This window comes from Aeromicrobium camelliae (assembly GCF_003850045.1).
In the GTDB taxonomy this organism is placed as follows: Bacteria; Actinomycetota; Actinomycetes; order Propionibacteriales; family Nocardioidaceae; genus Aeromicrobium; species Aeromicrobium camelliae.
Genome location: NZ_RQJX01000011.1, coordinates 1 through 57,407, shown reverse-complemented (window position 1 = coordinate 57,407; position 57,407 = coordinate 1). Strand labels below are relative to the sequence as shown.

The 57,407-nt window shown below is 69.2% G+C and carries 53 protein-coding genes and 1 tRNA gene (1 of these 54 running past the window's edge); 41 read left to right on the top strand and 13 right to left on the bottom strand.

All coding sequences use genetic code 11. From position 1 onward, the window contains the following. The 8 genes in view from EHW97_RS09285 to EHW97_RS09250 are tightly spaced (at most 9 nt apart) and all read left to right on the top strand, a layout consistent with a single transcriptional unit that may run on beyond the window. A protein-coding gene (locus EHW97_RS09285) for an ABC transporter ATP-binding protein (protein ID WP_124236888.1) crosses the window boundary here: on the top strand, positions 1-923 show its 3' portion. Its footprint begins 571 nt before the window's first position; 923 of the gene's 1,494 nt are visible here — the last part of the coding sequence; its start codon lies off the left edge, out of view; it ends in the stop codon at positions 921-923. Further along, positions 920-2,041, top strand: coding sequence for an ABC transporter permease (locus tag EHW97_RS09280; RefSeq protein WP_243696373.1), 1,122 nt, complete (start codon positions 920-922; stop codon positions 2,039-2,041). The genes EHW97_RS09285 and EHW97_RS09280 overlap by 4 nt, the downstream gene beginning before the upstream one ends. Then, positions 2,038-3,279: an ABC transporter permease gene (locus tag EHW97_RS09275; protein WP_124236887.1), complete on the top strand. Its 1,242-nt coding sequence runs from the start codon at positions 2,038-2,040 to the stop codon at positions 3,277-3,279. Before EHW97_RS09280 ends, EHW97_RS09275 begins: the two co-directional genes overlap by 4 nt. Then, the gene (locus EHW97_RS09270; RefSeq protein ID WP_124236886.1) at positions 3,276-3,698 is read left to right on the top strand and encodes a cytidine deaminase; all 423 of its coding nucleotides are present in this window, start codon (positions 3,276-3,278) and stop codon (positions 3,696-3,698) included. Before EHW97_RS09275 ends, EHW97_RS09270 begins: the two co-directional genes overlap by 4 nt. After that, positions 3,695-4,909 (top strand): cytochrome P450, encoded by a 1,215-nt coding sequence (locus EHW97_RS09265; RefSeq protein ID WP_243696372.1) that lies wholly within the window; start codon positions 3,695-3,697, stop codon positions 4,907-4,909. Before EHW97_RS09270 ends, EHW97_RS09265 begins: the two co-directional genes overlap by 4 nt. Beyond that, entirely contained in the window at positions 4,906-6,192 is a 1,287-nt protein-coding gene (locus EHW97_RS09260) for a thymidine phosphorylase (RefSeq protein WP_124236885.1), read from the top strand. The genes EHW97_RS09265 and EHW97_RS09260 overlap by 4 nt, the downstream gene beginning before the upstream one ends. Before the next feature lie 9 nt (positions 6,193-6,201). Next, positions 6,202-6,672 (top strand): MaoC family dehydratase, encoded by a 471-nt coding sequence (locus EHW97_RS09255; RefSeq protein ID WP_124236884.1) that lies wholly within the window; start codon positions 6,202-6,204, stop codon positions 6,670-6,672. After that, complete coding sequence (locus EHW97_RS09250) at positions 6,669-7,751, top strand: adenosine deaminase (protein WP_124236883.1); 1,083 nt, start codon at positions 6,669-6,671, stop codon at positions 7,749-7,751. The genes EHW97_RS09255 and EHW97_RS09250 overlap by 4 nt, the downstream gene beginning before the upstream one ends. Positions 7,752-7,758: 7 nt before the next feature. Here the strand turns inward: EHW97_RS09250 and EHW97_RS09245 are convergent, their stop codons facing one another. Then, positions 7,759-8,352, bottom strand: coding sequence for a uridine kinase family protein (locus tag EHW97_RS09245; RefSeq protein WP_243696371.1), 594 nt, complete (start codon positions 8,350-8,352; stop codon positions 7,759-7,761). Then, complete coding sequence (locus tag EHW97_RS09240; RefSeq protein ID WP_166367463.1) at positions 8,346-10,226, bottom strand: acyltransferase family protein; 1,881 nt, start codon at positions 10,224-10,226, stop codon at positions 8,346-8,348. Before EHW97_RS09240 ends, EHW97_RS09245 begins: the two co-directional genes overlap by 7 nt. 142 nt (positions 10,227-10,368) lie before the next feature. Between EHW97_RS09240 and deoC the strand changes: the two genes are divergently transcribed. The 10 genes from deoC to EHW97_RS09190 all read left to right on the top strand — a co-directional run bounded on the left by deoC (position 10,369) and on the right by EHW97_RS09190 (position 20,456). Further along, positions 10,369-11,088 (top strand): deoxyribose-phosphate aldolase, encoded by a 720-nt coding sequence (deoC, locus tag EHW97_RS09235; protein WP_124236881.1) that lies wholly within the window; start codon positions 10,369-10,371, stop codon positions 11,086-11,088. A 103-nt stretch (positions 11,089-11,191) separates the two neighbouring features. After that, positions 11,192-13,414: a bifunctional metallophosphatase/5'-nucleotidase gene (locus EHW97_RS09230; protein WP_124236880.1), complete on the top strand. Its 2,223-nt coding sequence runs from the start codon at positions 11,192-11,194 to the stop codon at positions 13,412-13,414. A gap of 13 nt (positions 13,415-13,427) precedes the next feature. Continuing rightward, a complete protein-coding gene (locus EHW97_RS09225) occupies positions 13,428-16,196 on the top strand; it encodes an ExeM/NucH family extracellular endonuclease (RefSeq protein ID WP_124236879.1) in 2,769 nt (922 codons plus the stop codon). Positions 16,197-16,279: 83 nt separating this feature from the next. Beyond that, positions 16,280-16,365, top strand: a tRNA-Leu gene (locus tag EHW97_RS09220). Between the two features lie 285 nt (positions 16,366-16,650). Continuing rightward, the gene (locus tag EHW97_RS09215) at positions 16,651-17,205 is read left to right on the top strand and encodes an alternate-type signal peptide domain-containing protein (protein ID WP_124236878.1); all 555 of its coding nucleotides are present in this window, start codon (positions 16,651-16,653) and stop codon (positions 17,203-17,205) included. A gap of 79 nt (positions 17,206-17,284) precedes the next feature. Next, complete coding sequence (locus tag EHW97_RS09210; protein WP_243696370.1) at positions 17,285-17,764, top strand: signal peptidase I; 480 nt, start codon at positions 17,285-17,287, stop codon at positions 17,762-17,764. Then, complete coding sequence (locus EHW97_RS09205; protein WP_124236876.1) at positions 17,761-18,369, top strand: hypothetical protein; 609 nt, start codon at positions 17,761-17,763, stop codon at positions 18,367-18,369. Before EHW97_RS09210 ends, EHW97_RS09205 begins: the two co-directional genes overlap by 4 nt. Further along, positions 18,366-18,956 carry a TasA family protein gene (locus EHW97_RS09200; protein WP_124236875.1) on the top strand — a complete coding sequence of 197 codons (591 nt, stop codon included), beginning with the start codon at positions 18,366-18,368 and terminating at the stop codon, positions 18,954-18,956. Before EHW97_RS09205 ends, EHW97_RS09200 begins: the two co-directional genes overlap by 4 nt. Then, entirely contained in the window at positions 18,953-19,924 is a 972-nt protein-coding gene (locus EHW97_RS09195; RefSeq protein WP_124236874.1) for a signal peptidase I, read from the top strand. The genes EHW97_RS09200 and EHW97_RS09195 overlap by 4 nt, the downstream gene beginning before the upstream one ends. Before the next feature lie 250 nt (positions 19,925-20,174). Beyond that, the gene (locus EHW97_RS09190; RefSeq protein ID WP_124236873.1) at positions 20,175-20,456 is read left to right on the top strand and encodes a hypothetical protein; all 282 of its coding nucleotides are present in this window, start codon (positions 20,175-20,177) and stop codon (positions 20,454-20,456) included. A gap of 9 nt (positions 20,457-20,465) precedes the next feature. Here the strand turns inward: EHW97_RS09190 and EHW97_RS09185 are convergent, their stop codons facing one another. Beyond that, entirely contained in the window at positions 20,466-20,654 is a 189-nt protein-coding gene (locus EHW97_RS09185) for a DUF6458 family protein (RefSeq protein ID WP_124236872.1), read from the bottom strand. Positions 20,655-20,922: 268 nt separating this feature from the next. On the opposite strand from EHW97_RS09185, the gene EHW97_RS09180 reads away from it, so the two are divergent. Further along, complete coding sequence (locus tag EHW97_RS09180) at positions 20,923-21,918, top strand: M23 family metallopeptidase (RefSeq protein ID WP_166367462.1); 996 nt, start codon at positions 20,923-20,925, stop codon at positions 21,916-21,918. A 3-nt stretch (positions 21,919-21,921) separates the two neighbouring features. Here the strand turns inward: EHW97_RS09180 and EHW97_RS09175 are convergent, their stop codons facing one another. Together EHW97_RS09175 and EHW97_RS09170 are read right to left on the bottom strand one after the other, a co-directional pair. After that, a complete protein-coding gene (locus tag EHW97_RS09175) occupies positions 21,922-23,298 on the bottom strand; it encodes a VWA domain-containing protein (protein WP_124236870.1) in 1,377 nt (458 codons plus the stop codon). Next, complete coding sequence (locus EHW97_RS09170; protein ID WP_166367461.1) at positions 23,295-24,173, bottom strand: AAA family ATPase; 879 nt, start codon at positions 24,171-24,173, stop codon at positions 23,295-23,297. The genes EHW97_RS09175 and EHW97_RS09170 overlap by 4 nt, the downstream gene beginning before the upstream one ends. 17 nt (positions 24,174-24,190) lie before the next feature. On the opposite strand from EHW97_RS09170, the gene EHW97_RS09165 reads away from it, so the two are divergent. Next, the gene (locus EHW97_RS09165; RefSeq protein WP_124236869.1) at positions 24,191-24,571 is read left to right on the top strand and encodes an SRPBCC family protein; all 381 of its coding nucleotides are present in this window, start codon (positions 24,191-24,193) and stop codon (positions 24,569-24,571) included. A gap of 25 nt (positions 24,572-24,596) precedes the next feature. Beyond that, positions 24,597-25,889 carry a M20/M25/M40 family metallo-hydrolase gene (locus tag EHW97_RS09160; RefSeq protein WP_124236868.1) on the top strand — a complete coding sequence of 431 codons (1,293 nt, stop codon included), beginning with the start codon at positions 24,597-24,599 and terminating at the stop codon, positions 25,887-25,889. A 62-nt stretch (positions 25,890-25,951) separates the two neighbouring features. Here the strand turns inward: EHW97_RS09160 and EHW97_RS09155 are convergent, their stop codons facing one another. Together EHW97_RS09155 and EHW97_RS09150 are read right to left on the bottom strand one after the other, a co-directional pair. Then, complete coding sequence (locus tag EHW97_RS09155; RefSeq protein ID WP_124236867.1) at positions 25,952-26,137, bottom strand: DUF5703 family protein; 186 nt, start codon at positions 26,135-26,137, stop codon at positions 25,952-25,954. Between the two features lie 8 nt (positions 26,138-26,145). Continuing rightward, the gene (locus EHW97_RS09150) at positions 26,146-27,087 is read right to left on the bottom strand and encodes an aldo/keto reductase (RefSeq protein ID WP_124236866.1); all 942 of its coding nucleotides are present in this window, start codon (positions 27,085-27,087) and stop codon (positions 26,146-26,148) included. A 48-nt stretch (positions 27,088-27,135) separates the two neighbouring features. Here EHW97_RS09150 and EHW97_RS09145 point away from each other — a divergent pair, with 48 nt between their 5' ends. Together EHW97_RS09145 and bluB are read left to right on the top strand one after the other, a co-directional pair. After that, entirely contained in the window at positions 27,136-27,969 is an 834-nt protein-coding gene (locus tag EHW97_RS09145) for an undecaprenyl-diphosphate phosphatase (RefSeq protein WP_124236865.1), read from the top strand. Beyond that, positions 27,966-28,625: a 5,6-dimethylbenzimidazole synthase gene (gene bluB / locus EHW97_RS09140; RefSeq protein ID WP_124236864.1), complete on the top strand. Its 660-nt coding sequence runs from the start codon at positions 27,966-27,968 to the stop codon at positions 28,623-28,625. The genes EHW97_RS09145 and bluB overlap by 4 nt, the downstream gene beginning before the upstream one ends. On the opposite strand, the gene corA is transcribed toward bluB, so the two are convergent. Next, positions 28,603-29,571, bottom strand: a complete 969-nt coding sequence (gene corA / locus EHW97_RS09135; protein WP_124236863.1) for a magnesium/cobalt transporter CorA — start codon at positions 29,569-29,571, stop codon at positions 28,603-28,605. The two genes, bluB and corA, sit on opposite strands and share 23 nt — an antisense overlap. Before the next feature lie 29 nt (positions 29,572-29,600). On the opposite strand from corA, the gene mshC reads away from it, so the two are divergent. Continuing rightward, positions 29,601-30,827, top strand: coding sequence for a cysteine--1-D-myo-inosityl 2-amino-2-deoxy-alpha-D-glucopyranoside ligase (gene mshC / locus EHW97_RS09130; RefSeq protein WP_124236862.1), 1,227 nt, complete (start codon positions 29,601-29,603; stop codon positions 30,825-30,827). 6 nt (positions 30,828-30,833) lie between these two features. Here mshC and EHW97_RS09125 read toward each other — a convergent pair whose 3' ends face one another. Both EHW97_RS09125 and metH read right to left on the bottom strand, forming a co-directional pair. After that, entirely contained in the window at positions 30,834-31,691 is an 858-nt protein-coding gene (locus EHW97_RS09125; RefSeq protein ID WP_243696369.1) for a PAC2 family protein, read from the bottom strand. A 9-nt stretch (positions 31,692-31,700) separates the two neighbouring features. Next, positions 31,701-35,378 carry a methionine synthase gene (gene metH, locus EHW97_RS09120; RefSeq protein ID WP_124236940.1) on the bottom strand — a complete coding sequence of 1,226 codons (3,678 nt, stop codon included), beginning with the start codon at positions 35,376-35,378 and terminating at the stop codon, positions 31,701-31,703. Between the two features lie 170 nt (positions 35,379-35,548). On the opposite strand from metH, the gene EHW97_RS09115 reads away from it, so the two are divergent. Next, on the top strand, positions 35,549-36,196 hold the full coding sequence (locus tag EHW97_RS09115; protein WP_124236861.1) for an HAD family hydrolase: 648 nt from the start codon (positions 35,549-35,551) through the stop codon (positions 36,194-36,196). Here EHW97_RS09115 and EHW97_RS09110 read toward each other — a convergent pair. Then, the gene (locus tag EHW97_RS09110) at positions 36,154-37,020 is read right to left on the bottom strand and encodes a RecB family exonuclease (RefSeq protein WP_124236860.1); all 867 of its coding nucleotides are present in this window, start codon (positions 37,018-37,020) and stop codon (positions 36,154-36,156) included. The genes EHW97_RS09115 and EHW97_RS09110 overlap by 43 nt on opposite strands. Positions 37,021-37,082: 62 nt before the next feature. Between EHW97_RS09110 and EHW97_RS09105 the strand changes: the two genes are divergently transcribed. The 4 genes from EHW97_RS09105 (at position 37,083) to EHW97_RS09090 (ending at position 41,239) form a co-directional block, all read left to right on the top strand. After that, positions 37,083-38,018, top strand: coding sequence for a site-2 protease family protein (locus EHW97_RS09105; RefSeq protein WP_124236859.1), 936 nt, complete (start codon positions 37,083-37,085; stop codon positions 38,016-38,018). Further along, positions 38,015-38,902 (top strand): tRNA (adenine-N1)-methyltransferase, encoded by an 888-nt coding sequence (locus EHW97_RS09100; protein ID WP_124236858.1) that lies wholly within the window; start codon positions 38,015-38,017, stop codon positions 38,900-38,902. The genes EHW97_RS09105 and EHW97_RS09100 overlap by 4 nt, the downstream gene beginning before the upstream one ends. A 118-nt stretch (positions 38,903-39,020) precedes the next feature. Next, the gene (gene arc, locus EHW97_RS09095; protein WP_124236857.1) at positions 39,021-40,745 is read left to right on the top strand and encodes a proteasome ATPase; all 1,725 of its coding nucleotides are present in this window, start codon (positions 39,021-39,023) and stop codon (positions 40,743-40,745) included. Between the two features lie 8 nt (positions 40,746-40,753). Further along, entirely contained in the window at positions 40,754-41,239 is a 486-nt protein-coding gene (locus EHW97_RS09090; protein ID WP_243696368.1) for a GNAT family N-acetyltransferase, read from the top strand. 10 nt (positions 41,240-41,249) lie between these two features. Here the strand turns inward: EHW97_RS09090 and EHW97_RS09085 are convergent, their stop codons facing one another. Then, the gene (locus EHW97_RS09085) at positions 41,250-42,422 is read right to left on the bottom strand and encodes a glycosyltransferase family 4 protein (RefSeq protein ID WP_124236856.1); all 1,173 of its coding nucleotides are present in this window, start codon (positions 42,420-42,422) and stop codon (positions 41,250-41,252) included. A gap of 88 nt (positions 42,423-42,510) precedes the next feature. On the opposite strand from EHW97_RS09085, the gene dop reads away from it, so the two are divergent. The 12 genes from dop to EHW97_RS09020 all read left to right on the top strand — a co-directional run bounded on the left by dop (position 42,511) and on the right by EHW97_RS09020 (position 56,897). Next, the gene (dop, locus tag EHW97_RS09080) at positions 42,511-44,028 is read left to right on the top strand and encodes a depupylase/deamidase Dop (RefSeq protein ID WP_124236855.1); all 1,518 of its coding nucleotides are present in this window, start codon (positions 42,511-42,513) and stop codon (positions 44,026-44,028) included. Positions 44,029-44,048: 20 nt separating this feature from the next. Next, positions 44,049-44,243, top strand: a complete 195-nt coding sequence (locus EHW97_RS09075; RefSeq protein WP_124236854.1) for a ubiquitin-like protein Pup — start codon at positions 44,049-44,051, stop codon at positions 44,241-44,243. Further along, entirely contained in the window at positions 44,240-45,088 is an 849-nt protein-coding gene (gene prcB, locus EHW97_RS09070) for a proteasome subunit beta (RefSeq protein ID WP_124236853.1), read from the top strand. The genes EHW97_RS09075 and prcB overlap by 4 nt, the downstream gene beginning before the upstream one ends. Further along, entirely contained in the window at positions 45,085-45,777 is a 693-nt protein-coding gene (gene prcA / locus EHW97_RS09065; protein ID WP_124236852.1) for a proteasome subunit alpha, read from the top strand. Before prcB ends, prcA begins: the two co-directional genes overlap by 4 nt. Before the next feature lie 18 nt (positions 45,778-45,795). Continuing rightward, on the top strand, positions 45,796-48,738 hold the full coding sequence (locus EHW97_RS15320) for a hypothetical protein (RefSeq protein ID WP_166367460.1): 2,943 nt from the start codon (positions 45,796-45,798) through the stop codon (positions 48,736-48,738). 9 nt (positions 48,739-48,747) lie between these two features. Further along, positions 48,748-50,109, top strand: a complete 1,362-nt coding sequence (gene pafA / locus EHW97_RS09050) for a Pup--protein ligase (protein ID WP_124236851.1) — start codon at positions 48,748-48,750, stop codon at positions 50,107-50,109. A 74-nt stretch (positions 50,110-50,183) separates the two neighbouring features. Next, positions 50,184-51,101: an FKBP-type peptidyl-prolyl cis-trans isomerase gene (locus EHW97_RS09045; RefSeq protein ID WP_124236850.1), complete on the top strand. Its 918-nt coding sequence runs from the start codon at positions 50,184-50,186 to the stop codon at positions 51,099-51,101. A 12-nt stretch (positions 51,102-51,113) separates the two neighbouring features. Then, positions 51,114-52,073: a helix-turn-helix transcriptional regulator gene (locus EHW97_RS09040; RefSeq protein WP_124236849.1), complete on the top strand. Its 960-nt coding sequence runs from the start codon at positions 51,114-51,116 to the stop codon at positions 52,071-52,073. Beyond that, entirely contained in the window at positions 52,070-53,032 is a 963-nt protein-coding gene (locus tag EHW97_RS09035; RefSeq protein WP_124236848.1) for a helix-turn-helix transcriptional regulator, read from the top strand. The genes EHW97_RS09040 and EHW97_RS09035 overlap by 4 nt, the downstream gene beginning before the upstream one ends. A gap of 20 nt (positions 53,033-53,052) precedes the next feature. Next, positions 53,053-53,325, top strand: a complete 273-nt coding sequence (gene tatA, locus EHW97_RS09030; RefSeq protein WP_124236847.1) for a twin-arginine translocase TatA/TatE family subunit — start codon at positions 53,053-53,055, stop codon at positions 53,323-53,325. A 2-nt stretch (positions 53,326-53,327) separates the two neighbouring features. Next, positions 53,328-54,173: a twin-arginine translocase subunit TatC gene (gene tatC, locus EHW97_RS09025; RefSeq protein ID WP_243696367.1), complete on the top strand. Its 846-nt coding sequence runs from the start codon at positions 53,328-53,330 to the stop codon at positions 54,171-54,173. A 9-nt stretch (positions 54,174-54,182) separates the two neighbouring features. Beyond that, a complete protein-coding gene (locus EHW97_RS09020) occupies positions 54,183-56,897 on the top strand; it encodes a DEAD/DEAH box helicase (protein WP_124236846.1) in 2,715 nt (904 codons plus the stop codon). 4 nt (positions 56,898-56,901) lie between these two features. On the opposite strand, the gene EHW97_RS15315 is transcribed toward EHW97_RS09020, so the two are convergent. Continuing rightward, the coding region (locus EHW97_RS15315) for an HNH endonuclease signature motif containing protein (RefSeq protein WP_166367459.1) at positions 56,902-57,407 on the bottom strand (506 nt) is incomplete at its 5' end.

Below are 57,407 nucleotides of genomic sequence, written 5' to 3'. Positions count from 1 at the left end.
TCTCGCACAAGCTCGACGAAGTGCTCGAGATCGCCGACGACATCACGGTCATGCGCCGCGGCACCACCGTCGGTACGGCCGACCCCCGCACCGCCACCAAGCAGGAGCTCGCCGAGCTCATGGTGGGGGCCGAACTTCCTAGTCCCGAGCTCGGCGAGGACACCGTCACGGACGTCCCGATCTTGACCTTGAGCGGCATCGGACTCACCAGCGACACCGGCCGTCGACTGCTCGACGACGTCGATCTCACGGTTCATCGCGGCGAGATCGTGGGGATCGCCGGCGTGGAAGGCAACGGCCAGACCGAACTCGTCGAGGTCATCATGGGGATGCGGCGCGCCACGAGCGGCGCGATCACGCTCGCCGAGGAGGACATCACACGGCTCTCCACGCGTAAGGTCCGTGAACGAGGCGTCGGTTTCATCCCCGAGGACCGACACCGGCACGGAGTGGTCCTCGACTTCCCGTTGTGGGAGAACCGGATCCTCGGACATCAGACGACGCGCCGGGTCACCCGCGGCCCGCTCCTCAACCCGGGCGGGGCTCGTGCGGACGCCGAACGGATCATCGCCGACTACGACGTGCGGACCCCGTCGGTCCACACCTCAGCGCGTGCGCTCTCGGGCGGGAATCAGCAGAAGTTCATCGTGGGGCGGGAGATGAGCGGCGAACCGGTGCTGCTGCTCGCCTCCCATCCCACCCGCGGCGTCGATGTCGGCGCGCAGGCGGCCATCTGGGATCACATCCGCCGCGCCCGTCACGACGGGCTCGGGGTGCTCCTGATCTCCGCGGACCTCGACGAACTCATCGGGCTCTCGGACCGGCTCGAGGTCATCTTGCGTGGCCGCATCACGGCTCACTTCGACCCCGACCACGTGACCGCGCAAGAACTCGGCACGGCGATGACAGGAGGCGCCGCGTGAGCGGGCAGCAGAACGGGCAGGTGACGCGTCGGGTCACGCAGGCCATCACGTACTCGATCCTGCCGACGATCGTCGCGATCGTGGCGGCCCTCGTCGCCACGAGCGTCGTGGTGTGGGCGACCGGCGCGCCCATCGGCGGGTTCGTCGACACGATGCTGTCGGTCCCGAGCAATCGCGACACCATCATCATCGTCAACCAGGCCTCGATGATCGCGCTGTCGGCCTTCGCCGCGGCCATCTGTTTTCGTATGGGCTTGTTCAACATCGGCGTGGAAGGCCAGTACATCGTCGGGGCGTGCGCCGGCGCCTTCTTCGCCGGGTCGGGGATCGTGCCCGGACCGCTGAACATCCTCGCCACGCTCATCGTCGCGATGCTCGCCGGCATCGTGTGGGCGATGATCGCCGCCGTCCTCAACGTCACCCGTGGCGTCAGCGAGGTCATCTCCGCGATCATGCTCAACTACGTCGCGCTCACGCTGGCGGGCTATCTGGTCAAGACCTACGGTGAGCGCAGCGGCTACACGTTCACGACTCCCAAGATCCCGCCGTCGAGCCAGCCGCTCGGTTTCGGTCTCTTCGCCGACGCGCCGGACGTCTGGGCGCTCGCGATCCTGGCCGTCATCGTCGGCATCGGGTACTCGTTCCTGCTCGGCTGGACCCGGTTCGGCTTCGATCTGCGCACGACGGGGGAGTCGCGGACGGCGGCGCTCGCCAACGGCATCGATCCGCGGCGCATGGTGCTGATCGTCATGGCGATCTCCGGAGCGATCGCCGGACTGGTGTGGATGCCGAGCTTCTTCGGCAGCACGCACACCTTCGGCATTCCGGAGTACTTCCAGCGTGGTCTCGGGTTCACCGGCCTCGCGGTGGCCCTCCTCGGGCGGAACACGTCGCTCGGGATCGGCTTCGGATCGCTGCTCTTCGCCTTCCTGGCGACGCAGTCCAACCGCCTCCAGAGCGTCGGAGTGGCGCGAGACGTCGTGGAGATCACGCAAGGCATCGTCGTCCTCATGGTCGTCATCGCCTTCGAGATCGCCCGGCGGATCAAGGTGCGGCGCGAGCAGGAGCGGGTCGCCCGAGAACTCGAGCCCGCGACGACGACAGGAGCTTCGGCATGACGATCCTCGCTTCAGCTCCCCCCGCGGTCCGCCAGTACCGCCACCTCACGTTGCTCCTCGCTCTTGCCGCGGTCGTGACCGTCTCTCTCGTCCGCGTGTTCACCGACGAGAGTCGGATGACGACACCCGGAACGTTGCGACTCGCGCTGATCGCGGCGTGTCCGATTCTGCTCGCCGGTCTCGGCGGCCTGTGGGCCGAGCGGGCGGGCGTGGTCAACATCGGACTCGAGGGGCAGATGCTGCTGGGCACCTGGGGTGCGGCGTTCTTCGCCTACCATTTCGGCGCGTGGGCGGGGGTCCTCGGCGCGCTGCTGATGGGAGCGCTCGGCGGACTGCTGCACGCGGTCGCCACCATCACCTTCGGCGTCGACCACATCATCTCCGGCGTGGCGATCAACATCGCGGGGCTGGGCGCCGTGGGGTATCTCGCCCAGACCTTCTTCACCGACCTCGACGGCGGCGGTCCGCGCAATCTCTCCGGGTACGCCGTACCGGCGCAGATCACTATCCCTGGCATCTCCGACGCCGCGCTATGGGTGTCGGACCAGCGCTGGTTCCTCGTCTCCGACATCGCGGCGGCGGTGGCGGGTGTCACGACGCGTCTCTCGCTGCTCACGATCCTCGCCGTCGCTCTCGTGGCGTTGACCGCGTGGGTGCTCTGGCGTACCCCGTTCGGCCTTCGCCTGCGTTCGTGCGGTGAGAACCCCCAGGCGGCCGAGACACTCGGTGTCAACGTCTACCGCTACAAGTACATCGCCGTGCTCATCTCCGGCGCGTTCGCCGGACTCGGCGGGGCCTACCTCGCCATGGTGGCCTCGTCGTCCTTCACCACGGGCCAGACGAATGGTCGCGGCTACATCGGTCTGGCTTCGATGATCTTCGGCAACTGGAACCCCACGGGGGTGCTGGCCAGTTCGCTCATGTTCGGTTACGCCGACGGGGTGAGCTTGCTGTCCGACAACGGTCCGCTCGTGCACGCGCTGCTGCTGCTCTTGTCGCTGATCCTGCTCGGTTACGCGGCCGTGAAGTACCTGGGCGGCGAACGGGTGACGGGTATCGTCGTCGCGCTCATCGCCGTCGCGCTGCTGGTCTGGTACCTCGCAGTGGATTCGGTGCCGGCCGACTTCACCGGCATGACGCCCTATCTGTTGACGTTGTTCGTCCTCGCGGTCGCATCACAGCGACTACGCATGCCGGCGGCGAGCGGCAAACCCTACCGAAGGGGGCAGGCAGGATGAGCGCAGGTTTCGGCTTCACCCCGGCTGACGGCCCGGTGGACTGGGACGCACTGCGCCGCTACGCCACAGAGGTCATGCAGCGCGCGTACGCCCCCTACTCGGAGTACAAGGTCGGCGCGGCCGGACTGGTCGCCGACGGGCGGGTGGTGCTCGGCTGCAACGTCGAGAACGCGGCGTACGGCGTCGCGTTGTGCGCCGAGTGCGGGATGGTCTCCGCCCTGCACTCGACCGGTGGTGGTCGGTTGCGCGCGGTCGTGTGCGTGGACGGCAAGGGCGAGCCGGTCATGCCGTGTGGACGTTGCCGTCAGCTCCTGTGGGAGCACGGGGGTGCGGAGTGCGAACTGCTCACCGCACGGGGTCCGGTGTCGATGGCCGAGGTGCTTCCCGACGCCTTCGACGTGACAGACTTGCGGCAGTGAACACCCTGCTCGACACCACCGATCCGCAGTTCCTCGCCGACCCGTATCCGGTCCTCGCGGCGTTGCGTGCGCAGGCGCCGATGGTGTGGCACGAACCGTGGGGTCTGTGGCTCGCGACGACTCACGCGTCGGTGAGCGCGGTCCTGCGCGACCGCCGGTTCGGCCGCCTCTGGTCCGACCACGAGCCGGTCGAGCAGATGGCCCCCTTCAACGCCCTGCACCGTCACCAGATGATGGAGAACGAGCCGCCGGCGCACACGCGCCTGCGACGGCTCGTCGCCGGTGCGTTCGGCCGAGGTCACGTCGAACGCATGCGTCCCCGGATCGCCGAACTCGCCGCGGACATGCTCGACGGCGCCGGGGCCGTGGGCGAGCAGCTGCAGTCGGGCGCTTCGGTCGACATCCTGGCCGACTACGCGGAGCCGATGCCGGTCTTCGTGATCGCCGACCTGCTCGGCGTGCCGCGGCGCGATCACCACGATCTGCGGCGTTGGTCCCAGGCCATCGTGCGGATGTACGAGCCTGACGTGGACGAGTCCACCCGCAAGGCGTCGGTCGCCGCGAGCGAGGACTTCTCCGCCTACGTACGCGAGGTGGTGACCCATCGCCGCGACCACCCCGGAGACGATCTCATCACCGACCTCATCGCCGAGCGTGACGGCGGAACCCGCCTGTCCGAGGACGAGCTCGTGGCGTCGGTCGTGCTCCTGCTCAACGCCGGGCACGAGGCGTCCGTGAACGTGTTCGGCAACGGCATGCATGCCCTCCTGGCCGACCGGGCGCAGCTGGCCCGGGTGACCAGCGGCGAGGTCACCGTCGAGACGGCGCTGGAGGAGCTCATCCGCTATGACGCGCCGCTCCAGCTCTTCGAGCGCACCGCCACCGAGGACGTCGAGGTCGCCGGAGTGACCGTACGCCGCGGGCAGAAGGTCGCCTGCCTGATGGGGTCGGCCAACCGCGACGGCGAGACCTTCGAGGATCCGGACCGGTTCGACGTCGCGCGCGACCCCAACCCCCACGTGGGGTTCGGCATGGGGCTGCACTTCTGCCTGGGAGCGCCGCTGGCGCGGCTCGAGCTCCAGATCAGCATCGCCGAGCTGCTCGCGCGCTTCCCGGACCTGGCCCTCGCGGGCGACGCACCTCGCCGGCCCACCTGGGTGCTGCGCGGTTACGAGAGCATCCCCGTCACAGCGAAGGAGTCCCGCTCATGAGCATCGAGCCGTTCGCCGCCACCGACGTCATCGCGGCCAAGCGCGACCGCAAGACGCTCACCGACGAGCAGATCGACTGGGTCGTCGACGCCTACACGCGCGGGGTGGTGGCCGACGAGCAGATGTCGGCGCTCGCGATGGCGATCTTCCTCAACGGGATGAGCCGCGCGGAGATCGCCCGCTGGACGGCCGCGATGATCGCCTCGGGCGAGCGCATGGACTTCTCCTCGCTCTCGCGGCCCACGGCCGACAAGCACTCCACCGGAGGCGTGGGCGACAAGATCACCCTGCCGCTGGCCCCGCTCGTGGCGGCGTGCGGTGTCGCGGTGCCGCAGCTGTCCGGCCGCGGTCTCGGGCACACCGGCGGCACGCTCGACAAGCTCGAGTCCATTCCGGGCTGGCGGGCGGCGCTGACCAACGAGGAGATGCTGCAGCAGCTCGACGACGTCGCGGCGGTGATCTGCGCGGCCGGCTCCGGCCTGGCTCCCGCAGACAAGAAGCTGTACGCCCTGCGCGACGTGACGGGCACCGTCGAGTGCATCCCGCTCATCGCGAGCTCGATCATGAGCAAGAAGATCGCCGAGGGCACCGGCGCGCTGGTGCTCGACGTGAAGACCGGCTCGGGTGCCTTCATGAAGGCGGAGTCCGACGCGCGTGAACTCGCCGAGACGATGGTGGCCCTCGGCACCGACGCCGGCGTCCACACGGTCGCGCTGCTGACCGAGATGGGCACCCCGCTGGGCCTGACCGTCGGCAACGCTCTCGAAGTGCGCGAATCCGTCGAGGTCCTGGCCGGAGGCGGCCCCGCCGACGTCGTCGAGCTCACGCTCGCCCTGGCCCGCGAGATGCTGACCGCGGCGGGCCGCGGCGACGTCGATCCTGCCGACGCGTTGGCTGACGGTCGCGCCATGGACGTGTGGCGGCGCATGATCCGGGCCCAGGACGGCGACCCCGACGCGCCGCTGCCGGTGGCTCCCGCGACCGAGACCATCACCGCCGCCGACAGCGGAGTCCTGCAGCGCCTCGATGCGCTGTCGGTCGGTGTCGCAGCTTGGCGCCTCGGTGCCGGTCGCAGCCGACCGGGGGAGTCCGTGCAGGCGACAGCCGGCGTCGAACTGCACGCCAAGCCTGGTGACCGTGTGACCGCCGGACAGCCGCTGCTGACGTTGCACACCGAGACGCCTGAGCGCTTCGGATGGGCTCGCGAGGCCCTCGACGGCGCGTGGGAGATCGCCGATGCTGAGTGTGACCTGCGTCGCGTCGTCATCGACCGGATTGGTTAGGGTCGGCTCATGCGTGTGCTGAACAACCGCCAGGAGATTGCCGACGCCGCAGGCACCGAACTGGGGGTGAGCGCGTGGATCACCATCGAGCAGGAACGCATCGACCTCTTCGCCGACGCCACGGGCGACCGGCAGTGGATCCACATCGATCCCGAGCGCGCGGTCGACGGGCCGTTCGGCGCCACCGTCGCACACGGCTACCTCACGTTGTCCATGCTGCCGTTCCTCGGCGCCCAGGTGTACGCCTTCGCCGGCGACGTCGCCCGGGTCAACTACGGGCTCAACACGGTGCGCTTCGTGGCGCCGGTGCGGGTCAACTCGCGGATTCGCGACCGTGTCAAGGTGCTGGAGGTCCGCGACATCGCCAAGGGGCAGCAGGTGACGCTCCAGCACACCGTCGAGATCGAGGGCGGCGACCGTCCGGCGTGCGTTGCCGAGGCGGTCGTGCTGCTGATGGACAACGGAGGAGCCACGTCATGACCCGCGCCACGCACGAGCAGATCGCCCGTTGCCCCAAGGTGGCGTTGCACGAGCACCTCGACGGCGGCGTGCGCCCGAGCACGGTCGCGGACATCGCTCAGCAGATCGGTCACGAGCTTCCCGCCTCGCCGGACGATCTGGGGGAGTGGTTCGCCGTCGCCTCCAACTCGGGCTCGCTCGAGCGCTATCTGGAGACCTTCGCGCACACCGTCGCCGTGATGCAGCGGCCCGAGGACCTCCGGCGGGTGGCCCGCGAGGCGGTGGAGGATCTCGCGGCCGACGGGGTGGTCTACGCCGAGCTGCGCTGGGCGCCGGAGCAGCATCAGCAGGCCGGACTCAGCTTGACCGAGGCCGTCGACGCCGTCCAGGCGGGCATCGACGACGGCGTGGCGGCGGTGCGAGCGTCGGGTACGCCCATGGTGGTCGGACAGCTGCTGACTGCGATGCGCCATGCGTCACGCGGTCTGGAGATCGCGAAGATCGTCGTGGACTACCGCGACCGCGGGGTCTTCGGTTTCGACATCGCCGGAGCCGAGGACGGGTTCCCGCCGATCCTGCACCTCGAGGCGTTCGAATATCTGCGCCGCGAGAACGCGCACTTCACGATCCACGCGGGGGAGGCCTTCGGGCTGCCGTCGATCTGGCAGGCGGTGCAGCGTTGCGGGGCCGACCGGCTGGGGCACGGTGTGCGCATCGTCGACGACATCGAAGCCGGCGCGGAGCGGCCGCACCTCGGCCGGCTGGCCGCGTACATCCGGGACCGGCGCATCCCGCTCGAGATGTGCCCGTCGTCGAATGTCCAGACCGGAGCCGCCGCGTCGGTGGCTGAGCATCCGATCGCGATGCTCGCCGAGCTGGGCTTCCGAGTGACCATCAACTCCGACAACCGGCTCATGAGCCAGACCTCGATCGGACGCGAGATGCGCCTGCTGACGGACGCCTTCGGGTACTCGTTGGGCGACCTGCGGTGGTTCACCGTCAACGCGATGAAGAGCGCGTTCCTGCCCTTCGACGAGCGGCTGTCGCTGATCAACGACGCCATCAAGCCGGCCTACGCGGCCCTCGAGGCGACCGCCTGAGCCCTCCTCAGCGGGCAGGCTCCTGCGGTGCAAGGCGGGCGTAGGCACGTCGCGGACTCATCGGCTCGCAGCCCGCGGCGACCGCCCGGGCCACGACCTCACCCTCGGCGCCGAGGAGCTGCCATCCGCGCCGGATCAACACGCTCGGCGGTTTACGGGCCTCCCGCAGGTCGCGCGCCAGCCGGAGCGCGAAGGTCAGCAGACGCGGACGGACGAGGCAGATCGCGTCGCCGAGCACACCGGCGTCCCGGCAGGCGCCGACGATGTTGGGCGCGAACAGACCTTCGGCGATAAACCGCTGGCCCGGGACGCTCACGCGGCGCATCCCCGTGCGCCGGCTCAGCCCGAGGTCGTAGACGGGGACGTCTGCCTCGCCTTCGGCGCACAAGGCCACGATGGCCTCGAGAGCGGCCGGAGCATCCCAGCTGCGGACGTCGTCCCAGTCGGGGATGCCCAGGGGGCTCATCGGCAGATCGGGGTCGTGACCTTCCCGGTAGAAGTCGTCGAGCCGGAGGACCGGCCAAGCGAGGCGGCGCGCGAGGTGCGACTTGCCTGCTCCGGAGGGCCCGGCGACGATGACGACGCGGGTCGGCGTCAGCACGTCGCGAAGGCGTGATCGACGGTGTCCAGGAACGCTCCTTGCCCGGCACCCGTGGGGTGTACGCGGTCAGCGCCCGTGAGGTCCTGTCGGCTGGAGGCGAGCGTGTTCCAGTCCGCCAGATGCACGTGGGGGTGAGCATCGGCCACCGCCCGGACGGCGGCGAGCGCCTGTTCCGACCACGAACGCCCGGGGACGTACGGAGCGACGAGCGTGACCTGGCGGCCGGCGAGATCCCTGGACACGAGCGCATCGAGATCGGCTTGATCGATGGCCCCGTTGGTACCCGTCGCGATGAGGACCCCGCGGCGCACCTGACCTGCGGCAGTGGCGTCGCGGACCGCCCGGGCGACGTCCTGGTACTGCCACCCGACGGTGGCGACGGCCGCCGATTCGGGGCGTCGCTGCATGAGCTGGGGCGCGATGGCGACCGTGACCGAATCCCCGAACGCGCTCACCGGCTCACCGGCGGGAACGGGCTCGCAGCCGGGCGGCTCGGGTTCGGGCGTCGCCTTGTCTGCCGTCGGAGCGTCCTTGGGCTCAGGCGACCTCGCGTCGTCGAGGTTCTCCATCGACGCGGAGACCGCCCGCTGCCCTTCACGGAGGGTGGAGGCGATCCGAGATTCCTCGGGCGCGGTCCACACGGCGAACAGTGCCGTCACCAAGGTCACGCACGCCGCCGTGGCGATCGCCCGTGAACGCCGCGGGCGGTAGCCCTTCGTGCTGAGCGACTCCGTCCAGCGGCGGAAGGTGCAGCCGATCCCGTCGCGGCGCATGGGGAGTTCGATGAACCGGTAGGACGCCGCCGCAGCGAGCACCGCGAGGAGGACCGCGCCCCAGGCCGCGAGCCGGACATGCTCTGCGGGAGTCAGCCGGGTCGCGATGACGATGAGCGGCCAGTGCCACAGGTATAGCCCGTACGAACGCTCGCCGAGCCACCGCAGCGGCGCCGCAGCCAGCACGCGAGCGAGTACGGTGCCGTTGGCGGCGGCAGGAACGATCGCCGCCGCGGCGACGTTGGCCGCCACCAAGCCGCCGAGATAGGTGATCTGCGAATCCCACGGCACGAACGCCGCGTAGCCACCGAGAGCGATGAGCCCGCACACGCCCCCCACCGCCATCCGTTTCGTGTCGCCCGCGGTGGCCGCGACGTCGTCGCGCAGCAGGTGGGGGCGGCCGCCGAGGGCGAGCGTCGCGCCGAGCAGCAGACCGAAGGCATGGCTGTCGAGGCCCAGGTACGCGCGCGTGGGATCGGCGGTGAGATACCAGACCGCGAGCAGGGCTGCCGAGGTGACGACGAGGAGAACCGTCGCCACCCGGGTGAGGCGCCGACCTCCCAGCGTCATGAGCACCACGAACACGAGCGGCCACGCGAGGTAGAACTGCTCCTCGATCGCCAGCGACCACAGATGGTTCAGCACCGGGGGGAGGCCTTCGTCCGCGTAGGACCACCCCTCGTGGATCTGCACCCAATTGCTGGTCCAAGTCAGCGCGCCGATCACCTGACTGCGCAAACCGGCCGCCGTCTCGTGGCCCACCACGAGAGTGAGCGCCGCGGTCGCACCGACCATCGTCGCGAGAGCAGGAGCGAGACGGCGCAACCGCCGGATCCAGAAGGCTCGAAGCCGGACCCGGCCGTCGCGGTGCAGTTCGCGCAGCAGCAGTGCCGTGATGAGGAACCCGCTGAGCACGAAGAAGACGTCGACGCCGACGAAACCTCCCGGCACCCACTCGGGAGCGGCGTGGTAGCCGATGACCAGGAGCACGGCCACGGCGCGAAGACCGTCGAGAGACGCGAGCCGGGCCGGAGCAACGGAGGAGGACGACCGTTCCGGAGGCGTCTGCGCCTCGAAACGATCACCGAGGGTAGTGCTCACGCCGACGCCTCCACAGGCCGGTGGGACCGGCGGCAGGGGAGGGAGACGTGCCACGGCATGGCTCCTATGGAAACACGCGCGACCACATCGGCAGTGCCCGACCCGCCGGTCCGCCTGGCCAGGACGCCTAGACTCGATCTCCATGAGCAGCTTGCCGACCGTCGCGGAGATCGCCGGGCAGATCGATCACGCCATCTTGAAGCCCGAACTCACCCGTGCGGCCGTGGACGAGGACCTCGCGCTCGCCCGCGAGTACGGGATCTTCAGCGTCTGCGTGCGTCCCAGCGACATCGCCCACGCGGTCGCCTCGCTCGACGGCTCGGGCGTCGCCGTGGGCACCGTCATCGGCTTCCCGCACGGCACCACGTCCACCCAGGCGAAGGTCGCTGAGGCGCGTCAGGCGCTCGCCGACGGCGCCGCCGAGCTCGACATGGTGCTCAACATCGGTCGACTGCGCAGCGGACTGCTCGACGACGTCGAGGACGACATCCGGGCGGTGGTCGAAGCGACCGGCGACCATGTCGTGAAGGTCATCCTCGAGACGGCTCTGCTCACGGATGAGGAGAAGGTCGCCGCGTGCCAGGCCGCGGAGCGTGCCGGTGCCGACTTCGTCAAGACGTCGACCGGTTTCGCCGGGGGCGGCGCGACGCTGGACGACGTGGTGCTCATGCGAGCGACCGTGAGCGACCGCGTGCAGGTCAAGGCGTCCGGCGGTGTGCGCGGGCTCGACACGCTGCTGCAGATGCGCGAGGCCGGCGTCACGCGCTTCGGGACGAGCGCCACACGGGTGATCCTCGACGATCTGCGTGACCGCCTCGCCGGCGGCACCGGCACGGGTGGCGAGGACGCGTCCTCGTACTGATCTGGTGCGGTGGGGTTCGCCCACCGTTGACAGCGCGTTCACCCTCAGGTGATGGTGTCAGGGCGGAAGACCGCTACACCACACATATCGGGGGAATGCATCGATGGTTGCTGTGCCGCGCCGTGTCCTCACGGCCTCGCTGGGCTCGCTCCTCGCCACCGGATCGCTCACGGCCCTGGCCGCGGCACCGGCACACGCGCAGGATGTGACACTGACGCTGCTGAGCGTCAACGACTTCCACGGCCGGATCGACGCGAACACCGTCAAGGTCGCAGGGACGATCGAGCAGTTGCGTGCCGAAGGCGGTGAGGAGAGCACCGTCGTCCTCTCCAACGGCGACAACATCGGCGCCTCGCTGTTCGCGTCCGCCGTCGCCGACGACATCCCGACGCTCGACGTGCTCAACGCGCTCGAACTCGACGCGAGCGCCGTCGGCAATCACGAGTTCGACCGGGGCGCCGAGGATCTGGTCACGCGTGTCGGCGACGCAGCCGACTTCCCGTACCTCGCCGCCAACGTGCTCGGTCCCGACGGCGAACCGATCCTGCCGGCCTACGAGATCGTCGAGGCCGCCGGCATGGAGGTCGCGGTCGTCGGTGCCGTGACCGAGGAGACTCCGTCCCTGGTGAGTCCCGGAGGCGTCGAAGGACTGACCTTCGCGGACCCGACCGCCGCGGTCAACGAGACCGTTGAAGAACTGCAGGCCCTGCCAGCACCACCCGACGTCATCGTGGCACAGATCCACGAAGGCGCTCCCGACGGCGGAGCCACCTACGAGGAGGCCGTGGCCAGCAGCCCGGCCTTCCGGGAGATCGCCGAGGGCATCTCGCCGGAGGTCGACGCGATCTTCACCGGCCACACGCATCAGGAGTACGCGTGGGACGCACCGGTCCCCGGCTCTCCGGGCGAGACGCGGCCCATCGTCCAGACCGGCAGTTACGGCGCGAACATCGGCGAGGTCACGTTGACCGTCGACGAGGCGACCGGTGACGTGACGGCCTCCACGGCGCGGAACGTCCCGCGGACCACGACCGACGACGCCACCCTCGTCGACCAGTTCCCCCGCGTGGGCGAGGTGCAAGCGATCGTTCAGGCGGCGCTCGAGCACGCCGACATCATCGGGCGCGAGGTCAAGGGCACCCAGACCGCGGACATCACCCGCGCGTTCAACGGGACGACCGAGGACCGTGGCGCCGAGTCGACTCTCGGCGGAGTGGTGGCCGATGCCCTGCTGTCGCGCGTGGCGCAGACCCAGGCCGGCGCCGATCTCGGCCTCGTCAACCCCGGTGGCCTGCGCGCCGACCTGCTCTACGCGCCGACGGGGCAGGAACAGCCCGGTGAGATCACCTACGCGGAGGCGAACGCCGTCCTCCCGTTCGTCAACAACGTCAGCTCCGTCGCGGTCACCGGCGACACGCTGAAGCGCATCTTCGAACAGCAGTGGCAGCGCGACGCCGCGGGCAACGTGCCCAGCCGCGCCTACCTCCAGCTCGGCGTCTCGGACAACGTGTCGTACACGTTCGACTCGACCCGTCCCGAGGGGGACCGGATCACCGGGGTGTGGATCGACGGCGAACCGCTCGACCCGCAGCGCACCTACCGCGTCGCGACGTTCTCCTTCCTCGCGCAGGGTGGCGACAACTTCCACGCCTTCGCCGAGGGTACGAACACCGACACTGGTCTCGTCGACTACGAAGCGTGGATCGACTACCTCGAGAACAACCAGCCGATCAGCCCCGACTTCGCCCGCCGTTCGGTCGAGGTGCAGGGGCTGCAGCCCGAGTACGCGGCCGGCGACACGGTGTCGTTCACGCTGCCGCGGCTCGACCTCACCTCGCTGGGCAGCCCTGCCAACACCGACGTCACGGTCGAGGCGGTGGCAGAAGGCGGCGACCCGGTCGAGCTCGGCTCCTTCCCGGTGAGCGGCGGAGCCGCCCGAGTGGAGGCCACGCTTCCTGCCGGCCTTTCCGGCGAGGTGCGATTCCGTGCCACCGCGCAGCCGACAGGGACGACGGTCGCCACACCCAGCGTCACCGTGACAGAACCGGAGCAGCCGGTCGCCGGACTCCAGGCGACGGCCAAGCCGTCGCAGTACCCGGCTCCGGTTCGCATTCAGGTGACGGCGGCACGCGACGCGCGGGGTGTCATCACGATCTCGAAGAACGGTCTGCCGGTCGGCGCCGGTTACCTCAAGAACGGTCGCGCCACCGCCCTGACCCTTCCCTTCGTTCTCCGCCCGGGCACGCACGAACTGACGGTGACCCACTGGGGCGACCGTCGGTACGAGCGCAGCTCCGTGCCGGTCACCGTCGAGATCAAGCGATAAGCGGGGACCTGGAATGAAGACCCTGACCCGCATCGCCGGCGCGCTCGCGCTCGGGGCCGGCCTTCTCGTCGCGCCGACGGCCGCCGGGGCGGCCCCCGAGGGTGATGACCTCGTCATCGCCGAGGCCTATCTGAACGGCGGGAGTGCGGGCGCCGCGTTCTCGCACAAGTTCGTGGAGATCGCCAACCCCACCGACGAGGCCATCAGCGTCGCCGGGTGGTCGGTGCAGTATCGCTCCGCGACCAGCTCCAACGCCTTCAGCGGGGTGATCCCGCTCGGTGATCACACCATCCCTGCTGGCGGCCGCCTGCTCGTCGGAGGCAACAGCAACGGCACCGCGGGCGCCTCGCTGCCCGAACCCGACGTCACGAGCGGCATCGCGTTCTCCGGGAGCGCCGGCGGAACACTCGCGCTGGCGCGCACCACGCAGCCGCTGTCCGGCGACCGGGACGGCGTGCTGTCGCACCCGCAACTCGTCGATCTCCTCGGGTACGGGTCATCGAGCACGTACGAGGGCGCGGGACAGGCCGCGGGCTACTCGAGGACCACGGCGCTGACGCGCGACGACGCCCTCACCGACACCGACGACAACCGTGCCGACTTCACCGCGGCGTCACCCACGCCAGAAGCGTGCGGCGTGGCGTGCGACGGCGGGGAGACGCCGGAACCGGAGGAGCCCGAGGTCGTCGACATCGCGGACATTCAGGGGACAGGCGACGAGAGCCCCCTGCTGAACCACCGAGTGACCACGCGCGGTGTCGTGACCGCGGCCTACCCGACCGGTGGCTTCAACGGGATCTACCTGCAGACGCCCGGAAGCGGCGGCGATGTGGACCTGGAGGTCCACGAGGCGTCTCAAGGCGTGTTCGTGTACTCCGCCGAACTCGCCCGGTCCGTCCACGAGGGTGATCACCTCGAGCTGACCGGGCGGGTGGGGGAGTACTACGGCCTCACCCAGATCGTCCCGGATGCGGGCGCCTGGACGGTCCTCGACGAACCGGTCGCGGCGGTCAAGCCGGCCGTCGTCGAGTTCCCGCTCAGTGAGGCTGAACGCGAGTCACTCGAAGGCATGCTGCTGGCCCCGGCGAACGACTTCACGGTCACCAACAACTACACCACGCACCAGTACGGCGAGATCGGTCTTGCGGCCGGGGAGGAACCGCTGCGCCAGCCGACGGATGTCGCTCGACCGCGCACGCCGGAGTACGACGCCGTCGTGGCCGAGAACGCCAGTCGAGCGGTGACGGTCGACGACGCTGCCACCATCAACTTCCTCAACGGGGCGAACCGTGAGATCCCCGTGCCGTGGCTGACGCCCGAGAACGAGGTGCGCGTCGGTGCGGCCGTGCAGATCGAGGAGCCGATGATCCTCGATTTCCGCAACGACACGTGGAAGCTCCAGCCGACCGCACACGTGCAGGCCGGGGACGCTGAGCCGCTGCGGATCGAGGACGACACGCGTCCCGAGCGCCCGGCGGACGTCGGCGGAGACGTCCGCCTCGCCACCTTCAACGTGCTCAACTACTTCACCACGGTCGGTGAGGACTACGAGGCGAACGGCCTCGGCTCGTGCACGTACTACACGGATCGGGCGGGTGATCCGATCACCGTCAATCGCTGCAGCAACGAGGGGCCGCGTGGCGCCGCTGACGCCGAGAACCTGCAGCGGCAGCAGGACAAGATCGTCGCGGCCATCTCGCAGCTCGGAGCTGACGTGGTCTCGTTGGAGGAGATCGAGAATTCGGCCGCCTTCGGCATCGACCGGGACACCGCCTTGCGGGCGCTGGTCGCCGCGCTGAACGAGCACGCCGGACGCGAGGAGTGGGCGGCGGTCGCCTCCCCGGCGGCGGTCCCCGAGGCGGAGGACGTCATCCGCACGGCGTTCATCTACCGCCCCGACGCGGTGGCACCGGTGGGGGAGTCGGTCATCCTCGACGATCCGGCGTTCGACAACGCGCGCGATCCGTTGTCGCAGGAGTTCCGGCCCGTGGGCAGCGGCGAGCAGGACGACTTCCTGGTCATCGTCAACCACTTCAAGTCCAAGGGCTCCGGTGAGGGTGAGGACGCCGACCAGGGCGACGGCCAGGGGGCGTCGAACGCCTCGCGAGTCCGCCAGGCCGCGGCGCTCGTGGCGTTCGCCCAGTCCGAGCAGGACCGCGCGGACACCGACCGGGTGTTCCTCACCGGAGACTTCAACGCCTACAGCCAGGAGGACCCTGTCCAGGTCTTCGCGGAGGCTGGGTACGTGAACGTGCCGGCGCAGTTCACCGACGCACCCACCTACCAGTTCGACGGTCAGATGGGTTCGCTCGATCACGTCTTCGCCTCCCCGTCGGCCTTCGAGCAGGTGACAGGTTCGGACATCTGGGCGATCAACGCCGAGGAGTCCATCGCCCGCGAGTACAGCCGGTACAACCAGAACGTCACCCAGCTGTACGACCGGACGCCGTACCGGGCCAGCGACCACAATCCGGCGATCATCGGTATCGCCGCCGAGGAGGCCGAGCCGCAACTCGACCTGCGCGGCACCGCGGAGCCGGTGCGCTGGCCCCGAGGCCCGAAGATCGACGTCTCGGCCCACCCCGAGGCGTCGGGAACGGTCATCGTGCGGGCAGGCTGGATTCCGCTGGGCATCGGGCGGTTGCACCACGGTGAGGCACGCGCGTCCGTGCTGCCGCTGGTGCTGGGACCCGGCACGCATCGCCTGTCGCTGAGTTATGTCGGAGACGGTCAATTCCCTGCGACGACAGTGCCCGTCGACGTCACGGTCACGCGCCGCTGAGTTCGACCCCCACCCCGTGTGGAGCCCTGGGAGCGGTTTGCTAGAGTGGTGGATCGCACCAAGGGTTCCTCGCGGGGCCCACTGTCCGGGTGGCGGAATAGGTAGACGCGCTAGCTTGAGGTGCTAGTGCCCGGTTACGGGCATGGGGGTTCAAGTCCCCCCTCGGACACAGCACATGAGACCGTCCGGCCTTCGGGTCGGACGGTCTTCGTCGTTCAGCTGGCTCTTCACGCTCGGGGCGAGCGAGGGTGCGCCGGTCAGCGTGTTCAGGCGCTGCGAGGGTGAACTTGCGGGTGAAGTCGTCGGCGCTCCGTCCGGCACTGTCGCGCCCCTTTGTTCCTTTGGTTTCAGCGAGAAATAACTGTCTGCGGGTTGAATTCACCCCTTCGGGCCCTCTCTCGATTCAGGTTACAATGCCTGGGTTTTCCATCGTGGATGGAACGGAAAGGGACACATGAACAAGACAGGTAAAGGCCTCATGGCCGCCGCGGCGGGCGCGCTGCTCATCGGCGGCGCCGGCACGCTGGCCTACTGGACTGCCGAGGCCGATGTCGACGGAGGATCGATCACGGCGGGCAGCCTCACGCTGACCTCGAACGATGACTGCAGCGGCTGGCTGTACGCCGACGGGTCCGCCTCGGCCGGGAGCCCGGTGACGGCGTTCGTGCCCGGCGACGTCGTGACGGCCACCTGCAGTTTCACGGTCGGCGCCGAGGGTGACAACCTGGCGGCGACGGTCGACGCACCGGACACGCTGACGTTCACCAGCACCCCGGCGGGAACGACCTTCACGGCCGACGTCGACGCGAGCTACACGCTCGACGGCGCCGCGCTGGCCGACGGCGCCACCATCACCGACGTGAACGACGGCCAAGTGTTGTCGGCCACCTTCGAGGTCGCGATCCCCTTCGGTGACACGACGGCGGTCAACACGAACGACATGCAGGGCATCACCGCGACGCTGGACTCGCTGACGGTGACGCTCACGCAGGCCGACCCCAACCCCTGAGATGCGTCACGTCCGGCCCCGGCGCCGGAGCGCGGCCCGCTTGGTCGGCCACGCCGCTGCGTGGGGCGTCATCGTCGCAGTGACAGCAGCGATCGTGGTCGCCGTGGCCGTGCCGCGGCTGGCTGGCGCCACGCCTTACGCGGTGCTGAGCGGCTCCATGACGCCGACCTACGGCGTCGGCGCGCTCGTGGTCGCTCGAGACGTGGATCCGGCGACCCTCGGTGTGGGAGACGTGGTGACCTACCAGTTGCGCTCGGGCGAACCGCAGACCGCGACGCACCGGGTCGTGGCCGTCCACCAGCAACTCGACGGCGAACGCGAGTTCATCACGCAGGGCGACGCGAACCCGGCAGCCGATCCGCTGCCCGTCCGCCCGGTCCAGATCCGCGGAGAGGTGTGGTACTCCGTGCCCTACCTCGGCTACGTCCACACGTGGCTCGAGCCGGCCCAGCGAGGGCTTGCCGTCGCGGGCGTCGCGTCGGCGCTGTTCGGGTATGCCGCGGTCATGCTGGCTGGCGCGGCACGCGACCGGCTCCGTGGGCGAAAGCTGGCGACATGAGGTCGCTGGCGATGATCGCGGCGCTCGTCCTGATCGCACAGCCGGCTGCGGGCGTGACGGCGCCGGAGGTGCGACTGGTGCCCGGAGAGCGGTACACCGCCGCGGTGCCGTTGGACGCACTCTTCCACGGTGATCGCCGATGGGTTCCGGGTGAGGACCGGAGCGCAGTGCTTTCGGTCCGCAACGACGGCGACACCAGTGCATCCGCCGTCTGGGTCGCGCTGGAGGACGCCGGAGACCCGGATGCACTGCTCGCCGACGAGGACGTGCGGCTGGACGTCCGCGTCGACACGGGGGAGTGGCGTCGACTGCCGACCGATGGCGCGCGTGCTGTCGTGCCCGACGCCGACATCGCTGCGGGCGCCGCGGCCACGGTGACGCTGCGCGCGACGTTCGAGGCGACAGCCGGCAACAGCACGCAGCGCTCGACGCTCGATCTTCCGCTGCTGGTGGGGATGAGCGGGCAGCAGGACGGTGCGGTTCAGGCGCCGGACGGCCTTCCGGCGACGGGCTCGATGCTCGGGCCCGCCGCGATCCTGATCGGCCTGGTGGTGACGTTGGTCGGAACAACGGTGCGACGTGCGTCGCGAAGGAGAGTGGCATGAGCAAGCACCGAGCACGCCGGTCGGGCCTGCTGCGCGCCGTGCTGAGCCTCGGCCTCCTTCTCGGGCTCGGAGTCAGCGGCACCATGGCGTACTGGACCGATCAGGCGACGGTGGCCACCGGGCAGCTGGCTGCGGGGCGCCTCGACCTCACGCTCAACGGACAGCTGGCCGGACCTGGCGGCACGACCGCTGACACGGCGTTCACCGTCGGTGACCTCGTGCCGGGCGAGAGCTTCGCTCGTGCCATCACGGTCGGGAACGCGGGCACCGTCCCGCTGGACTACACCGCCGTCGCCCACACGAACGGAGCGCTCGGACCCGGGCTGCGGTGGAGTGTCGTCGCCGGTGGCACCGCCACCAACTCCGGGTCCTCCACGAACGGCAATCGGACCGGCACCTGCACGGGCGGCACGCTCACCTTCAGCGCGCCCACCCCGGTCGTCCCCGCGCGACGGCCGCTGGCCGCGGGTGCGAGTGAGACCCTCTGCATCACGGTGACCTTGGACCGATCGGCCACGTCCTCGCTGCAGGGCGCGACGGCGACGGCGTCGTTCGTGGTCAACGGCGTCCAGCGAGGTGCCCCGTGAGTCGGCTGCGCCTCCTCGTCCTCAACGCCGGAGCGCTTCTCGGGGGCCTGTGCCTGCTGGCCGTCGTCGCACTCTGGATGACCGGAAGCCGCCCGTTGGTCGTGCAGTCCGATTCCATGGCGCCGGAGATCGCCGCCGGCGACCTGCTGCTGACCCGCTCCGTCGAGGCGGCGGACCTCGAAGTCGGCGACGTCGTGAGCGTCGTCGACGAGGCCGGCGTCCGCGTCACGCACCGCATCGTGGAGCTGTCCGGCGACGGTGCCGAGCGGCTCGTTCGACTGCGCGGTGATGCGAACGCTGTGACCGACCCTGAGGCGTACACGCTGGGCACGGCCGAACGCGTGGCGTGGGTGCTCCCAGGAGTCGGGCGGGTGGCTGCGTTCGTCGACAGCACGCCAGGCCGATCGGTCGCCGTCGGCCTCGTCGCGCTGTGCTGGCTCGCGGTGGCGTTGCCACGGCGCACTCCTGCACATGCTCGCCGTGCTCGCCGACGTGGTGTCGCTCCCGTGCTCGTCGGCGCCGCGCTCGTACTTCCGGTGGTGCTTCCCGCGTCGCAGGCGTGGGCGATCTTCGACGACGCGGGCACCGTCACCACAGGCGAACTGGGGGCGCACCGCGTCGTCCCCCAGCCTCAGCCCACCTGCGACAACGAGGGGGGACTGCTCGGCATCGGCGAGTATGCGCGCCTGAGCTGGACGCATGCGGATCCGCGCTACGACTACCGCTGGGAGATGCACCACACGTCCTCCGGGCGAGTGGTGCGTTCCGAATCGGTTCAGCCGGGGCCTGGCGGCTCGGGCGTGCTGGAGATCCGAACCTCCGTACTCGACCTCGGCCTCGGCGTGACGACGTATGACGTGGTGATCCATGCTCGTCTGCGCGCGGCGCCCACGTGGGAGGCCGCCGGGACCACGACGCGCGTGCGGACGACGGCTGTGCTCCTCGGCCTGGGTGTGCGGTGCGCCTGAACCAGGTCAGTCGAGCTCGTCGCCCCGCTCCCCGCGTCGCGCATCCGTCTGTGTAGGGTGAGGGAACCGTCGCGCGAAGGTTGTGACCGGCATTGCAGGCCGAACGACTGCACCGGTACCCGACCGCCTGGTGCCTGACTCCGGAAGGTGGGTCGGCGCCATTGATTCGCCGCGTCACGAGTGCGATGGTTTGAGCAGAGACAAAAGCCGGCGCCGAACGCGTGCCTGCAAGGTGTGAGGGAGTGGTGACATGCGCGACCTCGATCGCGAACGGCTGGCATTCGAGATGTCCCTGGTGATGATGAAGAAGCTCGGCTGCGAGATGTACCTCACCGCCGGCGTGGGCCTCATGGTGTGCCTCGAGCATCCCGACGCACCCGAGCATGAGCAGCAGGCCGAGGGTGTCTGCGCCTTCGCTCGGCATCAGGTCGACGCGGTGCTGCGCATCCACGATGCAGGCAAGCTGCCCGCCTACGTGGAGGCGCTTGACGAATACGCCGGGATGCTCACGGCCGTGGCGGGAACCGCCTGACGCGACGCGTCAGCGCGGCGGATCCAGATCGCGCCGCGTACGTCCTGCCATGAGCAGCGAGAGCAGCAAGCCGAGGACTCCCACGGCCATGAGGATGTAGCCGGTCGTCACCAGATCGATGCCGTTGATGGCGTCTTGCACCGCGAACGCGAGAATGGCGCCGAGTGCGAGCAGAAACAGCGAGCCTCCGATATACATACTGCGACAGTGGCAGGGTTCGGCACGGCCCGCATCTCGAATGGACCTTCGCCGCCCGGAGGCGTTGGTCGCCACGGTTCGGATGTTCATCCGACTCCTGGGGAAAATCGCCCTCGCTCCACCCTCGGGCCGCTACCATGTACACGACCCCGACCCCCTTGTCTTGAGGCCATTGATGAGTTCTGCTGGTACGCACCGATCGACGAGTCCGTCGTCGACCCGCGTCCCCGGTGGATCCCGCCGTCGCAAGCGTCGCCGCGCCCCAGTGGTGTCGCCGCTTCTGGCCGGCGTCTTGAGCCTCGCAGTGGCGGGAGGCGGCGTCGCTCTCACCGGCGACGCGCGTCAGGCCGGACCTCAGGACACGGCGCTCGTCACCGATGAGTTCACCGCTGCTTCCCCTGACGCGCGCCGGACGCTCGACCCGGCCCTCGACGGATCGGAGTCGGTCAGTCTCGAGCCGGCGGCTCCGGAGCCCCCCACGTCCTCCACGCAGGCGCCCGAGCAGCGATCCGCCGACGCGTCTGCCGCCGATCCGGCGGAGGCACCGCCGGACACGCCCGTGGAAGCGCCGCACGAATCTCCCGCGGGTTCGGTCGCAGCGCCCGATCCCACGCCCCTGACCAGCGACACGAGTCCGCTCGCGGCCCAATTGCAGGCGCAGTCGCAGGCCGAGGAACCGGCTGCACCGGGCCTGGCCAGCCTGGCGTCGGCCGTGTTGCCGCCGATGCTTCCCGACGTCGCAGCTCAGCAGGAGGCGTTCGCCGCCGAACAGGCGCGGATCGCCGCACTCGTGGAGCAGCGCGTCGCCGAGCTCAAGGCGGAGGAGGAGGCGCGCGCTGCCGAGGAGGCGCGTCGCGCGAACGAGTGGGTCATGCCCCTGTCGAAGTACCGGCTGTCGGCGCGTTTCGGCCAGGCGGGCAGTCTCTGGTCGAGCGGCCGGCACACCGGCATCGATCTCTCCGCGCCCACTGGGACTCCGCTGGTCGCCATGCAGGACGCGGTCGTGGTGTCCACGAGTTACGCCGGGGCCTACGGCAACCGCACGGTCCTGCGGCTCGCCGATGGCACCGAGCTCTGGTACGCACACCAGTCACGCATCGATGTCGAGGCCGGACAGATGGTGCGCAAGGGGGATCGGATCGGCGCCGTCGGTGCTACCGGCAACGTCACCGGACCGCACTTGCATCTCGAGGTGCGTCCGGGGAAGAACGCCGACCCGGTCGATCCGCTGCCGATCATGGCCGAGCACGGGCTCAAGCCCTGAGCCTCACACCGGCAGGATGCGTCCCACAAAACTGCTGAGCTGCTCGACGTTGCAGCACTCGTACATCGGCACGATCTCGGCGTAGGCGAGCGCCTCGGAGTCACCGAGGCCCCAGCGTGAGCCGTGCTCGGGGTTCAGCCAGTAGGTGCGCCGAGAACGCTCCGCGATCCGCCGCAGCGCCTCGAAGCGCGGGTGCTGGTTGTTGTTGCGCGCGTCGCCGAGCACGATGACCGCCGTCCGTGGTCCGACCGCGTCGAGGTGGTCCTCCACGAAGTCGCCGAACGCCTCGCCATAGTCGCTGCTCGTGTGCCATTTCGTGATGCGGGCATCTGACTGAATCCGGCTGATGAGGTCGCCGTCGGCGTCCTTGACCAACGAGCTGACCTCATCCATCGCGTTGACGAACGCGAACACCCGGATCTTGCTGAACTGGTCGCTCAGCGCCTTCACCAGCAGCATCGTGAACTGCGAGAAGCCGGCGACCGACCCGGACACGTCGCACAGCAGCACGAGTTCGGGGCGCGACGGACGCGGCGCCGCATACACCGGTTTGACCGGGACGCCGCCCGTGCTCATGGCGCTGCGCAACGTCCGCCGGATGTCGATCTGGCCGCGGCGACGACGTCGCCGGCGGGCGGCGAGCCGGGTCGCGAGCTTGCGGGCGAGGGGTTGCACCGTCCGCCGGAGCTCCGACAGTTGGTGGGCGTTGGCGCTGAGGAAGTCGACGCGGTCCGTGCTCTGGGTGACGACGTGCCGTGCGACGATCTGACGGCCGCGAACCTCCGCAGTGCGCCGTCGCGCCTCGGCAGCGACGAGATCCCGGAACCGGGCGACGCTCCGTCGGATCTCCTCACGTTCGAGCCGGTCGGTGAACTGGCCGGAGTGACCCTGTCCGCCTCCGGATCCGCCACCGCGCATCGCGAGTGCCTGGGCGACGACGGTCTGCGGCCGCAGTCGTTCGAGCGTCTGGTACGCCGACCAGCCGTGTGTACCCGTACCCGGCTGACCGACCGGTCCGAGGGCGTCGACGGCCACCTCAGCGACCTGCGCCAGCGCTCGGCCGTCGTTGTCGGCGAGCGCCATGGCCAGGAGTGCGCGCAGCTGTTCGGTGTCCAGGTCACCGTCGGCTGCCTCCGCCGAGGTCGGGGTGCCGATACCGGCGGGGAAGAAGACGTCGAAGGTCATATCGAACACGTCGCGCTGTCCGTCCCGGCGCACGAGTGCCGCCGCGAGGCCTTCGCGCAGGACGTCGCGATCGTCGAACCCCAGCACCTGCACCGCAGCGGCGGCGTCGATGGTCTCGCTCGGGCCGGCGTTGATCCCCTTGAGGCGTAGCGCCTCGACGAACTCGACCAGCCGTTCGGCGACCTGCGTGGTCATACCAACTCGCTGAGATTCAGTGTCGCGCGTGCCTTGTCGATGTCGTCCTGATGCTTGAGGACCACGCCGAGGCTCTCCTCGACGACCTCGTCGGTGAGCACCGACGCGCCGAGCGCCACCAGCGTGCGCGCCCAGTCCAGCGTCTCGGCGACGGAGGGCGCCTTGCGCAGACCGGCCGATCGCAGTGCGCTGACCACCCGCACGACCGAATCGCCGAGTGCTGAGTCGAGATCCGGGACCTTCAGCGCGACGATGTCGCGCTCGAGCTCGGGTGAGGGGAAGTCGATGTGCAGGAACAGACACCGCCGCCGCAGCGCCTCGCTCAGCTCGCGCGTGGCGTTCGACGTCAGCACCACGAACGGCCGCTGCGTCGCGGTGATGGTGCCGAGTTCGGGGACCGTCACCTGGAAGTCCCCGAGGACCTCCAGCAGTAGCCCCTCGATCTCCACGTCCGCCTTGTCGGTCTCGTCGATCAGCAGCACGGTGGGACCCTCGTTGCGGATCGCGGTCAGGAGGGGGCGGGGAAGGAGGAACTCCTCGCTGAAGACATCGGACCTGGCCTCGTCCCAGGTCTCCTCGCCGCGGGCGGCGCTGATGCGCAGCAGCTGCTTGGCGTGATTCCACTCGTACAGCGCCCGCGCCTCGTCGACGCCCTCGTAGCACTGCAGGCGCACGAGCTCCGCGCCACACGCGGCCGCGACGGCCCGGGAGAGTTCCGTCTTGCCGACGCCGGCAGGTCCCTCGACGAGCAGCGGCTTGCCGAGCTCACTGGCGAGGAAGACCGTCGTCGCGACGGCGTCGGAGGCGAGGTAGCCGACATCGGCCAGCTTCGACTTCACGTCGGCCACCGATTCGAAGTGCATCGTGCGCGTCATGGCGTCAATCTAGACCCATGGTGTACGTCGAGGCGACGATGCACACGACGTACCCGGCTGCCGAGGCCTTTGACCGGGTGACGACGTGGGAGCGTCATCGTGTCCCTTTCACGCAGATCCGGCGTCGTCCGGAGGGCTTCGTGGCCCGCACAGGCGTCGGCCCGCTCGCCTTCGACGACCCCATGCGCATCATCCGCTCCGACCCGCCGCGGTGCGTGCAGATCGTCAAGGAGGGGCAGGTGGTCAGCGGCTGGGCCATCATCGAGGTCGAGCCCGACGGCGACGGAAGCGTCGTGACGTGGCAGGAGGAGATGTCGTTCGTCGGTATCCCCGACGCCGTCGTCGCGCCGGCCGCCCGCTGGATGGTCCGCAGGACGCTCGCGCAGTTGTTGGAGTGACCTGCCCGGCCCGTACGATCGGGGCATGGGGTACCTGCCTGAGGCCGAGACACTGCAGATCTGCCGCGATCTGATCCGTATCGACACGTCCAACTTCGGCGACGATTCCGGGCCGGGGGAGCGTGCCGCCGCCGAGTATGTGGCGGCGGCCCTCGCCGAGGTAGGGATCGACTCCCAGATCTACGAGTCGGAACCGGGCCGCGCATCCGTGCTCGCCCGGTGGGGCAACCAGGACTCCCCGCGGCCCGGCCTCGTGATCCACGGGCATCTGGACGTCGTCCCGGCGCAGGCGGCCGACTGGTCGGTCGATCCGTTCGCCGCCGAGGTGGTCGACGGCTACCTCTACGGTCGCGGCGCGGTCGACATGAAGGACTTCGACGCGATGCTCCTCTCGGTCGTCCGCGCGCGGCAGGCCGCGGGTCAGATCCCGGACCGGCCGATCCTGCTGGTCTTCACGGCCGACGAGGAGGCGGGCGGCGTCAAGGGTGCGCAGTGGCTCGTCGAACACCATCCGGAGTGGTTCGAGGGGTACACCGAGGCCATCGGCGAGGTCGGGGGTTTCTCGACCGAGATCGGCGGCCAGCGCCTCTACCTCATCGAATCGGGCGAGAAGGGCATCGCCTGGATGCGCCTGAGCGCCCACGGCACGGCGGGCCACGGGTCGATGCGCAACGACGACAACCCGGTGGTCAATCTCGCCCGTGGCCTCACCGCCTTGGGCGAGCACGTGTGGCCTGAGGAACCGGGTCCGTCGATGCAGGCCTTGCTGGCCAAGGTCAGGGAACTGACCGGCGCCGATGGCAGCCCCTCGGAGTTGATCGAACACTTCGGGCCGGCCGTGCGGATGATCGGTTCAGGACTGCGCAACAGCACCAACGCGACGATGCTGCAGGCTGGCTACAAGCACAACGTGGTGCCGGGGGAGGCTGTCGCCTACGTCGACGGCCGCTACCTTCCCGGGCACGCCGAGACGTTCCTCCCGGTGGTTCAGGAGATCGTCGGTGACAAGATCCGGGTCGAACCGCACATCGTCGATCGCGCCCTGGAGTACCCCTTCGAGGGCGACCTCGTCGACGCCATGACGGTCTCGTTGCATCGGCACGACCCGGAGGCGCACATCGCCCCGTTCCTCATGTCCGGCGGCACCGACGCCAAGTCCTGGGACAAGCTCGGCATCACCTCGTACGGCTTCACGCCGCTGCGGCTGCCGGGCGACCTGGACTTCACGGCGCTCTTCCACGGCGTCGACGAGCGCGTCCCCGTCGACGCTCTCGAGTTCGGCTCGCGGGTGTTCGACACCTTCCTCGACCTCGCCTGAGGCGCGCACGGGGGAGGTGAGTGGGACCGCGCCCCGACCCGCTGAGCGGTGCCGGGGCGTCGTCAGTAGGTGGCGCGCATGCGGATGATCTTGCGGCGCAGACGGACGGTGCCCTGGCCGCTGCGGTCCTTGCGAAGCCGGTCCAGCTCCCAGCCCTGGAACTCCGCCGCGTCGGTCAGAAGCCGACAGACGGCTTGGCGCGACTGCGAACGAGAGATGGGCAGGTCCCAGAACTCGTATTCGACCATGGGGCTCCTCACGAGACGTCCGACAGCGCGTCGGCGATTTGTGCGGGAAGGGTCAGGTGTTCGGACGCGAGGCTCTCCTGAAGCTGCGCGACCGTGCGCGCGCCCACGATGACGGCGCCCACGGCTGGACGGTCGCGGACCCACGCCAGGGCAGTGTGGGTCAGCGGTACGCCGAGTCCGTCCGAGGCCTTGGCGACGGCCTCGACGATCCGGGACTTCTCGGGAGTCAGATAGGTATGCACGAACGCCTCCCAGTGTGCGTCGGCGCCGCGCGAATCTCCAGGGATGCCAGCCCGGTACTTGCCCGTGAGGACACCGCGACCCAACGGCGACCACGCAAGGACGCTCATGCCCAGGTAGTCCGCGGCAGCGATCGCGTCGTTCTCCGGCTCACGATGGAGCAGCGAATACTCGATCTGCGTGCTCACCAGGGGAACGCCGGTGCCGCGTGCGTCGAAGCGAGCATGGGCGAGCGAGGCCTGCCACCCCGTGAAATTGCTGATGCCCGCATACCGCACTCGACCGGACCGGACCGCCTCGTCGAGCGTCGCGACCGCCTCGTCGAGCGGGGTCCGGGTGTCGAAGCGATGGATCTGCCAGAGGTCGAGGTGATCGGTGCCGAGGTCACGGAGCGACCGATCGAGTTGCGCCAGCAGCGTGCGCCGCGACGAGTCCCGCACGACCTGGTCGTCACGGTGGACCAGGCCGGCCTTGCCCGCCAGGACCAGCCGATCACGGACGCCGTGCTTGGACAGCAACCTTCCGACGAGTTCCTCGGTGCGTCCCTCGCCGTAGATGGGCGCGGTGTCCAGGAGCGTGCCGCCCGCGTCGAGGAACGTGGTGAGTTGGTCCTCGGCGCCGTACTCGTCGACGACGGTGCCCCACGTCATCGTCCCCAAGCCCAGGCGCGAGACCTCCAGGCCAGAACCGCCAAGGCGACGCGACAACATGGCAGCAGGGTAGCCAGTCGCGCCTCAGCGCGCGTGTAGGCTCGCACGGTGGATCTGCTGCGTTCTGTCGTCCTGGGTCTCTTGCAGGGCCTGACCGAGTTCCTTCCGATCTCCAGCAGCGCGCACCTGGCGATCTTCCCCCAGCTGTTCGGTTGGGGGGATCCGGGTGCCGCGTACACGGCGGTGGTCCAGATCGGCACCGAGCTGGCGGTCGTCCTCTATTTCTGGCGAGACATCTGGACGATCGGCTCGGGCTGGGTCCGCGGGCTGTTCTCCGCCGACGCGCGGCGCGAGCCTCCGTGGCGCACGGGCTGGTTCATCATCATCGGCTCGCTGCCCATCGTGATCCTCGGACTCCTGCTCGAAGACCTCATCGACCGCGAGTTCCGCAGCTTGTGGGTCATCGCGACGACGCTCATCGTGCTCGGCGTCGTGCTCGGCCTCGCCGAACGGTTCGGCCGGAAGAACCGAGCGATCGACCAGCTCACCCCGCGCCACGCGGTGCTCTTCGGCATGGCCCAGGCGGCGGCGATCGTGCCGGGGGTGTCGCGCTCAGGTGCCACCATCTCGATGGGGCTGTTCCTCGGATACGAGCGGCAGGCCGCCACGCGCTACGCCTTCCTGCTCGCGATTCCAGCGGTCGTCGGCGCGGGTGTCTACAAGCTCAAGGACATCCCCGGCGGCGAGAACGCCTACGGCACCATGCCCACGATCGTCGGCACCGTCGTCGCGTTCGTCGTGGGCCTGGCGGTGATCCACTGGCTGCTGCGGTACGTCAGCACCCGCTCGTACGCGCCGTTCGTCGCCTACCGCATCGTGTTGGGCATCGTGGTGATCGTCCTGCTGTCGACCGGCGCCTTGAGCGCGACCGTCGCGGCGTGAGCACGCACGCCTTTCCCCCCGCACAGCGCGCGGCGGTCTACCGGGCGATCGCCGAGCGCCGGGACATGCGGCATTTCTGCGGCGGCGAGGTCCCTGCGGACGTGCTCCAGCGTGTCCTGGCGGCAGCACACCAGGCGCCGAGCGTCGGGCTGATGCAGCCTTGGCGGTTCGTCCGCATCACCGACGCCGAGCTCCGGTCGCGCATCCATGACCTGGTGCGCGCCGAGACGGAGCGGACGGCGGAGGCGCTGGGGGAGCGCGGCGCGGAGTTCGCTCGACTGAAGGTCGAGGGGGTGACCGACTGCGCCGAACTGCTCGTGGTGGCCCTGACCGAGGATCGAGAGCGACACGTCTTCGGTCGCCGCACGATGCCGCACATGGATCTGGCCTCGGCGTCGTGTGCGATCCAGAACCTCTGGCTGGCCGCGCGCGCGGAGGGCCTCGGCATGGGCTGGGTCTCGTTGTTCGAGCCCGACGACCTCGCCGCCTTGCTGGGCTTTCCCGACGGCGCCGAGCCGATCGCCGTGCTGTGCCTCGGCCCGGTCGAGGAGTTCTATCCGCGGCCGATGCTCGAGGACGCCGGCTGGACCACCGCCCGGCCGCTCTCTGAGCTCATCGCGGAGAACCGCTGGCCTACAACCAGCCCGACCGCTTGAACCGGTAGTAGATGTAGGCGCACAACCCGCCCATCACGGCGAGCACGAGCGGGTAACCGAAGTGCCAGTCGAGTTCGGGCATGTAGCGGAAGTTCATCCCGTAGATCCCGGCGATGGCGGTGGGGACTGCGAAGATCGTGGCGCCGGCGGTGAGCTTGCGCATGTCCTCGTTCTGCCGCACGCTCAGCTGAGCCAGGTGAGCCGCCAGGGCGTTGTCCAGCAGGCTGTCGATGGTCTCGATCGTCTCCATCGCGCGGGACAGATGGTCGGCGACGTCGCGGATGTACGGGCGCGCCGGCTCCGGCAGCACGGCCTCCGACAAGCGCGTGATCGGGTCCTTCAGTGGCGCGACGGCTCTGCGGAACTCGAGCGTCTCGCGTTTGAGCCGGTAGATCCGCGGGGAGTCCTTGGTCCGGGCCTCAGAGAAGACCGACTCCTCGACTTCCACGACATCGTTCTCGAGCTCGGCGGCCACCTGGTCGTAGCCGTCGACCAGGAGGTCGAGCACCGCGTGCAGCGCGGCGATCGGGCCGTGCGCTAGACGCTCAGGGTCAGCCTCCAGCTGGGCACGAGCGTGAGCGATCGACCCTTCTCCGCGGCGCACTGTCACCACGAACCGGGCGCCGAGGCACACGTTGACCTCGGACGTGGTGACGTCGTCGTCGGCGTAATGGACGGCGCGCAGGGAAACGAGGACGTAGTCGCGGTAGCGCTCTACCTTCGGACGCTGGTGCGGCTCGAGCATGTCCTCGACCGCCAACGGATGGAGTCGCAACGCCGCGCCGATCGTCTCGAGTTCGGGTGGGTTCGGATCACTGATACCGATCCAGATGAACTCCTTATCGGTGAGCGCCGCGACCGTGCGCGACAGATCCGCGCTCGATGCGTCCTTCGGCACCGTCGTGAGGCGTGCGCCGTCCCGGTAGACCGCGCAGTCGATGATCATCCGGCTATGGTGCCCGATAGGCTCGGCGCATGCAGAGTTGGCCGCGTCCTGAGGTTCCGTCGCTCGCACCACGAGGTTATGGGCACGGGCCCGCAGCACGGGTGCACGACACCGCGACGGGGACGCTCCAGACGATCGACCCGCCGCGCGAGGCGCGCCTTTACGTCTGCGGCATCACGCCCTACGACGCGACTCATCTCGGCCACGCGAACACCTACCTCGCCTTCGACCTGCTGCAGCGGGTGTGGCGCGATCGCGGCCTCGACGTGCATTACACCCAGAACGTCACCGACGTCGACGACCCGCTGCTCGACCGCGCGACCGCGACGGGCGTCGACTGGCGGGAGCTCGCCGAGCGCGAGACCCAGTTGTTCCGCGACGACATGACCGCGCTTCGCGTTCTGGCGCCCGACGACTACACGGGAGCGGTGGAGTCCATCCCGTTGGTGATCGAGCGCATCCAGGAGCTGCAGAAGGCCGGAGCGGTGTACGAGGTCGACGACGACCTGTACTTCGACGTCCACGCCGATCCCGCTTTCGGCCAGGTCGGCAACTACGACGACGCGACGATGCGCACGCTGTTCGCCGAACGCGGCGGCGACCCCGATCGGCCGGGCAAGCGTGATCCGCTCGACTGTCTGGTGTGGCAGGCGGCGAGGCCCGGCGAACCGTTCTGGGAGTCCGAGCTCGGCCCCGGCCGGCCCGGTTGGCACATCGAGTGCGCCGCGATCGCGCTGCACCACCTCGGCGTGACATTCGACGTGCAGGGCGGCGGATCCGATCTCGTCTTCCCGCACCACGAGATGAGCGCCGCGGAGGCGGCCGTCGCCACCGGCCACCCGTTCGCGCGGTTCTACGTCCACGGGGGAATGGTGGGCTACGAGGGCGAGAAGATGTCGAAGTCCAAGGGAAATCTCGTTCTCGTATCGCGCCTGCGCGCCGAGGGCCGCGATCCCATGGCGATCCGGCTGGCGCTCCTGTCCCACCGCTACCGCGAGGATTGGGAGTGGTTCGGCCACGAGATCGATGAGGCCGAGCAGCGGCTCGCCCGCTGGCGCGCGGCCGTCGCGCGGGACGCCGCGCCGGGCGCAGCACCGGTCATCGCCTCGATGCGTGAGGCGCTCGCCGACGACCTCGACGCGCCACGTGCGCTCACAGCGGTCGACACGTGGGCGCAGAGCGAGGGCGAGGACCCCGACGCCGCCGACGACGTCGCCGTCGCGGTCGACGCGCTGCTGGGCGTCAGCCTGCGCTGACGCTGGTCACTGGCCGAGGTCGCGTCGGCGCAGATAGCGCTCGAACTCGCGAGCGATGGACTCGCCGGACGCCTCCGGCGCTCCCGCCGAATCGCGCTCCTGCTCGAGCGCCTGCACGTATTCGGCGAGTTCCTCGTCCTGAGAGGTGACGTCGTCGGCGCCCCGCTGCCAGGCCGCGGCGAGCTCGCTGAGCGAGCCTTCGGGCAGGGGTTGCCCGACCGCATCCTCGAGCGCCCCGAGGAGCGCGAACGTCGCCTTCGGGCAGGGTGGGTCGGCCAGGTAGTGCGGCACCGCGGCCCACAGCGAGGCGGACGCGATGCCCGCCGCCTGCGCGGTGTCCGCGAGAACGGTCGTGATGCCGATGGGCCCGTTGTAGCGCGAGGCCTGCAGCGACAGCCGTCGGCCCATGGCGGGGTCGTCCGTACTTCCGGTGACCGGCACCGGACGCGAGTGCGGCGCGTCGGCGAGAAGTGCGCCCAGGCACACGAGCTCGCTCACACCGGCCCTGACCGCAAGGTCGACGATGTGACGACTGAACGTGCGCCAGCGGTAGTTCGGTTCGATCGCCCGCAGGAGCAGCACGTCGCGATTCCCGTGCGGCGGCCGGGCCAGGTAGATCGTGGGGGTCGGCCAGAAGATGCGCCGCTCCTCGTCCTCGCCGCGCACGACCGGTCGAGTCTCCTGGAAGTCGTAGAAATCCTCTGCGTCGAACTCGGCGAACTCCTGGGCGTCCCACTCCTCGATGAGGTGGTCGATGGTGCCGGTGGCGGCGTCGGCAGCGTCGTTCCACCCTTCGAAGGCAGCCACGAGCCACGGACGACGCAGCGAGGCGATGAGCTCCTCGGAGGGCCAGATCTCGGTCACGCAGTCAGCCTAGTCCTCGTCGGGCTGGTACCCGAGGTTCGGAGCCAGCCACCGCTCCGCCTCTGCCACGGTCCACCCCTTGCGGGCCGCGTAGTCCTCCACCTGGTCACGACCCACGCGACCGAGGACGAAGTACTGCGACTGCGGATGCGAGAAGTACCAGCCGCTGACCGACGCGCCCGGCCACATGGCCATGCTGTCGGTCAACTCGATGCCAGTGGCGGTCTCGACGTCGAGCAGATGCCAGATCGTCTGCTTCTCGGTGTGCTCTGGGCACGCGGGGTAGCCCGGGGCAGGCCGGATGCCGTCGTACTGCTCCTTGATCAGCTCGGTGTTGGTGAGCTTCTCGTCGGGGGCGTACCCCCAGAACTCCGTGCGGACGCGTTCGTGCAGGCGCTCGGCGAAGGCCTCCGCGAGGCGGTCGGCGAGGGACTCGACGAGGATGGCGCTGTAGTCGTCGAGCGCCTCTTTGAACTCCTTGACCTTCTCGACGCTGCCGAGTCCCGCCGTCACGGCGAAGGCCCCCACATAGTCCTCGAGCCCGGTCTCGCGCGGCGCGACGAAGTCGGCGAGCGAACGGTGAGGGACGCCCGCACGATGCTCGGTCTGCTGTCGCAGGTGGTGCAGCGTCGCGCGGACCTCCTGACGCGAGGTGTCGGTGTAGACCTCCGTCGAATCACCGACGCCGTTGGCCGGGAACAGTCCGTAGACGCCCTTGGCGGTCAGCCATCGTTCCTCGATGAGCCGGTCCAGCATGCGCTGCGCGTCGTCCCAGAGCTTTCGGGCCGCTTCACCGCTCGCCGGGTTGTTGAGGATGTCGGGGAACGAGCCCTTCATCTCCCAGGCGTTGAAGAACGGTTGCCAGTCGATGTACTCGCGCAGCTCGTCGAGCGGGTAGTCCTCGAGCACGTGGACGCCGAGTTGCGCCGGTACGGGAGGGGTGTAATCGCTCCAGTCGATCGGGCTGGCGTCCTGACGAGCCTGCTCGAGCGGGAGGATGCGGCGGGTGTCCTGGCGGGCGGCGTGACGTTCACGCAGCGAGGCGTAGTCGGCCTCGACCTCTGCGAGCAGGGTCGGCCGCCGCTCGTCCGAGAGCAGCGCGGCCACGACGGGAACCGACCGTGAGGCGTCCTTGACCCACACGACCGGACCGTCGTACTTCTGCGCGACCTTGACCGCCGTGTGGGCGCGCGACGTGGTCGCGCCGCCGATGAGCAGCGGGATGTCGAAGCCCTGGCGCTGCATCTCCGCGGCGAACCCCTCCATCTCGTCCAAGGAGGGGGTGATGAGCCCTGACAGGCCGATGATGTCGGCGTCGTGTTCGCGCGCCGCGTCGAGGATCTTCTGCGCGGGGACCATGACGCCGAGGTCGATGACCTCGTAGTTGTTGCACTGCAGCACGACACCGACGATGTTCTTGCCGATGTCGTGGACGTCGCCCTTGACCGTCGCCATGACGACGGTGCCGTTGGTGCGTCCGGCGTCCTCGGCGCTCTGCTCCTTCTCGATGAAGGGGATGAGGTAGGCCACGGCCTTCTTCATGACGCGGGCCGACTTGACCACCTGGGGCAGGAACATCTTGCCGGCGCCGAAGAGGTCGCCGACGACGTTCATGCCGTCCATGAGCGGCCCTTCGATGACCTCGATGGGCTTGCCGCCGCGCGCCTTGATCTCCAGACGCAGTTCCTCCGTGTCGGACTCGACGTGGGCGTCGATGCCCTTCACGAGGGCGTGCGTGATCCGCTCGGAGACGGGGAGCTCGCGCCAGGCCTCGGTCTGGGCCTCCGCCTTCTCGCCGCTGCCCGCGTAGTCGGCGGCGATCTCGAGCAACCGCTCCGTGGCGTCGGGGCGCCGATTGAGGATGACGTCCTCGATCCGATCGCGCAGCTCGGTGTCCACGGTGTCGTAGGGGACGAGAGCACCGGCGTTGACGATGCCCATGCTCAAACCCGCCTCGATGGCGTGGAAGAGGAACACCGCGTGGATGGCCTCGCGCACCGGGTTATTGCCGCGGAACGAGAACGAGACGTTGGAGATACCACCGGAGACCTGAGCGTGCGGCAGATGGGCGCGGATCCAGCGGGTCGCCTCGATGAAGTCCACACCGTAGTTGGCGTGCTCCTCGATGCCGGTGGCCACGGCGAACACGTTGGGGTCGAAGATGATGTCCTCGGCCGGGAAACCGACCTCGTCCACGAGGACCCGGTACGCGCGCTCACAGATCTGCTTGCGGCGTTCGAGGTTGTCGGCCTGACCGTCCTCGTCGAAGGCCATCACGACGACGGCGGCACCGAACTTCCGGCACAGCCGAGCCTCGCGGATGAACTTCTCCTCGCCCTCCTTGAGGGAGATCGAGTTGACGATCGGCTTGCCTTGGATCGTCTTGAGGCCGGCCTCGATGACGTGCCACTTCGAGGAGTCGACCATCACCGGCACGCGGCTGATGTCAGGCTCGGACGCGACGAGCTTGCCGAAGCGGTCCATCGCCGCGACGCCGTCGATCATCCCTTCGTCCATGTTGATGTCGATGACCTGGGCACCGTTCTCGACCTGCTGGCGCGCGACCTCGAGGGCGGTGCCGTAATCGCCGTCCTTGATGAGCCGGCGGAAGCGGGCCGATCCGGTGATGTTGGTGCGCTCGCCGACGTTGACGAAGAGCGAATCCTCGTCCACGACGAACGGCTCGAGCCCGGCCAGGCGCAGAGCGGGGCGTCGCTCCGACGGCACCCGCGGCGTGAGCCCGTCCACGGCACCGGCGATGTGGGCGATGTGGTCGGGTGTCGTGCCGCAGCAGCCGCCGACGACGTTGACGAAGCCGCTGTCGGCGAATTCGCGGACCACCGCGGCGGTCTGCGCGGGCAGCTCGTCGTACTCGCCGAAGGCGTTCGGCAGGCCCGCGTTGGGGTAGCACGACACGTAGCAGTCGGCGACGCGCGACAGCTCCGCGATGTACGGGCGCATCTCCGCCGCGCCGAGCGCGCAGTTCAGGCCGACGAGCAGCGGTTGAGCGTGCCGGATGGAGTTCCAGAAGGCCTCGGGCGTCTGACCCGAGAGCGTACGGCCGGAGGCGTCGGTGATCGTGCCGGAGATGACGACGGGCCAGCGGCGTCCTTGCTCCTCGAAGAGCGTCTCCAGTGCGAAGATCGCGGCTTTCGCGTTGAGCGTGTCGAAGATCGTCTCGACGAAGAGCAGATCTGCGCCGCCGTCGACGAGGCCGCGCGCGGCCGTGCTGTAGGCCTCGACGAGCTCGTCGAAGCTGACGTTGCGCGCCCCGGGGTCGTTGACGTCGGGCGAGATCGAGGCCGTGCGCGTCGTGGGGCCGAGGGCGCCGGCCACGAACCGGGGACGATCCGGCGTGCGCTCGGTCATCGCGTCGGCCTCACGCCGGGCGAGGCGCGCCGACTCGTAGTTGAGCTCGTAGGCGAGGTCGACCATGTCGTAATCGCGCAGCGAGATCGCGTTGGCGCTGAACGTGTTGGTCTCGATGAGGTCGGCGCCGGCCTCGAGGTACTCACGGTGGATGCCTGCGATGATCTCGGGCTGGGTGAGCGTCAGCAGGTCGTTGTTGCCGCCGACGTCACACGACCACTCCGCGAAGCGCTCACCGCGGTAACCCTCCTCGTCCGGCCGATCCCGCTGGATGGCGGTACCCATCGCGCCGTCGAGCACGAGGATGCGCTCGGCCATGAGGGCACGGAGCGCCTCGGTGGCGTCGGGACGATGATGGATAAAGACCGGGGAAGTCACGGGCACGTTGAGCACACCTCGACATGTAGTTGCTGGAGTTTCCAGCCTACGGCGGGCTCGCCTCGGCTACCGCGAACGATCGAACGCTGGGACGAGTCTACTGTGGATGCGTGACTCTTCCCGACGCCGTGCTCTGGGACATGGACGGAACTCTCGTCGACACCGAGCCGTTCTGGATCGCGAGCGAGCATGAACTGGCCGCCGCACATGACAAGCCGTGGACCGAGGAGGACAGCCTCGCCCTGGTGGGGAGCGGCCTGCTCGAGGCCGGCGCCTATATCCGGCGGCGCCTCGACTCCTCGATGACGGCGGCGCAGATCGTCGACTACATGATCGAGCGGGTCTCTCTCAAACTGCAGGGCGACCTGCCGTGGCGGCCCGGCGCACGCGAACTCGTCCACGCCTTCGCCGACGCGGGGGTCCCGCAGGCCCTGGTGACGATGTCTTATGCCTCGGTCGCCGCGCCCGTCGCGGACGCCCTGGACTTCGACGTGGTCGTGACGGGCGACGCGGTGGAGCATCCCAAGCCGCACCCGCAGCCCTACCTGGTGGCGGCTGAGAAGCTCGGCGTCGACCCGGCGCGATGCCTCGCCGTGGAGGACTCCAAGACCGGGGCGACCTCGGCGAACGCCGCCGGCTGCTGGGTCGTGGCGGTACCGCACGCCGTCAAGGTTCCGGAGGCGGCGCGGCGGACGATCCTTCGCACGCTGGAGGATCAGACGCCCTCGGGGCTCTGCGCGTTGACGTCGACGAGCTGAATCACGGGCAGCTCCGGCGGGGTCCCGCCGAACTCCGGGCAGAGCTTCTGGTGCGCGCAGAACCGGCACAGCGGACCCGGCTTGGCGACGAACTCGCGGCGCTCGGCGGCGCCGGCGATCGCCGCCCACAACGCCGCCAGGCGGCGTTCGGTGACCAGCAGGTCCTGCTCGGTCGGCGAGTACGACAACACCGACTGGTCGGCGAGGTAGTACAGCTGCAGCAGCGTCGGAATCACGCCGCGGGTGCGCCAGATGACGAGGGCGTAGAACTTGAGCTGGGCGAGGGCCTTGTCCTCGAACAACGGACCGGGCGCCTTGCCGGTCTTGTAGTCGACCACCCGGACGAGTCCCTCGGGGGACACGTCGATGCGATCGACGATGCCGGTGAGCGTCACTCCGGCGTCGTGGGCGAGTTCGAGACGTTCCTCGCGCGCCGCGGGCTCGAGGAACCGCGGGTCCTCGATCGCGAAGTACGAGCCGAGCAGATCGGTGGCCGAGGCGAGCCAACCGGCCTGCGCCGCGGCGTCCTCGCCGGACGCGAAGAGCTCGGCGAGACGGGGATCCTCCTCGCGGAGGGCGTCCCACTCGCTCGGCAGCAGCGAGGCCGCATGGTCGAGAGTGCGTTCGGCCGCCGGGGCGTCGAAGAGGCGCTCCAGGACGGCGTGCACGAGGGTTCCGCGGGCCGCCACCGGGTCCGGAGGTTCGGGAAGGCGATCGATCGTGCGGAAACGGTAGAGCAGGGGACAGGTGGTGAAGTCGCTCGCGCGGCTCGGCGAGAGCGAGCGCTTGAGCGTCACCGGCGTCTCGAGATCGACCTGCGTCATGACCTCCACCGTAGGCGTCGCCACCGACAATCCGGCGCAGGCACGGCGGGTAGGTTGGGTCCGTGAACGCGCGTCGACCTGCAGGCACCTGGCGTATCGGTCGCGTTGCGGGCGCCGAGCTGCTGATCCGTCCCTCGCTCCTGGCGATGGGGCTCGTCCTCGTGCTGGTCTTCGCACCGCAGTTCGACCGGCTCGGCGGCAACCCCTACGCCATCGCCGCGGTGTTCGTCGTCGCCCTGTACGCCTCGATCCTCGTGCACGAGGTCGCCCACGTCGTCGCAGCGCGTGCGTTCGGGATGCGCGTGCCCTCGGTGACGCTCCACCTCCTCGGTGGTGAGACCCACCTGGAAGGCGAGTCGCGCCGGCCCCTGCAGGAGTTCGTCATCGCCGTGGTCGGACCGCTCACGTCGCTCGGCATCGGGTTCGCCGCCTGGTGGACCGCTCTGCAGCTTCCGCCGGGCCTGACCTACGCCGTGTTGTGGTCGGTCGGCTTCATCAACGTGCTCGTGGCGGGCTTCAACATGCTCCCCGGCCTCCCGCTCGATGGCGGCCGCGTGTTCCGCGCGCTCATCTGGGGCCTCACCGGCAACGAGTCCACCGGCGTCATCGCCGCCGCGTGGCTGGGTCGGCTCGCGGCCGTGGCACTCGTCGTCTGGGCGATCGTCGCCGCCGACCTCGACCAGCCCGTCTCGCTGACCCGCTCGCTGCTCTTCGCCGTCGTCGCCCTCTTCCTCTGGCAGGGATCGAGTGCGGCTCTCGTCCACGGGCGGCGCCTGGCCCGCGTGGACCGGATCGTCGCGCGCGAACTCGTCGACCGCAGCGCGCCGCCGCCCCCGGACGCGCCGCAGCTGCCGGCGGAGCTGCGCGGGCGGCGCCTGCTGGTCGCGATGGTCGAGCACCCGGCCCACGTCTACGCGCTCGTCGAGCCGGACGGTACCGTCGTCGGTCGGCTCGACGCGTCCGCCGTCGACCGCGCCTATCGAGAGGAGAGCCGGTGAGTACGCCCCGTCGCAGTGGGCCGTTCGTCGAGGGTGACTGGGTGCGCCTGACCGATCCGAAGGGGCGGCGTCACAATATCGCGCTCGTCCCGGGCAAGGAGTTCTCGACCAAGAAGGGTCAGATCCGCCACGACGACATCATCGGCCATCCCGAGGGGATCGTCGTCGAGACGTCGCTCGGCCACCCCTACCAGGTCTTCCGTCCGCTGCTGTTCGAGTACGTCGTCTCGATGCCGAGGGGCGCGGCCATCATCTATCCCAAGGATGCGGCCCAGATCCTGGCGATGGCCGACATCTTCCCGGGGGCTCGCGTGGTCGAGGCCGGCGCCGGCTCCGGAAGCCTCACCACGTACCTGCTGCGGGCCGTCGGACCCGACGGCCACGTCGGTTCGTATGAGCTGCGTGAGGACTTCGCCGAGACCGCGCGGCGCAACGTCGAGCAGGTCATGGGTGAGGACCCGGCGGGGTGGACCCTCACCGTGGGCGACGTACGCGTCGCGATGACCGAGTCGGAGATCGACCGGCTCATCCTCGACATGGTCGACCCGTGGACGTGCGTTCCGCTGGCCGCCGAGCGGCTCGTCCCCGGGGGGATCGTGTGCGCGTACGTCGCCACGACGACGCAGCTGTCGCGCTTCGTCGAGACGCTGCGCGCGGACGGCGGCTTCACCGAACCGCACGCCTGGGAGACGCTCGTGCGGGACTGGCACCTGGAGGGGCTGGCAGTCCGGCCGGACCACAAGATGAACGGCCACACCGCCTTCCTCGTCACCGCCCGTCGCATGGCTCCCGGGCATCGTTCGCTCGGTAAGTCCCGGCGTCCCGCGCCCGGTGCCTACGGCCCCGATTACCTCGGTCCGCGTCCGATCGACCTCGACGACTGACGCGCGAGACCGCCCGCTGCACGAGACGGCAACACACTCGCAACGCCCATACGATCAGATGGCCTTCACATGAGGGCATCGGCGGGTAATGTCGTCGATATCGAGCAGGAGGTGGCTCATGAGCACCACAGGCGATCAGTTCAACCCCGGCCCGGCCGAGGAGCTGGCGTACTTGCGCGCGGAGGTGGAGCACCTGCGTCGCAGGCTCGCCATGACGGGCACCACCGATCCACGCGTGTCCGAGCTCGAGGCCAAACTCGCATCGACGACATCGCAGAACGAACGACTCACCGGCACCCTGCGGGAGGCGCGCGACCAGATCGTGTCGCTCAAGGAAGAGGTCGACCGGCTGGCGCAGCCGCCCACGGGCTTCGGCACGTTCCTGCAGCGCAACGCCGACGACACCGTCGACGTGTTCGCCGGCGGCCGCAAGCTGCGCGTCAACGTCAGCCCTGCGGTCGACAAGGACGCGCTGCGCCGCGGGCAGGAAGTCATCCTCAACGAGGCGATGAACGTCGTCGAGGCGCTCGACTTCGAATCCGTCGGCGAGGTCGTGATGCTCAAGGAGCTGCTCGCCGACGGCGAACGGGCCCTGGTGATCGGTAACGCCGACGAGGAGCGGATCGTACGACTCGCCGACAGCCTCGCGGCGCTGCGATTGCGTGCCGGGGACTCCCTGCTCGTCGACAGCCGCTCCAACTACGCCTTCGAGCGCATCCCCAAGAGCGAGGTCGAGGAACTCGTCCTCGAAGAGGTTCCCGACATCGACTACGACAGCATCGGCGGACTCGCGGGACAGATCGAGAACATCCGCGACGCGGTCGAGCTGCCCTATCTGCACCCCGACGTGTTCGTCGAACACGAACTCAAGCCGCCCAAAGGTGTGCTGCTGTACGGCCCGCCCGGCTGCGGCAAGACCATGATCGCGAAGGCGGTCGCGTCGAGCCTGGCCAAGAAGGTCTCGCAGAAGACCGGCGAGGAAGGCCGCTCGTACTTCCTCAACATCAAGGGTCCCGAGTTGCTCAACAAGTACGTCGGCGAGACCGAACGGCACATCCGGCTCGTGTTCCAGCGGGCGCGCGAGAAGGCGAGCGAGGGCACGCCGGTGATCGTCTTCTTCGACGAGATGGACTCCCTGTTCCGCACTCGTGGATCGGGGGTCTCGTCCGACGTCGAGAACACCATCGTCCCGCAGTTGCTGAGCGAGATCGACGGCGTCGAGGGCCTCGAGAACGTGCTGGTCATCGGTGCCTCGAACCGCGAGGACATGATCGACCCCGCGATCCTGCGGCCGGGTCGTCTCGACGTCAAGATCAAGATCGAGCGTCCCGACGCGGAGGCGGCGCGCGACATCTTCAGCAAGTACCTCACCGACCGCCTGCCGCTGCACGCCGACGACCTCGCCGAGTTCGGCGGCGACCGGCAGGCCTGCGTGCAGGCGATGATCCAGCGCACCGTCGAGCGGATGTACGCCGAGAGCGAGGACAACCAGTTCCTCGAGGTCACCTACGCGGGCGGCGACAAGGAGATCCTCTACTTCAAGGACTTCAACTCCGGCGCGATGATCCAGAACATCGTCGACCGCGCCAAGAAGATGGCGATCAAGGATCTGCTCGAGCACGGCCAGAAGGGGCTGCGCGTCCAGCACCTGCTCCAGGCGTGCGTCGACGAGTTCAAGGAGAACGAGGACCTTCCCAACACCACCAACCCCGACGACTGGGCGCGGATCTCGGGCAAGAAGGGCGAACGCATCGTGTTCATCCGCACGCTCGTGACCGGCAAGGGCGGCAACGAGCCCGGACGGTCGATCGACACCGTCGCGAACACGGGGCAGTACCTCTGACGCTCAAGGTGACGGTCGCCCGCTACGACGATCCCGACGTCGAGGCGATGACGGCCGAGGTGCAGGAGGAGTACCGGCGACGCTACGGGGGTTCCTCAGGGGACGCGTCGCCGATCGAGGCCGAGCAGTTCGTGGCGCCACGTGGGGTGTTCTTCGTGGCCTACGTCGATGATGTCGCGGCCGGCATGGGCGGGTGGCGCCGCGGTGGCCCGGCGGGGGACACCGACGGCGAGATCAAGCGCATGTACGTGCGCCCGCAGTTCCGCGGACGCGGCTATTCACGACGTCTGCTGTCCGAACTCGAGTCCAGCGCCCGGGAGGCGGGGTTGACCCGACTCGTGCTGGAGACCGGTCTCGAGCAACCCGAGGCGATCGCGCTGTATCGCTCGGCCGGGTACGACGACGTCGAACCGTTCGGCTACTACGCCGGATATCCCGACAGCCTCCACCTGGGCAAGACGTTGGCGGTGGCCGCGTCCGCGCCCGGCGCCTGACGACGCCGCCTCAGCGGGGCGCCATCCGACGCACGACCCGGTGCCGCAACGTCATCGGCGTCGGCGCGCCGACCGTGTCCGCGGCGCGCGCCCAATGGCCCACCAGTGCGGTGCACACCGACTCCCACGTCCGCCCCAGCACTGAGGCCCGGGCCTGGCGACCCATCGCCTGGCGTTTGGCGTCGTCCCCGACGAGGTCCGCGACGTAACCGCGCATCGCCGCGAGGTTGCCGGGCTCGTACAACCAACCGGTCCGGCTCGGATCGACGAGGTCGAGCGGACCGCCGGCTCCCGCGGCCACGACCGGCAGCCCGCTGGCCATGGCCTCCTGGATCACCTGGCAGAACGTGTCGTTCTCACCGGTGTGGACCGCCAGGTCGAGGCTCGCCACGACCCGCGCGAGTTCGTCGCCGTGCAGCATCCCCGTGAAGACCGCGTCGGGCAGAAGTCGTTCGAGCTGCGGTCGGTCGGGGCCGTCGCCGACGATGACGAGCCGTGTGCGGGGGAGGCGCTGGAGCGCGATGAGGTCGGACACGCGCTTCTCCGGTGCCAGCCGGCCGATGAAGCCGACGAGACGTTCGCTGTCGTCGCGGCGGACGCTCGCACGCCAGGCCTCGTCACGGTGGGCGGGGTCGAACCGGCGGACGTCGACCCCACGCCGCCACAGCACGAGGTTGTCCAGCCCGCGGTCGGCGAGCGCCCGGTAGGTGGCGTGCGACGGTACGAGGTTGAGCGCGGCCCTGCTGTGGATGTCGTCCACGCGGCGCCACAGGGCCCGTTCGGCCAGGGGGATGCCGTAGCGGCGCGCGAAGCCCGGCATGTCGGTCTGGTAGACCGCGACGGTCGGGAGCCCGAGGAAGTGGGCGGCGAGCGTGGCGCGCCAGCCGAGGACGAACGGCGAGGCGAGGTGGACCACGTCGGGCGCGAAGTCGCGCAGCAGTCGCTCGACGGGGCCGATCGGGCCGCTGGCGACGCGCACGTCCGGGTACCCCGGCAGGGGCAGCGAGGCGACCGTGCGCACAGGCACGCCGCTCACACGATCGGGGACGCCGGCAGGGTCCTCCGGCGCGATGACGACGGCCTCGATCCCACGCGCACGGACGGTGTCCAGGATGCGCGAGACCGTGTGCACGACGCCGTTGGTCTGAGGCAGGAACGATTCGGCGACGATCGCGACCTTCATGGCTTCAGGCTCTGCGCGCCAGGTGTTCGGGCGGCGAACACGACACGACGGGCCCGTGAATCCTGCACCGCGCGCGTAGGCTGACGATGTGACAGTCCGACGCATCCAGGGCAGCGAGGTCGAGTACGGCATCGCCGTGCAGGGCCAGCCCCAGGCCAACCCCATGGTCGCCGCGACGCACGTGGTCAACGCCTACGCCGCCGCCCACGGGCTGACCCGCCGTGCCCAGTGGGATTACGAGGAGGAGAACCCGCTTCGCGACGCGCGCGGTTTCGACCTCAGCCGCGAGGCCGCCGATCCGTCACAGCTCACGGACGAGGACCTCGGTCTCGCGAACATCATCTTGACCAACGGCGCCCGTCTCTACGTCGATCACGCTCATCCGGAGTACTCGGGTCCGGAGGTCACCACGCCACTCGACGTGGTGCGCTGGGAGAAGGCGGGCGAGGCGGTCATGCGCCGGGGCGCAGAGCTCGCCGGACAGATTCCGGGCGTCGGCCCGATCGTGCTGTACAAGAACAACGTCGACAACAAGGGCGCCTCGTATGGTGCGCACGAGAACTACCTCATGCGCCGCGACGTGCCCTTTGTGCAGATCGTCCGCCACCTCACACCGTTCTTCGTCTCCCGTCAGGTGATGTGCGGCGCCGGACGCGTCGGCCAGGAGCAGGACGGCAGCGTTCACGCCTTCCAGCTCAGCCAGCGCGCCGACTACTTCGAGGTCGAGGTCGGCCTCGAGACCACGCTCAAGCGGCCCATCATCAACACCCGCGACGAGCCGCACGCGGATCCGAAGAAGTACCGCCGGCTCCACGTCATCATCGGCGACGCGAATCTGGCCGACGTCGCGCTCTACCTCAAGCACGGCACCACATCGGTCGTGCTGGCGATGATCGAGGACGGCTTCCTCAACGAGGAGGAGGTCGAGCTCGCCGATCCGGTGCGGGCGCTGCAGACGATTTCGCACGATCCGACGCTGCGCGTGGCCGTGGAGCGTGCGGACGGCCGCACGATCACCGGGCTCGAACTGCAGTGGCACTACTTCGAGAAGGCGCGGACCTACCTGGACAAGCTCGGCGACGCCGACCCCGTCGCCGAGCAGACCTCCGCGTTGATGGACCGGTGGGAGAGTGTCCTGACCCGGCTCGAACGCGATCCGATGGAATGTGTGCGCGAACTCGACTGGGTCGCCAAGCTCTCCTTGCTGGAGCGGTATCGCGAACGTGACGGGCTGGACTGGGACGACGCGAAACTGCATCTGGTCGACCTGCAGTATCACGACGTGCGCACCGGCAAGGGGCTGTTCCACCGCCTCGACCAGGCGGGTCGTATCGAGCGGCTGGTGACCGACGCCGAGGTGCTTGATGCGGTCAGCGAGCCGCCGCGCGACACGCGCGCCTACTTCCGCGGGAAGTGCCTCGAGCAGTACGCCTCGCAGATCGCCGCGGCCTCGTGGGACTCGGTGATCTTCGACCTGCCGGGGTACGACTCCTTGCAACGGGTGCCGACGATGGAACCGCTGCGCGGCACCGCCGAACACGTCGAGGAGCTGTTCGCGAGGAGCGGCACCGCGACCGAGCTGTTCGCTGCCATCACGGGACGTTGAGATTGGACTAGGGTGACGACATGGCCGAGCATCAGCAGAAGAACCCTCGCAAGAGCAGCGAGGACACCGAAGAGGTCGAGACGCCGACGGTCGATGCCGAGCGCAAGGAGAAGCTCGACGACGACGTCGATTCGATTCTCGACGAGATCGACGACGTCCTGGAGGAGAACGCCGAGGAGTTCGTGCGCAGCTTCGTCCAGAAGGGCGGCGAATGAGCCACGCCAGCGGACGCCTCGATGACACTTTCCGCGCGGTCGGCAGCTCGTCCTTCGCCGAGTTCCTGAGCGCCCATGCGCCCGAGATGCTGCCCAACGCCGGTGGAGCGAACGTGAGCCAGCTCGACATCACCCACGGCACCACGATCGTGGCCGCCACGTTCGAGGGCGGTGTCGTCATGGGCGGTGACCGTCGCGCCACGATGGGCAACGTCATCGCGCAACGCGACATCCAGAAGGTCTTCCCGACCGACGAGTTCTCCTGCGTCGGCATCGCCGGTACCGCAGGAATCGCGGTGGAGATGACCCGCTTGTTCCAGGTGGAGCTCGAGCACTACGAGAAGATCGAGGGCACCACGCTCTCGACGGACGGCAAGGCCAATCGGCTCGCCGCGCTGATCCGCGGCAACCTCGGGATGGCCATGCAGGGGCTCGCCGTGGTGCCCCTGTTCGCCGCTTACGACGTCGACTTGGAGATCGGCCGGATCTTCGCCTTCGACGTCACCGGCAACAAGAACGAGGAGCGCACCTTCCACTCCGTGGGCTCAGGCTCGACGTTCGCCCGCGGTTCGCTCAAGAAGCTCTACCGTCCGGGCATGTCCGAGTCCGAGGCCGTCACGGCCGTCATCCAGGCGCTGTACGACGCCGCCGACGACGACACCGCGACGGGCGGGCCCGATCTGACCCGCCGCATCTTCCCGTTGATCTCGGTCATCACCGCCGACGGCTACCGGGCGTGGGACGAGAGCAAGACCGCCGCGATCGCCGACGAAGTCATCGGCGGGCGCATGCAGCGGCCCGACGGCCCGGTCGCGTCGCTCACCGAAGGAGGTGACCTCTCGTGAGTGCACCGTTCTACGTCTCGCCCGAACAGCTGATGAAGGACCGGGCGGATTTCGCTCGTAAGGGCATCGCCCGTGGTCGCTCCGTCATCGTCATCCGGTACGCGGACGGCATCCTGTTCGTCGCGGAGAACCCCTCGCGCGCGCTGCACAAGATCAGCGAGATCTACGACCGTATCGGCTTCGCCGCGGTCGGCCGCTACAACGAGTTCGAGAACCTGCGCATCGCCGGTGTCCGGCTTGCGGACCTTCGGGGCTACTCCTACGACCGGCGCGATGTCACCGGGCGCGGGCTCGCCAATGCCTACGCGCAGACGCTCGGCACGATCTTCTCCTCCGGCGGAGAGAAGCCCTATGAGGTGGAGATCTTCGTCGCCGAGGTCGGTGACACCGCGGCGGATGATCAGATCTACCGCCTGACCTACGACGGCTCGGTCGCCGACGTCCAGGGCCACGGCGTCATGGGCGGGCAGAGCGAGAACATCGAGGCCTACCTCACGGAGCACTACACCGCGGATGCCGACCTCGTGACGGCGCTGCGCCTTGCGGCGACGGCGCTCGGACAGGACGTCACACCCGCGCGGACGATCGACGCAGCCGATCTCGAGGTGGCCGTCCTGGACCGCACGCGCAGCCAACCGCGAAAGTTCAAGCGACTCGCCGACCCCGTGGTGGCCGACGCTCTCTCCTGATCGCACTACGATCGCCGCATGGTGCGGCGGGCGGTCGCGTGGATCCTCATGTCCGCGCTGGTGGGCTGGCTCGTCGCGCACTCGGTCACGCAGTTGCTCGACCTGCGGGTGGGCGACAAACCGATACCCGCTGAGCCGCGTGCGGCCGCAGAGGTGGTCGCTGCGCAGGAAGCTCCTGTCATCGGAGCAGTCGCGTTGGTCGACGACCCGCAGGTCGTGGAGGCTGCGCGGGTGCTCGGTGATGCGATGCGCGATCGCAACCGGCCCGACCCCCGGTGGGTGTCGGTCGCCGATGAGCCGACCCTCACCGTCCGCGTCGACGACGACGGCCCCGAAGGCGCCGAGGCGTCGCAGCTCGTCGCGGTCGAAGACGAACGCTGGGTGTTGCACGCCCGGACGCCCGAGGGGGCCGCACACGGGCTCGTCGCGCTCGCCGACCGTATCCGCAGCGGGCGGGAGCCGTGGGTCACCGATCCGATCGTGCCCGAGCTCGGACTGCGCATGGTCGATTTCGGGGCGGTCGGTGTGCGAGCGGCCGAGTCGCAGTGGCGCGGCGGAGACGATTACTCCCATGCGAGCCGCGCCTTCGAGGACGTCGTGCTGCCGGAGGCTCCGTATGTCGACCAGGAGGCCCTGGACCGCCATCGCGCCGGCTTCGAGGAGTTCGTGCGGCACTCGCTCGCGAACGGCTACAACGCCATGGCCGTGCCAGGATTCCTCGAGTATGTGCGCTTCGACGAGCTACCGGAAGCCGCTGACGACGGCCTGCGTGCGCGGGCGACGGCGATGCGCGACGCGTTCGGGCCGTGGTGGCAGTACGCGAGCGACCGCGGGCTCGACGTCTATCTGCGCACCGACATGCTCGCACTCACCGACCCGCTGGAGCAGTTCCTCACCGACCGCTTCGGCAGCCTCGACACCGCGACGACCGCGTTCTGGGACGTCTACGGGGCGGCGTTCGAGGAGCTCTACGCCGCGATGCCGCAGATCGCCGGCACGATCGTGCGGATCGGCGAGGCCGGTGCGATCTACGACGGTGCCGGGGCGGTGCGGTCCGAACTCGCCGTCACGTCGGTGGCCGATGTACGGGCGATGCTGACCGGACTGCTCGAGGCGCACGAGCGCGCCGAACGCGATCTGGTCTTCCGCACCTGGAGTGTCGGCGTGGGCGACGCGGGCGACCTGCACACGGACCCGGACACGTACCGCGAGGTGTTCGACGGCATCGACAGCGAGCGGTTGGTCGTGTCGACCAAGTACGTCGCCGGGGACTTCTACAGTTTTCTGCCGGTCAATCCGACCCTCGAGATCCCCGGCGCGCGGCGCATCGTGGAGTTCCAGAGCCGCCGCGAGTACGAGGGGATGGGGGTGTTGCCGAACGACCTCACGGCCGTGCACGCCGAGGCACTGCGGGACGTGGTGGCGGCGAACCCGGACGTGACCGGCGTCTGGACCTGGACCCAAGACGGCGGCCCATGGCGCGCAGGACCGATGGCCCTCTACCTCGTGCGCGGCTGGTGGCCGTTGTACGACCTCAATACCTACGGCATCGGCCGGCTCGCGGTCGATCCGTCCACCCCGGCCGAGGACATCACCGGTGACTGGATCCGCAGTACCGTCGCGATGGACCACCTGACGCAACAGCGCGTCGCCGACGCGATGACTCAGTCGCGCACGGCCATCACGAAGGGCCTCTACATCGGCCCATACGCCACACACGAGGTGCGAACGCTCGGCTTGGAACCGCCGCCCATGATGTGGATCTTCGAGTGGGACGTCCCCGCCGGAGACACCGCGACCTGGTCGGTGCTCCATGCGGTGATCGGCGACGAGGTCGACGAGGCCGTCTTCGAGGGACGCGAGGCCGTCGCGACGGCCCGGTCGATGTTGTCGTCGGTGCGTTCGACCGTGCCGGGCGCGTGGCACGTCGCGCAGGCCCACGAGCAGGCTGTCGCGGCCCTCGAGTACCAGCTCAACCTCTTCGAACTCCTCGAGGCGTACCGCACCGCCCAGCTCAGGCATCTGGAGTGGGTCTCGACGGGCGACGAGGCGGCGTCCGACGTTGCCGCACGGGCCCGTGACCGTTACCGCGCCGCTCGCGACGAGCACCTCGAGCGCTACGGCGAGGATGTGGATCTCCCGGCGTACAACACGGTCGCGGCGGACGCCAGCATCGAGCGCGAGTCGCGCGATGGGCTCATCGCGACGGCGGCTTCGGTGCTGCTCGGACTCGTCGTCGGGTGGTTGCTGCTCGGCGCCGCCGCGTCACTGACCCGCTGGCGCACCGGGCTCCTCGGCCTCGCCCGGCATCACTGGATCGGCGTGACGCGGCCCTGGGCCGTGCGACCCGACCGCTCTCCCGCAGCCCTCGCAGTGGTTCCTGCGCTCGTCGTCGTGGCGACCCAGGTGCTGTGGACCTGGGGCATGGCACCCGTGCACTGGGCGCTCGCCGCAACGGCGTGGCTGTCCTTCCTTCTCGTGCTCGCGCTGCTGACCGATCGGCGCTCGCGGCGCCGGTGGTCGGCGGCCGTCGGCGGCGCGGCGCTGGTCCGCAGTGCGGTGTGCCTCTTCGCCCTGCGCGAGCACGGTCCGACCGGGTACTGGTACGCCTTCTGGACCGATACGTCGAGCCGAACGATCTACATCGTCCTCGCCGTGATCGCCGGTGGCTGGGTCGTGGCGGCCGCGGGTTTCGCCGCCCGCCGGGCCGGCGCGGTGCTGCTCGCTGTCGGCGTGGCGCTCCTGATCCTCGCCGGAGCCGTGGCAGCACTCGGATTGGAGGAGTTCCTGACGCTCTGGAACGACCAGATGGGGCTGCTCCCGTGGACGCTGTCGCGGACGCTCGGACTCACCACGCACCTGGGGATCCCGCCCGAGTTGCCGCTGTACGTTCTCGCCCTGGGCGGCGTCCTCGCGCTGGCCGGAATCGTTCGCACTCGCATGTCGGCCCCACCGCACTAGGCTGACGTCATGGACCGCCGAATCTTCGGGATCGAGAACGAGTACGGGGTCACCTGCTCGTTCCGGGGTCAGCGCCGCCTCTCGCCGGACGAGGTCGCGCGCTATCTGTTCCGCCGCGTCGTGTCGTGGGGGCGCAGCAGCAACGTGTTCTTGCGCAACGGCGCGCGGCTGTACCTGGACGTGGGTTCCCACCCGGAGTACGCCACGCCCGAGTGCGACTCGGTCACCGAGCTCGTCACCCACGACCGGGCGGGGGAGCGGATTCTCGAAGGGCTCATGCTCGACGCCCAGGAACGGTTGCGCGAGGACGGGGTCGAGGGCGACATCTACCTGTTCAAGAACAACACGGACTCGGCGGGCAACTCCTACGGCTGCCACGAGAACTACCTGGTGAGCCGCGGGGGCGAGTTCGCCCGCATCGCCGACGTGCTCATCCCGTTCCTGGTGTCCCGCCAGATCATCGTCGGCGCGGGCAAGGTGCAGCAGACCCCACGAGGGACGGTCTTCTCGGTCAGCCAGCGCGCAGAACACATCTGGGAGGGCGTCTCGAGCGCCACCACCAGGTCGCGCCCCATCATCAACACCCGCGACGAACCGCACGCCGACGCCGAGCGGTTCCGCCGTCTGCACGTCATCGTCGGCGACTCGAACATGAGCGAGACCACGACGATGCTCAAGGTCGGCACCACCGATCTCGTGCTGCGTATGATCGAGGCCGGCGTGGTCATGCGCGACCTCACGCTGGAGAACCCGATCCGGGCGATCCGCGAGATCTCGCATGACATGACGGGCCGACGCAAGGTGCTGCTCGCCAACGGCCGTGAGCTCTCGGCGTTGGAGATCCAGGCGGAGTACTTCGGCAAAGCCGCCGACTTCGTCGACCGCCACGGTCTGCGGACGCCGGTCATCGACGCCGTCATGGACCTGTGGGAGCGCACTCTCAAGGCGGTGGAGTCCGGCGACCTGTCGCTCGTGGAACGCGAGATCGACTGGGTCATCAAGTACCGGCTGCTCGAGCGCTATCGCGAGCGCCGCGACCTGGCGTGGAGCGATCCGCGGATCACGCAGCTCGACCTGGCCTACCACGACATCCGGCGGGACCGCGGCTTGTTCTCGCTGCTCGAACGACAGGGCGCCGTCGCGCGGATCACGACCGACCTCGAGGTTTTCCGGGCCAAGAGCATCCCACCGCAGACCACGCGCGCCAAGCTGCGCGGCGAGTTCATCGCCCGAGCTCAGGAGCGCCGGCGCGACTTCACGGTGGACTGGGTGCACCTCAAACTCAACGACCAGGCGCAGCGCACGGTGCTCTGCAAGGACCCGTTCCGGTCCACCGATGATCGCGTCCAGCGGTTGATCGACAGCATGTGACGGGGTGTTTGTCACGGTGGCTAGGGTGGTCCTCGGCCACCGGCCGTGACAACCCCCGATCCGAAGGAACCACTGTGCGACGCACCCTAGTTGCCCTCACCACTGCCGCGCTTCTGATGACCGTGTCGGCGTGCGGTGGCGGCGGTTCGTCCTCCTTGGACGGCGTGGAGGTGACCGGTGACGGCACGCCGAAGGTGGACGTCGGCACCGACTTCGCGGTCGACGAGACCGAGTCGGAGGTTCTCAAGGAGGGCAGCGGCGACGAGATCGCCGAGGGCGACACCGTCAAGGTCAACTACATCGCCGTCAACGGCCGCACGGGCAAGGAGTTCGACAACTCCTACGCCAACGACCGCCCCATGGTGCTGACCCTCAACGAGACGGCACTCCCAGGCTTCAGCAAGGGTCTCACCGACAAGAAGGTCGGGTCGCGCGTGCTGATCGCCGTCACCGGCGAGGACGGCGCGTCGCTCCTGCAGGGGCCCTCGGACCTCGGTCTCGAGGAGACCGACACGATGGTGTTCCTCTTCGACATCGTGTCGAAGATCCCGCAGAAGGCGTCGGGCGCGGAGCAGGAACCCGCCGCCGACAGCCCCGAGGTGACCTACGACGAGGACGGTAACCCGACCGGGGTCAGCAAGACCGACGCGTCGCCGGCTGCGCTCGAGGGCGCCGCCGCGGCACAGGTGCTCATCAAGGGTGAGGGCGAGAAGGTCGAGTCCGGCCAGACCCTCGTCACGCAGTACGTCGGCAGCAAGTACCCCAGCGGCGAGGTCTTCGACAGCTCGTGGGAACGTAAGGCGCCCGCGACCTTCGCCATCGGCCAGGGCCAGGTCATCCCGTGTTGGGACGAGACGCTGGTCGGTCAGACGATCGGCAGCCGTGTCCTGCTCACCTGCCCGGTCGACACCGCGTACGGCGAGAACGCCGCAGATCAGGGCCGCCCCGAGGGCGACCTGACCTTCGTCGTCGACGTGCTCGACGCCTTCTGACATCCTCAAGGCATGGCGCAGCGTAAGACCGAGAGGTTGATGAACCTCTTCTTCCTACTGCTCGCGGCCAACCAGTACCTCACCAAGGAGCAGATCCGGGAGTCCATCGCCGACTACCGCGACTCCACGCCGGGCGCCTTCGAGCGGAAGTTCGAGCGCGACAAGGACGAACTGCGCGAGCTCGGCATCGCCATCGAGACCGGTAGCCGCGACCCTTACTTCGACGACGAGGTGGGTTACCGGATCCGTCGCGACGAGGCCGAACTGCCCGATCTGTCGTTCACCCGCGAGGAAGCGGCGGTGATCGGCCTGGCGGCGCAGGTGTGGGACTCGGCGAGCCTTGCGGGGGAGTCGGCCACAGCCGTGGTCAAGCTCAAGTCGATCGGTGTGGATATCGACACCGACGCGATGCGGATGGTCGAACCGCGGCTCTCTGCGCACGAACCGTCCTTCGACGCGGTATTGACCGCCGCCACCCGGCGTGTGCCGATCGCGTTCTCGTACCGCAAGGCCGACGGCACGGAGAGCCGTCGCGAGGTCGAACCCTGGGGACTCATCTCCGTCCGCGACCGGTGGTACCTGGGCGGCTACGACCGCGAGCGCCGGGCGCCGCGGCTGTTCCGGCTCTCGCGCGTCACGAGCGACGTGACGCACGTGGGAGAAGCCGGCAGCTACGTCGTGCCCGAGGGCGTGAACCTCCGTGATCTCGCCGATGCGCTCTTCCCCGCGCCGCCTACCGAGGCCGCGATGCTGCGGGTCCGCGCCGGGCGCGCGCAGAGTCTGCGGCGCATCGCCGAACACGTGGAATCGATCGACGAGGTGACCGACCGGGTGTCGGTACGGTACGCCTCGACGCGTGTCCTCGCGGGGGAGATCGCGTCCTTCGGACCCGACGTCGTGGTGGAGAGCCCGGAGTCGCTGCGCGCCGCCGTCATCGCCCGGCTGCGCGCCGCCGTGAAGGAGGAGGCATGACCACGACCTCCAGCCAGCGGCTCATCCGCATGCTCGCGATGGTGCCGTACCTGCAGAGCAACGCCGGCGTGCCGGTCTCCGAGCTCGCTGCCACCTTCGGTGTCTCCGAGGCCCAGATCACCAAGGACCTGTCCGTCCTCATGATGACCGGGGTGGGGGAGTACCACGGCGAACTCATCGACGTGGATCTCGGCGCGCTCGAACGCGACGGCGTCGTGTACCTCCGCGATGCCGACTTCATGCCGCGTCCCCTCACCCTCACCACTCGCGAGGCGTCGTCGCTCATCGTCGCGTTGCGGACGCTGCGGCAGGCCGCGACCGGCGATCAGCGCAAGGCGATCGACGGTGCGCTGGCGAAGCTCGAGGGTGCGGTCGGTGCGAGCGCTCCGGTCGACGTGCATCTGCCGAACGTGGACGCCGGAATCAAGGACACGATCCTGTCGGCGCTCAGTCGCGGTCACCAGCTCGACCTGGAGTACGTCACCGCCGCCCGTGACGAGCGCACACGGCGTCGCGTCGACCCCTGGCGGGTGTTCACCGAGCAGGGCCAGTTGTACCTCAGCGCCTGGTGCCACCGCGCCGTGGATGTCCGCACCTTCCGCCTCGACCGCATCGTCGCTGCCGAGGAGACCGACCTTCCGGTCGAGCGATCGCGCGAGTCTGCCGAGGGCGAGAGCGACATCCCGGCGGCTCTCTTCACGCCCGGTCCCGATACGCCGTTCGCGGTGCTCGACCTCGAGCCAGAAGCACTGTGGTTGATCGACGAGTATCAGGCCGAGGTCGTCGAGGGATCCGGCGATACCGAGCGCACGCGTGTACGCCTGTACGGCTCGGATCTGGGCTGGTTGCGCCGTCTCGTGCTGCGCAACGCCGGGCTGGTTCACGTGGTCGAACCGCGCGAGCTGGCCGACGAGGTGGTCGCGCAAGCTCGCGCTGCGCTCGCCGCGTACGATGAATAGGTACCCGATCGAGGAGCGACATGTTCAGAGGAATTGGCGCCACCGAGATCCTCATCATCCTGGGGATCGTGATTCTGCTGTTCGGTGGTCGTAAGCTGCCCGAGCTGGCGCGAGGGTCGGGTCGGGCGCTGCGGATCTTCAAGTCCGAGGTCAAGGCGAGCCAGGACGAGGACGCCAGGTCGATCGAATCGACGACCCCGCCGACCGATGAGGCCCCGCCTCGCACCGTCGACGCGTCCGAGGTCACGACGGAGACGCCGACGCCCAACGAGCGTCCCGGCGAACACCGCTAGCCGTGCCCCTGCGCCGCGGCCGCCCGTCCAAGCCGCGACCGGCCCCGGGCGGCCACATGCCGCTCATGGAGCACCTACGTGAGCTGCGCTCGCGTCTGGTCCGCGGGCTGCTGGCGATCCTCGCCGGCGTCGTCGTGGCGTGGATCGCCTATCCGTGGATTCTCGACTGGCTTACCGAACCGTTCAATCGCGTCGCTCCCGAGCTCGAGGCTCAGGGCATCGATGCGCGGCTCATCATGTCGGGCATCGGTGGAGCCTTCCAGTTCCAGCTCAAGACATCGCTCATCGTGGGCCTGGTCATCTCCAGTCCGGGATGGATGTGGCAGATCTGGGCGTTCGTCCTGCCCGCCCTGCACCGCAACGAGAAGCGCTGGGCGGCCCTGCTGACCGCACTGGGCGCACCGCTGTTCATCGGCGGAGCGGCCGCCGGCTACTACATCCTGCCGACCGCCGTCGAACTGCTCATCGGCTTCGTACCCGAGGGCTGGGAGAACCTCACCTCGGGTTCGGACTACCTCAGCTTCATCCTGCGGATCATGCTCGTCTTCGGCGTCGCCGCGCAGATTCCGCTCGTCGTGGTGCTGCTCAACCGGATCGGGGTCGTGTCGGCGCGCCAACTCGCCCGCGCCCGTCCGTGGACGATCGTCGGTATCTTCATCTTCTCGGCTGTCGCCACCCCGACGGTCGACCCGTTGACGATGCTCTTCCTCGCCATCCCGATGACCGGGCTGTACCTCGTCTCCGAGCTCGTCGCACGGCTGACCGACCGTCGGCGCGCTCGCGCCGACGACACCATCGAGGACACCGAGGCCTCGTCGATCGAGGACCCGTCGCCGCTTGACCCGTAGGCTGGGAGCATGTCGTCCTCTCCGGCCGAGCGCTACGCCCAGGTGAGGGCGAACCGCCGTCACCCGCATCTCGCGCAGTTCCGCGACCTCTATGACTTCGCGCTCGACGACTTCCAGGTCACCGCCTGCCAGGCGGTCGAGGAGGGGCACGGCGTGCTCGTCGCGGCGCCGACCGGTTCCGGGAAGACGCTCGTCGGCGAGTTCGCCGTCCACGTCGCTCTGGCGAGCGGCCGCAAGTGCTTCTACACGACGCCGATCAAGGCGCTGTCCAATCAGAAGTTCCACGATCTGCAGGAGTGCTACGGCGCCGACCGGGTCGGCCTGCTGACCGGCGACAACAGCATCAATGGCGACGCTCCCATCGTCATCATGACCACCGAGGTCCTGCGCAACATGATCTACGCGGGCTCCAGCACCCTCGACGGACTGGGGTACGTCGTCATGGACGAGGTCCACTACCTGGCGGACCGTTTCCGTGGCGCGGTCTGGGAAGAGGTCATCATCGGCCTCGCCGAGTCGGTGTCGGTGATCTCGCTGTCGGCGACCGTCTCCAACGCAGAGGAGTTCGGCGCGTGGCTGACCGAGGTGCGCGGTAACACGGTCACCATCGTGGAGGAGCGGCGTCCCGTGCCGCTCTACCAGCACGTCATGGTGGGCCGGCGGCTGTATCCGCTGTTCGAGGACGATGGGCAGCGGGTCAACCACAGCCTCGAGCGGATGGCGCGCGAGGACTGGCAGCTGTCGCGCGCTCGCAAGGGCCGGCCCGGGAAGGGTCAGCGCCGCCCGCGCAGCCGCTATCAGACGCCCGACCGCGTGGACGTCGTCACGAAGCTCGACGCCGAGGGTCTGCTGCCGGCGATCGTCTTCATCTTCAGTCGTGCCGGATGTGCGGCCGCCGTGGAGCAGTGTCTCAACGCGCGGCTCACGCTGACCACCGAGGAGGAGCAGCAGGAGATCCTCGCGACCGTGGACGCGGCGACGACGCACCTGCCCGAGGACGATCTGTACGTCTTGGGCTTCCACGAGTTCCGCGAGGGGATCGCGCGCGGTGTCGCCGCGCACCATGCCGGCATGCTGCCGACGTTCAAGGAGATCGTCGAGGATCTGTTCAGCCGCGGGCTCGTCAAGGTCGTCTTCGCGACCGAGACGCTCGCGTTGGGCATCAACATGCCGGCGCGCTCGGTCGTCATCGAGCGGCTGAGCAAGTGGAACGGTGAGACCCACGTCGACATCACACCGGGGGAGTACACCCAGTTGACGGGGCGCGCGGGCCGGCGCGGCATCGACATCGAGGGCCACGGCGTCGTGCTGTGGCAGCCGGGGTTCGATGCGCGTCACGTCGCTGGTCTCGCCTCGACGCGTACGTATCCGCTGACGTCATCGTTCCACCCGTCGTACAACATGGCCGTCAACCTCGTCCGGCAGGTGGGCCGAGTCCGTGCACGGGAGCTGCTCGAGCAGTCGTTCGCCCAGTTCCAGGCCGACCGGGCCGTGGTGGGCCTGGCTCGCCAGGTGCACAAGGCGGACGAAGCGCTCGCCGGCTATCGCGACGCTGCGCAGTGCGACAAGGGCGACTTCATGGAGTACATGCGTCTGCGTCGCGAACTCAAGGAGCTGGAGAACGCCGGATCGAAGGCACGCCGTGCGGCAAGGCGCGAGGAAGTCCTCGCCTCGCTGCGCGAGCTTCGGACGGGCGACATCATCGACGTCCCCGCAGGCCGGTGGGCGGGGGTCGCCGTCGTACTCGAACCCGGCACCGACGCGGATCGTGAAGGTCCGCGACCACTCGTCCTGACGGCGAACCGACACGCGCGCCGCCTCGCGTTGGTCGACTTCCCGACGCCGGTCTCCGCGCGCGATCGCATGCGGATTCCCAAGAGTTTCAACGCCCGCAATCCCCAGTCGCGCCGCGATCTCGCGTCAGCCCTGCGGGAGCGGGCGGAGTCGTCCGAGCACCGCCGGCAACAGCATCATCGCGGTCAGCCGACGGCCGAGGATCCGCGCATCGGCGAGTTGCGTCGTGACCTGCGCGAGCACCCGTGTCACTCGTGTCCTGATCGCGAATCCCACGCCCGGTGGGCCGAGCGATACCAGAAGCTCGAGAGGAAGACTGCGCAGCAGCGCCGGCGGGTGGAACAGCGCACGAACTCCGTCGCTCGGCAGTTCGACCGCGTGTGTGAGGTCCTGGTCGAGCTCGGCTATCTGCGTGGTGACGAGGTCACCGATGAGGGCCGCCGGCTCCAGCGGATCTACAGCGACGTCGATCTCGTGGTCGCGGAGTGCCTCCGTCAGCACGTCTTCGAGGATCTCGACACCGCGGAACTGGCGGCCGTCGTCAGCGGCCTGACCTACGAGTCGCGGTCCGAGGACGGCCCGCCCTCCGCACTCCCGGGTCCCAAGGCGTTGTCCGCAGCCGATGCCATGCACCGCATCGCCGACGAGCTGATGCTCCTGGAGCGCTCGCATCACGTGGGCTTCCTACGACCGCCGGACTTCGGTTTCGCGCAGGCCGTGTGGCAGTGGTGCCGTGGTGCCTCGCTGGACATCGTCCTGCGCGAGTCCGAAATGGCCGCGGGCGACTTCGTCCGCGCCATGAAGCAACTCCTGGACCTCATGGCTCAGGTGGCTGATGCGGCAGGGCCCGGCGCGGTCCGCGACACCGCACGTTCCGCGCTCGACGAACTTCGGCATGGGGTCGTGGCCTACAGCAGTCTCAACGCCTGACCTCTCACTCGGTGAGTATCGTTCCGCCGACGTCCCACGCCCACTGCCCGTCGTGCTCGACGGGGACGGCGTGGTCGAAGGTTTTGAGTTTGTGGTGGTGCCTGCAGAGTGCCCAGAGGTTTCGGGCGGTGGTGTGTCCGTTGGGCCAGGGTTCTCTGTGGTCGAGGTCGCAGTTGGTGGCTTTGGTGGTGCATCCGGGGTATTTGCAGGTGCCGTCGCGGTAGCGGATGGCGTTTTTCAGGTGGTCCGGTGGTGAGTATCCGCGGTAATTGACGGCGAGGATGTTGTCGTTGTCGTCGACGAGCAAGCGGTACCAGAACGGGTTGCCGCTCGTGGCGAGTGTGCGGAGGATGTTCGCGGGGATGACCCAGTCGCGGTCGGCGCTGATCGCGGGCTGGTCGTCGATTCCGGCGAGGGTGGAGGCGGGGACCATGACGCCGATCGCGAGGTTCGGGGTGCGGGCGGGTTCGTTGTCGGGGTCGATGTGGTCGAGCGCGTCGACGAGCAGGT

Bases quoted from the DNA above. Each gene is read 5' to 3' on its own strand.
- EHW97_RS09275 (WP_124236887.1), top strand. From the start codon at position 2,038: ATGACGATCCTCGCTTCAGCTCCCCCCGCGGTCCGCCAGTACCGCCAC.
- EHW97_RS09270 (WP_124236886.1), top strand. From the start codon at position 3,276: ATGAGCGCAGGTTTCGGCTTCACCCCGGCTGACGGCCCGGTGGACTGG.
- EHW97_RS09260 (WP_124236885.1), top strand. From the start codon at position 4,906: ATGAGCATCGAGCCGTTCGCCGCCACCGACGTCATCGCGGCCAAGCGC.
- EHW97_RS09255 (WP_124236884.1), top strand. From the start codon at position 6,202: ATGCGTGTGCTGAACAACCGCCAGGAGATTGCCGACGCCGCAGGCACC.
- EHW97_RS09250 (WP_124236883.1), top strand. From the start codon at position 6,669: ATGACCCGCGCCACGCACGAGCAGATCGCCCGTTGCCCCAAGGTGGCG.
- deoC (WP_124236881.1), top strand. From the start codon at position 10,369: ATGAGCAGCTTGCCGACCGTCGCGGAGATCGCCGGGCAGATCGATCAC.
- EHW97_RS09230 (WP_124236880.1), top strand. From the start codon at position 11,192: ATGGTTGCTGTGCCGCGCCGTGTCCTCACGGCCTCGCTGGGCTCGCTC.
- EHW97_RS09225 (WP_124236879.1), top strand. From the start codon at position 13,428: ATGAAGACCCTGACCCGCATCGCCGGCGCGCTCGCGCTCGGGGCCGGC.
- EHW97_RS09215 (WP_124236878.1), top strand. From the start codon at position 16,651: ATGAACAAGACAGGTAAAGGCCTCATGGCCGCCGCGGCGGGCGCGCTG.
- EHW97_RS09205 (WP_124236876.1), top strand. From the start codon at position 17,761: ATGAGGTCGCTGGCGATGATCGCGGCGCTCGTCCTGATCGCACAGCCG.
- EHW97_RS09200 (WP_124236875.1), top strand. From the start codon at position 18,366: ATGAGCAAGCACCGAGCACGCCGGTCGGGCCTGCTGCGCGCCGTGCTG.
- EHW97_RS09190 (WP_124236873.1), top strand. From the start codon at position 20,175: ATGCGCGACCTCGATCGCGAACGGCTGGCATTCGAGATGTCCCTGGTG.
- EHW97_RS09185 (WP_124236872.1), bottom strand. From the start codon at position 20,654: ATGTATATCGGAGGCTCGCTGTTTCTGCTCGCACTCGGCGCCATTCTC.
- EHW97_RS09175 (WP_124236870.1), bottom strand. From the start codon at position 23,298: ATGACCACGCAGGTCGCCGAACGGCTGGTCGAGTTCGTCGAGGCGCTA.
- EHW97_RS09170 (WP_166367461.1), bottom strand. From the start codon at position 24,173: ATGACGCGCACGATGCACTTCGAATCGGTGGCCGACGTGAAGTCGAAG.
- EHW97_RS09165 (WP_124236869.1), top strand. From the start codon at position 24,191: ATGGTGTACGTCGAGGCGACGATGCACACGACGTACCCGGCTGCCGAG.
- EHW97_RS09160 (WP_124236868.1), top strand. From the start codon at position 24,597: ATGGGGTACCTGCCTGAGGCCGAGACACTGCAGATCTGCCGCGATCTG.
- EHW97_RS09155 (WP_124236867.1), bottom strand. From the start codon at position 26,137: ATGGTCGAATACGAGTTCTGGGACCTGCCCATCTCTCGTTCGCAGTCG.
- EHW97_RS09150 (WP_124236866.1), bottom strand. From the start codon at position 27,087: ATGTTGTCGCGTCGCCTTGGCGGTTCTGGCCTGGAGGTCTCGCGCCTG.
- corA (WP_124236863.1), bottom strand. From the start codon at position 29,571: ATGATCATCGACTGCGCGGTCTACCGGGACGGCGCACGCCTCACGACG.
- mshC (WP_124236862.1), top strand. From the start codon at position 29,601: ATGCAGAGTTGGCCGCGTCCTGAGGTTCCGTCGCTCGCACCACGAGGT.
- metH (WP_124236940.1), bottom strand. From the start codon at position 35,378: ATGGCCGAGCGCATCCTCGTGCTCGACGGCGCGATGGGTACCGCCATC.
- EHW97_RS09110 (WP_124236860.1), bottom strand. From the start codon at position 37,020: ATGACGCAGGTCGATCTCGAGACGCCGGTGACGCTCAAGCGCTCGCTC.
- arc (WP_124236857.1), top strand. From the start codon at position 39,021: ATGAGCACCACAGGCGATCAGTTCAACCCCGGCCCGGCCGAGGAGCTG.
- EHW97_RS09085 (WP_124236856.1), bottom strand. From the start codon at position 42,422: ATGAAGGTCGCGATCGTCGCCGAATCGTTCCTGCCTCAGACCAACGGC.
- EHW97_RS09075 (WP_124236854.1), top strand. From the start codon at position 44,049: ATGGCCGAGCATCAGCAGAAGAACCCTCGCAAGAGCAGCGAGGACACC.
- prcB (WP_124236853.1), top strand. From the start codon at position 44,240: ATGAGCCACGCCAGCGGACGCCTCGATGACACTTTCCGCGCGGTCGGC.
- EHW97_RS15320 (WP_166367460.1), top strand. From the start codon at position 45,796: ATGGTGCGGCGGGCGGTCGCGTGGATCCTCATGTCCGCGCTGGTGGGC.
- pafA (WP_124236851.1), top strand. From the start codon at position 48,748: ATGGACCGCCGAATCTTCGGGATCGAGAACGAGTACGGGGTCACCTGC.
- EHW97_RS09040 (WP_124236849.1), top strand. From the start codon at position 51,114: ATGGCGCAGCGTAAGACCGAGAGGTTGATGAACCTCTTCTTCCTACTG.
- EHW97_RS09035 (WP_124236848.1), top strand. From the start codon at position 52,070: ATGACCACGACCTCCAGCCAGCGGCTCATCCGCATGCTCGCGATGGTG.
- tatA (WP_124236847.1), top strand. From the start codon at position 53,053: ATGTTCAGAGGAATTGGCGCCACCGAGATCCTCATCATCCTGGGGATC.
- EHW97_RS09020 (WP_124236846.1), top strand. From the start codon at position 54,183: ATGTCGTCCTCTCCGGCCGAGCGCTACGCCCAGGTGAGGGCGAACCGC.